Genomic DNA, 47,882 nt, shown 5'->3' with positions numbered 1-47,882 from the left:
GGTCGTGATGGAGGCCTACGTCCACGGTGTCTCGACCCGGAAAGTCGACGACCTGGTCAAGGCGCTCGGCGCTGACACCGGGATCTCCAAGTCGGAGGTATCCCGGATCTGCGCGGGACTGGACGCCGAGGTGGCCGAGTTTCGTGACCGCACCCTCGCCGCCCAGGACTTCCCCTACGTGTTCCTTGACGCGACCTACTGCAAGGCCCGGGTCGGGCACCGGATCGTGTCCCAGGCGATCGTCGTCGCGGTCGGCGTGGCCGCCGACGGCCGCCGGGAAGTGCTTGGCTTCGACGTTGGTAACAGCGAGAATGAGGGCTTCTGGACCAGCTTCTTGCGGTCGTTGAAGACCCGCGGCCTCGACGGGGTCAAGCTCGTCATGTCTGACGCTCACACCGGGCTGAAGAAGGCCATCGGGACCGTGTTCCAGGGCGCCGGCTGGCAACGCTGCCGGGTGCACTTCATGCGCAACGTTTTGGCCGTGGTGCCGAAGGGATCGCAGGAGATGGTCGCCTCGATCATCCGCACCATCTTCGCCCAACCCGACCGGGAGCACATCGAGAAGCAGTTCCGCGAGGTCACCACGATGCTCGGCCGCTCGCACCCGAAGGTCGCGACGATGCTCGTCGACGCGCAACCCGACCTGCTCGCCTTCGCCGCGTTCCCCAGGCGGCACTGGCGCCAGATCTGGTCCACCAACCCGTTGGAACGCGTGAACAAAGAGATCAAACGACGCACCGACATCGTCGGCGTGTTCCCCAACGCCGCGGCCCTGCTGCGCCTGGCCGGGTCGGTCTTGATCGAGCAGCACGACGAGTGGGAAGCCGGCGAAAGACGCTACTTCTCCGAAGCATCCATGCTCGAGCTGGCCGTCATGAACAACCCCATCGAGATCATCGACGGGGCGGTGATCCTCCCAGAACTCGCCGCCGCCTAAGCTGGAACAACTGACCCGCACGGTGTTGAGAAACTCCACCACTCAGCGGGACGTGACCCTGGATACGAGACGGCGCAACAGAACTAGTGACTCGCATGATCCGATTTGTGCACCATGTGGCGACGTGCAGACGAATGTGAAGATTCGTGCAGACGAGTACGAGAAACCACATCACTCCCCCGCAATTTCGTGGCGCCCGAGCGTCTCGGAAAGTCGTCTCACCGATGTTTGTGTCTCACGACTCTGGATAGGGCTTTTCGAGGCAGAATGAGCGTATGAGATTGCTTGGCTACACCCGCATCAGCACTTCGAGCCAGGACGCTCAACTCCAGCACGATGCGCTGGTCGCCGACGGGGTGCAAAAGCGCGACGTGTTCGCCGACATTACGTCCGGGAGTAAGACCGTGATCAAGCGGCCGGGGATGAGGAAGCTGCTCGAGCATGCCGAGCCAGGCGACACTGTCGTGGTGTGGCGGGTAGACCGCCTGGGACGCTCTTTGATTGATGTTCTGAACACAGTCACTCTGCTGCGGGAGCTCGGCGTGAATGTGCGCTCCATCTCGGACGGCATCGACCCGGCCACCACCACCGGCCGGCTCATGCTGAACATGCTGGCCACCCTCGCCGAATACGAACGCGAACTCATCGTGGAACGCGTCACCGCGGGCATCGCGGCAGCCCGCCAATCGGGCACCCGCTTCGGCCGGCCGCTCTCAGACCCGGTCGTGATCGCCGATAAACTCGCGATTGCAACCGACGCCCGGGCGAAAGGGCGCACCGCTGAAGACGCAGCTCGCCTCGTGGGTTGGAGCCGAGCAACTCTTTACCGCCATCAGCAGGCCCTCACTACCAGCGAAATCGCCGCAAGTTAGCGAAATTGTGCACGAGGGCGATCGCCCCAGGGCCAAGCGCCCCCGCCAAGCCGGTCGTAACTGCCGAACCCGCGGAAGCAACAGTTGAACCCACTGACAAAGCGCCACTTACGTGTAGTGATTCGGTAACAACCGACGCCGCAGTCGTCGCCCTCACGGGCATCGTTCCGTCTCGTCGCCTCTTAGGGCTGGCTCCGCATATTGAATGTGGTCGAATCCGTTTCGTTTGAGAACACGCGCGATTGTGGACACCGCTGGCAGCGGCCACGAACGTGACGAGTCGGCGTACTCCATTTCGGTTCTGATCGCCCGAGCACCTAACCAAGGATTCTCCTCACGGATGCGGACTATCTCCATTTCGATCTCCTCCGGAATGCGCGCTGGCGTGCTGTGCGGTCGAGTCGAACGACGTTTCAAGCCCTTCATTCCTTCAGTCTCGAAGCGTCGGTGATAGACGTAATAGGTCTGTCGGGATATCCCGAATCGCGTGCAAATCGAAGACAGAGTCCCCTCGTGCCGCTCAACTGCGCCGAAGACGGACAGCCAAAATTCTGAATCATCGAGCATGAAAACGTTCCCCCCAAGGACACGTCAGCGATGTCCCAAGCACGCTTGTCAGCGTTCAGCGGAGCACGATTGTCGGCAATCTGTTCGGCCAAACCAAGGTTTTTGAGGCAACCGCAAGAGTCGGTTTCGTTGGCAAATATCCACATACGTTGTGGCTTGTTCAAAACGAAGCGAGCCTCGATCGCGAGTCGGGGTTCTTAGAGAATAGCGAGTCAAACAAATGGCAATCACAGTTTCACAAGCAGAAGCGAACGGCCAAAGCCTGGCCGTTAACGGGTACAACGGCTCCATCCGAGATTGGGCCGGCTTGTGCCAGGCATTCATCTCGGATGCCACGCTCATGGACTCGGCCCCCTCCGCCTCCGACGCCCGTGGAAGCAGCGGGCAGGTGAACCCCAACTACAGCAGTGCGCCGCGAGGCGCCTTCCACTGGTGGAACTGCTGCGGCGGTGACGGGCACGTCGCACTTGACCTCGATGGTGGGGGCTCACGAGTGATGATGGCGAGCAGCGTAACGATGACGGTCGATTGGACCCACCACACCGGTACTATCTCTATCCCGCTCTACAACAATCGAACGGGAATGGATTACCTCGGTTGGACCGATAACTCAATTGGTCAGAGACTTTCCGACGCGGGAAGCAGCCCCCAGCCGCCCGTCGCACCAGTGGCAACCGAAGACGGAAAAACCCTGCAGAGACTCGCCCATATCGGGGGTTATACCGGTCCAATCGACGGTATCCCCGGTGTCGCGACCTGGAAAGGCGTCCAGTCTGTTCTACGCAGCTACAGCTACTCCGGCCCGATCGACGGAAACCCGGGTCAGAACACGTACGTGGCTCTGCAGAAGCTTGCGCAGGAGGGTGGCTATAAGGGTCCGTTGGATGGCGCCCCAGGTCCCGCGACATACGCAGGCGTCGCAGTCTGGGTCACCAACCACACCGGAAGCACTCCGATTCCCTCGACGCAGCGTGGAGTGTACGGGATCGACGTGGCACGCTATCAGACCGGCCTGAACTTCCCCGGTGTGAAAAATGCCGGATTTCAATTCGCGATCGTGCGACTCGGCGGGTCGAATGTTTCCATCTTCGTGGATTCTTTGTATCACCAGAACGTGGATGCGGCACGCACCGCCGGCATGATCGTGGGTCACTACTGGGTGGCCGGGACTGGAACGGCTGCGGCTGACGCGAAGTACTTCCTGGACCATCTCTATGACTACCGGGACGGTGACCTTCTCGCGCTGGACAATGAAGGCGTCGACTCCGGCGTCGTCTGGGACGACGCGCGCGTTGCTGCTTTCGTAAACGCAGTAAGGACGGCTACGGGTAAGGCAGCTTTCCATTACACGACGCGGAGCATCGCGGCCTCAAGGACTTGGGCGACCACACAAGCCACGGGGTCCAAGCTGTGGATTGCCGACCCCGATCATGCCGCCGGAAGTCCTCAGTACCCGAACTATCCGGACTGGGCAATCCACCAGTACGGAATGAGCTATCTCGGGGGCATCCAAACGGATGTCAACATGGCAAAACTCAGCGCTTTCACCGGATGGGCGACCCCGCCGTATGGCGAAACCATTCCGCCCACCGGCGCGGTCACTCCGGCTACACCCCCGAGTTCAATCAATAGTGCTCAGGCAGTAACGCTGCAGAAGATTGCCAAGCAGGGCGGCTACACCGGCCCGGTCGACGGAGTCATGGGCACGAACTCTTGGAAGGGGGTTCAGACCCTTCTCCACAGCCGTGGATACTACGACGGCCCGATCGACGGCGCCCCGGGGACTAACACTTACAAGGGCCTGCAGATGCTCGCGAAGGACTACGGATACACAGGTCCCATCGACGGTGCGCCCGGCACCAACACGTACATAGGCCTCGAAGGCTACCTCAGCGCGGTCGCAGGAGGCGTCGGTGCAATTTCGACTGCTGACGGGAAAACCCTGCAGCGCATCGCCAAAGCCGGCGGCTACACCGGAGCCGTGGATGGTGCTCTCGGAGTCAATTCCTGGAAGGGTGTGCAGACCGTACTCACCGGCTACAGCTACACCGGCCCATGTGATGGCGCCCCGGGCAGCAAAACCTACGCTGCGCTGCAGCGACTGGCCCAGAAGGGCGGCTATACGGGCGTGATCGATGGCGTGATGGGCACGAACTCGTGGAAGGGCGTCCAAACCGTTCTGCAGGGGTTCGGCTACACAGGTCCCATCGATGGTGCGCCGGGTACGAATACCTACATCGCCCTCCAGCGTATGGCGGGAATCGGTGGATACACCGGTCCAGCTGACGGGTCTCTTGGAAGCTTCTCATGGAAGGCTCTGCAGGCAATCTTCGCCGGCTGCTCCTACACGGGGCTCATCGATGGAGTACCGGGCACAAACACATACGCCACGCTGCAGTTGCTCGCAACTGTGGGCGGCTACGTTGGCCCCCTCGACGGGATCCCCGGCCCACGCACGTACGCGGCACTTTCGAACCTGATTCGTTAGTCCACCAAGAGCGACACAACATGTCCGCCACAGCGCCCCGGGGTTCGAAAGGGCCCCGGGGCTCTTCCCAACAGAACAAACGGCCGGCGTCTTGGCGGAACATCGCAGGGGTACTGGGGGCTCTCATCCCCACTGCAAACGCAATTCTCCTAAGCGTCCAGGCGACGCTGGCTCAACCCGGCGTCGACCGGGTGATTCCGGGATGGGTCTACGCGACCGTGAACGGTGGCGTCCTGATCGGAGCACTTCTGACCAAGATCATCGCCGAAATTATCAGCACACCAATCTTTCGTCTGTGGCGGCAGCAACGCGACGGCACGAACACTCCTGGCCCGCGCAAGCGCCTAGACGAGAAAAAGCAAGGATAAACCAAAATGACTGCCACTACCAGACACCCATGCCGTCACACCGGTGGGCCCGCTTCTGCCCCGTCGGCCCAACGTATACTGCACCTACAACGACGACGAATATGGGGGGCACTAAATGCACGTTCGACCTCGTGGGGTAATCCAAATTATGGGGATGACCACTCTACTTTTGGCGGCAGTCGGACTCACGGCTTGCGCGAACGCGGCGCCCGCCGCCACGAACTCAGCTTCCCCAGCGTCGCCGACATCAAGCGAGACGCCCACGGCAATCGCCTCACCAACGCCCGATGTCCCCGCAGCGGGCTGCGATTTCACGTCGACAAGGGAAATCTTCAATCCGGAGGATCCGGAGAACGACGGCCTCTTCTACATAAAACTGACCAACACTGCCTCTACGGGCTGCCAATTGTCGGGGTATCCGGACGCTGCCTTGGTCGACTCGTCCGGTCAAACCGTGGGGGGACCTGCTTCACAACTCAACGACATCCCGGACCAGGTAGTCTCCGTGGAACCCGGGGGCGCAGCCTACGTGCTGATTGGTTTCAGGGGCCGCGCCCACTTCCCGAGTTGCAACCTCGTAGGCGCGGATGCAATCCGGATTCGAATTCCTCAGACCGGCCAGGAAGTCCTGGCCGATGTGAAGGATCTCGCAATTTGCGACCAAGACACCGCGGGGTGGTTGACGTTCAGCATCGCGCCGACGAAGGACAACGTCATCTCCTAATTGGGCAATGGATCCGAGATGACCTCGGGGATCGATGGAATCTCCCCCTTTATCCACGTCGAGGCGGCTGGCCCGTCGCCACCGTCTACGTAGTCGTGGGCAGTTGACATGCGCATTCGAAGCGTGTATCTGCCCAGCCAAGATCCCATCGGGGCCTTGAGGTTCTACCGTGACACTTTGGGATTGCCTGCCTCCGAATCGAGCGTGCCTCCGCAAGTGATGGTCGGCACCACTGTGATCAACTTAGTACCCCGACGAGTCATAGAAGGCGCGATGCATCTAGCCTTCACCATCCCGCAAAACCAGGTGCATGCAGCCCACCGATGGTTGTCAGAAAGGGTGCAGCCCCTCAAGAAATCGGGCGCTGACACATATAGCCAACCTGCCCCATGGCAGTCTGAGTCGATCTACTTCAAGGGTCCTGACGACGTTATCCTTGAGCTGATCGCTCGGAAGGCGTTGGCAAATGCCACCGACGGGCCGTTCTCCAGCTCCGACCTTCTTTGCGTGAGTGAGGTAGGTCTGCCCGTCGCTGATGTGGTTGAGACTTCTGGACAGGCCTGCGAAGCTTTTGGCCTTGAGCCCTTGGGCCCCACGTCTGAACACTTCGCTGCCGTGGGCGATCAGGAGGGACTCCTAATCTTTGTCCGCCGTGGCCGGCCATGGATACCGACATTGAATGCAGTCGCCGTCTGCGGCCCCTCAGCCGTGGGCATAACGGACGTGCCAAGATCGTCCACCTTGGAACTCGATTTCGGCCGAATATCGAGCGTCCGAGGTTCGGGGGGATCGGTCGATGATCGCCGAGCGAGCGTCGTCCTTGACCAGACCATGCTCCCGGACGCTGCTGATCGGATCGCTCCGGAGCCCCAGTCGCTCGGTGCCCGAAGCCCGAGTCGCTCGGTGCCCGAAGCTCCAGCCTCATCTGCACACGAAACTGGAGGACCCTGGCAAGGCGAGCGGGTAATCGTGTGCGCACACTTCCGCCGAAAGCTCGCCCAGCGTTTCGACCCATCGGCGGCCGTCCATTCTGCGGATCCGCAACGCGACTTGGATCAAACCTTAGCGTTGAGCATGTCTCCACTCGGCTGGTGGCGCTTGGTCGGCCCTGGAATTGCGGGTGTCAACGTCGCATCCCACGGGCGACTTCAAGCGGCGGAAAGCGACAGCAGCCATGTCCGTTTTCGAGACGAGCTCGTTGAGCAGTTCGACGCACCTGAACAGCAAGCGTCCCAGACCTGAGTAAATGGTGTGAGCGACAACAACAACTTTGGGCCTCGACACTCCTTGGCAATCGCACCGGTTCCTGCTTCACGGAACCTGACAAAAGGAATCAGCGCTAGCGTTTGTGGAATGGAGAATCAGCCGTACATGATCGCAGCCGACCCCAGTGAACCCGGCTCCCGAGTCGTGGTCACTGAGCCGGATGGCCAGCAGCTGCACATCCGTCGTGAGGACGCTGACCCCGAACACCGGTTCATTGCCTACCGGCTCGCAGCGGGCTGGTTCGGCAATCTGCCGGCAGGGTACGAGACGGACTAGAAAAGGTCCATCACTATAAAGAACCTCGGAGAATCAAACACGGGGTCCTACACATCCTCGTAACCAGCAGCGAGGTCGTAGATCCGGAGGTCTACGGCGGTGATATCACTCGCCGAGACGAGCTTGTAGTGAGCCTCTCGCCGGATGACGACTCGGTCGTCTTGCACTGTCAGGTCGAAAAGCGCGATGAGTCCGTCACCTGCGAACTGCACCGAGATGTTGCGGCAAATCATTTCTGGCCACTTCACGGCGCAGGCCGCCATGTCCTGCTCGACTTGAGTAATCCCGAGCCTGTCCGATCCCCCTTTGGCCTGTACTGGCAGGATGAACTGGCGTCCATACCGGTCGACGGCGGCGTAGATCTCGTCTACTTCGACCTGTCCGATATCGGCGACGTTCGTCCGAAGGTGGTTCTGCAAGGAGTACGACGCCACGCCCAGAAAGATATCGATGAGGCGGTTATAGCGGACCTTCGCCAGCAGCGCCTGTTCGTCACTTAGTGCTGCTGCAGCGATGATTTCCGGAGTCGCGTCGGGGATCTTCGTCACGCTCAGAGACGGATTTGGCGTGATCGGAATCTGTGCGGGGATCGCGTCGAACCTGTACTTTCCATCTCCCGAGCCGCGGATGATCCATTCCATGCCCTTCAGAGCCGTGGCGTTGATTGCAGAGGGCATGTCCTTCCTGAAGCGATATGTGTAGGGGATGTCACCCAAATTCTTGACACGTTTCAGCCCCAGCGCCTCGGCACCCACGTCGAGATCTTCCCTGTCCCACTCGACGCGAACATCGCCTTTGAGATAGTGATGTTTGAAAACCCAGTTGAGGATCTGCTCGTAACGGGGTGGTTCCTTCGCGGCCACGCTCAGCCGACCTTGCGATCACGCTGCGGGATCACTCGTTCGGTGAGTTTAAAATGCTCATGGGCCTGGCCTGAAGTCATATACAGCAGGTCGGTCGAGCCGAGCTTGACCGGCTTCCCCTTCGTCGGCGTCACGCAGTCAGCAGCGAGGATCGCGGCGCCAACTGCACGCCCTAGTCGAGCAGGAACAGAGTTCCCAATTTGGCGGAAGCCGTTCCACTTTGTGACGTGGAACCTGAACCAATCTGGGTAGCCGTGCAAGCGCGCCGCTTCTCGCACAGTTATGACGCGCGAGTGCACCGGGTGGATCGGCCGCGGCGCCGTGTACGCTCCACGGTCCGATGCGGTTCCAGCTCGAAGGGTGTTGCAGAGGCCGTCGGGGTGAAGTCGCAAGAATCTACTCACTTTTTCAGTCGTGCCCGGCTCGGCGGCACGGAACCTGTCGATTGACTTTTTGGTGTGCACGGTACGGGCGGATGAGGTCAGTTCGTCGGCTATGCGCGGACGAGGGCGGGAGAAATCAGTGGGGTCCGACTTGGAGCCGCGCAGCCTGGAGGCGTACTGGCTTGCTGCTCCGTATTCGACAGATTCGATGTTGTCGTCGTGCAGCAGCTCGTCGAAGAGGTCGGCGTCAGGGAGGTCCCCCAGTGCGTCCAGCACGCTCGGCCCGAGTGGCAGCGTCGAGCTTTTCGGTACGTCCCCTTTGATGGTGCGCGGGGTGTGAGTCGCTTTGGGGTACTCAGGAAGTTCGATGTCGTTACGCGCTCCTAAGAGGAAGACTCGTCGCCGCGACTGGGGTGCGCCGTACTCCGCGGCCTGAAGTACCGTAATCGGAGTTACGACTCGGTAGTTGCCGCTGGCCTCAACCGTTTCCACGACCTCATCAATGAGCTGACGATGCCCGCCGATCATGAGTCCGGCCACGTTCTCCATCAGGAAGTAGCGCGGTTTCAGCTCGAGGACAACGCGAACAAACTCTTTCAGAAGCAAGTTCCGGGGGTCGTCGATGGCGCGGCGACCGATCATGGAGATGCCTTGGCAAGGCGGCCCGCCTGCTACGAGATGGATCTCCCGGTCACCTATCTCGGATTCCTCGCGGATCTGAGCCCCAGATATCTTAGACACGTCGGCGCAGAACGTCTTGCCTTGCGGGAAGTTGAACTCGTGTACCGCGGCGTGAATGGGATCGTACTCGACGGCGGCCGCGATTTCGTACCCGGCCTGTTCAAGGCCAAGCGAGAGGCCTCCGGCTCCTGCAAAGAGATCCACTGCGAGTGGCCGGCGAACGTCAATCAACATGGGTCAAAGACTATCTTCGTCGATCGATGTTCGCCGAATCGAGGACTCCGCGCCGCGTGTCGCCTGCCTCACACCGGCAGTGGGGATTCCTCGCCTGAACCAGTGTCAGACGCGGTTGAGGTTTCGAGGCTGCTGGCACTGTTGAATGCGTCTTCGGTGTAGCCCGCTGGCAGTGAAAACGCCCCCGGCCGGGAGAGTGAACGGCCAGGGGCGTTGCTCATGGGGCGTGGCTATGCTTCGTTATTCGTCGTGGCGCGTGCCGCTCGACGATCACGCTCGTCAGCGCTTTCAGCGCGTTCGTTGCGATGGTGCGTGTCACCGGCGCGAAGCCCTCGCCCCTGGATGGGGCGTCGGCCGCGGAGTCGATTACGCCTGGTCGTCTGGCTTCCTGTTGCGGCGGATCTGCGCAACGGCGCGACTGAGGTCGGCGCCGATGTAGTCGGCGTCGATGACTCGACCAAAGGTCTTGGATCCTTCGGCGCCCCAGCTGTTGGTGTGCTCGCGACCGACGACGATCACCGCGTCGCCCTTGTGGAACGTCGCCGCTGCGTTCTCGCCTAGCTCGAACTTGGCTTCTACGAAATGCGTCGTCGGGTCCACGTGCTCCATGTACCTTCCGGCGCGATACTCCCCCGTGTTCTCGATGACTCTAAACTTCGTGATGTTGAGACTGCCGGCCTTCACTACGTCGACGTCGGCGGCGAGGTTCCCAATGATCGTGCGCTGAGTTGACATGTGCTCTGTTTCTTCGGTTGATTGTGCGGTTGTGTGCGGTTCTGAACTAGATGGCTAATGCGGTGATGATTTCGGGCCGGAACCCGGACCAGCTGGTGGACTCCATCTCGACGACTGTGTAACTGACGCCCACCTGGTCAAGCTTCATCTTCGTCATCCGACACGGCTGGCACTCTGGCAACGTATAGACGACCACTGACTCACTCATAACTCCGCCCCTCCCCCACCAACAATTTTTCGTGCCTGTCTGGCAGAGGGAATCGATTGAGAGCGGGAACGCCGCAGTGCAGGGTCGTGGAAACACTGGAACGGGCGCAGCGAGTGAGGATATGCCGCGAAAGCCTGGAACGAGAGGCACGCAGCAAACTACGGTGAACGGCCAGACAGACGCAACCATCACAGGCTCTACAGTGCCGCACAGCGGCTCCCCTCGGTGCCGGCCTCCGTGCCGGTGACCGTCTTGAATGGCTATTTTGTTTGGTACTTCTCGCGTATGGCGGCCTCGACAACGCTACGGATCGTTGCGCCGTCTTCCGCGGCCGAAGCTGCGTCGATGAGTTCGAGAACATCGGGGGCCAGCCGGGTACTGAACGGCACCGTGGCCTCGCGGCGTGGGCGGCCGCGACGCGGTGCGGCGCCGGCCGTAGCCACGGGGGCCTGAAAGGCCACAGGGGCGGCCTGGGGGGTCGGTGCGCTCTGGCGGTAGTCCACCGGGTCTACGCGTTCGTCGGGTGCCGCCTGCGGCTTGCGGCGGCGGCTGAGGTCTGGTCGATCTTGCTGCTGGTCGCTCATCGAATCACCTGGTTCACGATCTTGGTGTAGGCGGCCACGACGGGCGCGCCCTTCCTGTAGTTGCCGTACCACTCCCCCGTGAGGCGAACTTCTTGAATGATTGCCCTTTCGGGCACTAGGGGCATGAGAAGCATTCCGGTGTCGCGCAGCTCGTCCGTGCTGGCAACGGCTGGTCGGGAAGGGATTGTCTCTTGGACCCTGCCGCAGACGATCCCGGCCTCTGAGAGCGTGATGGGTGCGCCGATGCGCTCCCTGCTGAGGCGGAACTGTTCGACAGTGCGCCGTGCGCCTGCAACGCCGTCCACGCCGTCACTGGAGGCCGTGGCGGCATAAACAATCGAGTCGGCAGCATTCAACGCTGACAGGATGAGCGGGCCGCCCTGCCTGTTGGGGCAGTCGATAACCACCAGGTCAGCGGAGATACCGACAAGTGCCGTTCGTAGTCTCAATTCGGCGTGGTCTGCTCGATCAGCCTCACGGTTGGAGACGTTGCGAGCGGAAGGAATCACGCGGAGATTCTTTGACCAGGTGGACTGCACGGCCAAGTCCTCGCCCCATCCTTGCGGGTCTTCGTCTCCGAGAATCGCGCCGACGTGGAGGCCTTCACCGGAGGGTGCGACGTCGAGCCATTTGGTCGCTGCCGCACGGGGGTCAAGATCAACCAGGACCGTCCGCCGGCCTTGGTCGGCGGCGGTCATTGCGATCGATACGGCGGTAGTCGTTTTCGAGACGCCGCCCGATTCGCTGTAGACCATTAATGTTTGCATGCTTTCAATCATTCCTGCTTGCATTCCTTCTGTCAATCATTCCTGCATTCTGTCTTTCTATCTTTCTGTCTTTCTGTCTTTCTGTCTTTCATGCATTAATTATTCGACTCGAAGAACGGGCAACACTTCGCTATCGCGCCTACGGGGGAGTGTGAGGGGGTCGCCCCTCACCGGCCGGCCCGCGAGGGCCAGCCGGCAGTTGGTCCTGGCTAGTCGGCCTCGACAAGGCACTGGGGGCAGCTCTTGGCGATTGCTAGGGCGCGGTCGAAGTCGTCCATGCGGTGCAAGCTCTGGTGGTCGGCGCATGCGCAGAATCGTTCGGTCATGGTGTTGCCTTCCGGCTGGGGGAGGGGCGGCCCTGGCCGCCCCTCCGGGTCGTTAGTCGTTTACGCGGGTGAGGGTGTCGACGAAGGTCACGTATCCGGCGCTGGCGATCGTTGCTGTGTGCGCCAGCGTGTATCCGGCTTGTGCGTGGCTGTGCAGATCCTCGCCACGCTTGGCGAGCTGACGGGTACGGCTCCAACTGTTGTCGTCGATTTTGGTGACTCGCGTCTGGATTGTTTCGATGCTCATAGTGACCATTGCTCTTCCTCCCGTGCTGCTAGATGTTGCGGAGCATGCTGACGATGGTGGGGAACGGCGACAGGTTCTCAATGAGCGTGTCGACGCTTCCCGGGTCGGGCTTTTGGGCGAAAGCCTTCTGGACCCGCGCGAACTGGCTATCGCTGAGCCCTACGGTTTGGCCTTCGGGGTTGGTGCCGACTGCGATGGCGGTTCCAAAGATCACGGTCGGGTTGCCGAGCCGATGGGCGAGCACGGTTGCGGGCAGGTTCAGGGTCGACCCGTTGATGAGTCCCTCATCATCGACGAAAAGGTCGATGCTGTCGGCCACGTCGACGACGGCGAACATACGGCAGCCGATGGCGGCCGCGATGTCGTTGTCACCCTTCGCGCTGTCCAGGTCGAGCGTGGTGATGGTTTCGGTCGGGTCGATCTTGACGCTGCGGATGGTGGTGGTCATGGTGTTTCCCTCTCCAAGGATGGTGAGATAAGCGGGGTCCCGGGCTCTCATGGGCAGTGGTTGTGTTGTCGTCCACCGTTTCTCTGCCCTTGGTGGCAAGAGAAATCGATTGAGAGCGGGAGTGCCGTAGTGCACGCAATCTGGTGCGAAATAAGGGAGCTTGCGACCGCGCTCCAGATTGTGGGTGACGCAGGCACGGAGCGAACTACGATGATCGGCCACCAAGGGAAGAAAAGTTCTGTCAGGGTCAGGCCGGCGCAGCCGGCTCCGCGTGGATCCGGCCTCCGTGCCGGATTCACCTGGGGGAGTGTGAGGGGGCGCCGTCCCCCTCACGGCCGACCTCGTGAGGGTCGGCCCGGCGGTCAGGTGGTGGCAGTTGACCTGGCGGTTACGTCGTCTTGGTCGCCTTCCCAGAAGTGGCCTAGTCCGGCGTCGACCATGCTGCGGATCAGCGCGGCCGCGTTGATGCCGCGTGCAGCTCGATCGGGAAAAGACAGGGTGACGGTGATGCTCTGGGTGGGGGCAGCCTGGTCGACGTCGCCGTGCTGCGCGTCGGTGGCGTATTGGTACGTCCACGCGATCGCAACGGCGCCACTCGGGCCGTCGCCTTGGGGAGTGATACCGGCGCGGTGTTCGTCCTGGCCGGGGTGGGGTGCTCTGCTGCAGCTCCACTGGATCCCGACAACGTCGACGGTCGTCGTTCCATATCTCGCCCCGGTGGGACTGAGGTCGGCGTCGGGGACGTCCTGGTCGAGCTGGTGCGCCTCGAGCGTGGCGGGACGTTGGTAGGTGATGATCATGGCCGGATCTCTTGTCGTCCCTGTGTCGGGACCGTTCTCGAAGGTGGGTGCCGGGCTGGGCCGGCTGTACTTGGTGGGGGAGTGTGAGGGGGTGTCCCCTCACGGCCGGCCCTGGGTGGGCCGGCCGCTGGGGCGGGACTACTCGGGCCGCACGAGCTGCTGAATCTCGGCGTACGGGGCGGTGTCGGTCCAGGTGTAGCCGGTGGTGACGCTGACCGTTTTGAGGTTGGCGCGCACGACGTCGCGCCACTGGCCGCGGATCTTCACCCGGTCGCCCTTCTTGACGGTGGAGCGGTCGTAGCCGGTGGCCGTGCCGCTGGCGACCTGGGCGGCGCGTACGGCTTCCCAGTAGGCGATCTGGTCGCGCTTCTCGTCGATGTGCGGGGCGAGGCGTGTCGCCCGGGCCTGGATCTGCTCGGCGGTGGCGTCGATGTAGCCGCGTGTGTCGCCGTAGCACTGCGCGGTTATGCGGCGTTCGAGCTTGCGGAGCTCAGCGCCCAACGTTTCGATGCGGTTGGCCACGGTGACCGGGTTGTAACGGGCGTCTGTGGTGTGGGTGGCCGCGTCGGCGCGGGCCTGGGCGACGGTGGCCTCTGCGCTGGCTTCGACTGATTTACGCATGGCGGTATCTGCTTTGGCGATCGCGTTACGGTGGCGGCCTTCGGAGTGGTGGCCAACCTTGATCGGCTCGCCTCCCTCGGGCAGCCGGTCCAGCGCCGCGCGGGCCTTGTCGTAGGCAGCATCTTCCGCGCCGGTCTTGCGCTCTGCCTTCGCGGCCAGGGCGTCGACCCGGTCGGCCTGGCGCTCGATCTTTCCGGCCTCGACGTCGGCGGTTGCGCGGTGGCTGCTGTCGATTTCGGTTGTGACCTCGAACCCGGCGGCTTCAAGCGCCGTCTTGGTGCGGGTGATGGTGTGCAGCTTGGGCAGGCGGTCGCGGGACTGGGGGACGAACCATGCGCTGATGCTGCGACCCCAGCGCCATCCGGTGGACTTGAGGACTTCGGCGGTTCCGTCGCCTCGGCTGGTCCCGTCGATCATCGTTCCGGCTTCGTGGGTGTGGGTGATGGTGAGCATTAGCGGGTTCCTCTCGGGGTTGCACTGGCGTTGACGCGGGAGCCGTTCGGGGTCATGACGATGACGAACCGGCTGCGGGGGTTGGGGTAGCTCTGGCTGTTCCAGTAGGTCGACATGTCGGCGCTGCTGAGCAGGCTTTCGGCCCCGAGCACTCCGGGAGTCAGGGGCGGAAGCTGAGTGGTGAGCATGAGTCTTTTTCCCTCGGTCTAGGCGAAGCTGTCGGCGTAGCGGCTGGCGGTGCAGGTTTCGCCCGGCTGAGTGTCTGCGGCACCTTCGGACCGGCAACCGCTGCAGGCGCACCCACCGGCGTAGCGCTCCCGGGGATAGGTGTTCTCGTACGGGTAATCTGACTCAGCCATGGGTTCTCTCCCTCTTGAACAACTGTTTTTTTGCCCTATCTGGCAAGAGAAATCGATAGCGACCGGGAGTGCGTAGTGCACGGATTCTCGGGCGAAATAAGCCCGCAGGGCGCGTCCGAGAATTTGGGCACGGAGGCACGGGAGGGAGCTACGGTGAAACGCCAGAAAGGACAAAAAGGCCCTTGGGACAGTGCCGCGCAGCGGCTCCAAATTGCTTGCGACGGCATCGCCGTCGTGGTTTCAGAGTGATATCACTCTGATATCCCCCGGCCGCGCAACGGCTCAAATTGGGGGATGGGTACAGCGGCCGCGCCGCTGTTCTGTCACGGCCCGTCAGGGGCGTGTGCCTGGGTGCAGGTTCCGGCCTCCGTGCCGGTGCCGGGGACGGAAGAACCCGGCGCGACAGTTTCGGGTACTGTCGCGCCGGGTCGGGGAAGAAGCTACTCCTGAGTGCCCTTAGCGGCTACGGCTTCGACTGCCTTGGTCGCGGCCTTCTCCGCAACGGTGTCGATCACGATTTGCTCAACGTCGCTGAGGCCGTAGCCCCATGCTGCCAGCTGCTCGAAGTATCGGGCGCTAGTGGCGTTCGGGTATCGCCATGTTTCCTTGCTGGTGCTGTCCTCGATACCGGCCAGGACGATTGCGAGGCTGACGTGCTGCGCCTTGGTGGGGGTCTTTTCCACCAGTGCAGCGAGCTTGTCGGCATCCCCGTAGTTCGCCCGCTTCATGCCGAGCAGAGTGTGCGCGAGCACGTTTCCGTTCTGGATGGCTTTGCCGACCATGCTGTGGTGCACGGTCAGGCCCACGGTGATGGCCTGGGTGGCATCCTTCGGGAGCGTCTTACGGCTCAGGAACTCTGCCAGCCATTCGCGGCGCACGACCTCAGCGCTGGCCCACGCCTTGTTGTTGGCGATCAGGGTCTTACGTTCGTGCTTCTGCTCTTCGGTCATCGGGCCGCTGGTGGCCCCGCTGCCGCTGGACTTGCGGAATCCGGCAGTCTTGGGGTCTTTCAGGAAGTAGCGCACGGTGGCCGTGTCGCTGTTGCTGTACGCGTACACGTAGGCGGCGCGGCCTTCGCTGGTAGCGATGTGCTCGGCGGTGACTGATTCGCCGTCTGCGGTGGTCAGGTAGGTGATGCTCGTGTAGTCGGTTTCGTAGGATCCACGGTCGCGGTCCAGAACCTCGAAGCCGCGCGCGATCAGGTCGGCGGCCGCGTCTGCCTTCATCGTCGCTACCCGCTTGTCGTCGCGTGCGCGCTGCGCTGCGTGGTCGAACTGCTCGGGGCTGGTGGTGGCAATGTCGATGAGTACGGACACGGTTTCGTCGTCGCCCTCGAACTCGATCAGCGCGGCAGCCTGGTCGAGGGTGAGTGAGTGGCTGACGATGGCGGATGCCGCGACGGCGTTCTCTGCGACAGCGATTCCGGCCTTGACTGTGGCGGGCTTGCTGCCCAGTCGCTTGGCGATCACGGCGGGGGTCAGTCCCTCGAAAGCCAACTGCTGGAATGCGGCAACCCGGTCGGCGTCGGTGACGGCCTCGCGGTGATCGTTCTCGGCCATCTGCTGCACGATGCGCTCGACGGTCGTTTCGTCGGCGGCAACGATGTAAGCGGGGATGGTGGCTAGTCCGGCCTCACGAGCGGCGAGGGTGCGGCGCTGACCTGCTCGCACGATGATGTTGCCCTGGTCGTCTCGCCGGGCGAGGATCGGCGTCAGGACGCCGTTTGCCTTGATGCTGGCCACGAACTCGCGGCCGAGCTGAGCTTCGGTGCGCACGTTGGCTTCTACAACGATCAGATTCGGGTCAATGTGCTCGATGGTGCCGACATTTACGGTGGTGTTAGTCATTGGGTTCTCTCTCCATCAACTGTTTTTTTGGCCTGTCTGGCAAGAGAAATCGATTGAGAGCGGGAGTGCTGTAGTGCAGGGTCGTGGAATACCGCAGCGCAGCGAGGATATGCCGCGAAAGCCCGAAACGAAGGCACGGAGCGAACTACGATGACCGGCCAGACAGACGAAAAAAAGAAACAAGGCGGCCGCGCAGCGGTCCCAGGCCCACAGGGCTCACCGGAGGTGGTTTCTCTGCCGATTAGGCAGCGCTCGACCACCAGAGCGAACCAGGGGCCAACATTCCGTTGACGGCCCAATAGCGGGCCATGCGGTGATCACCCCGGCCGTCGCGGTCGCGGGGGTAGAGCGGCCAGCTGCGTTCACCTGGCCGGCTGTCGGTGAATTCGAGAGTGCGGCTCGTGACGTGGAGTCGGCGCATGCGGGCTCGAGGCGCTGTGGTCATCCGGTCAATTTCTGCGTGCCACCATGCCCACACTTCACGTTCGGCTCGATACCGTTCGGTTCGATCAGCCAGGGCGCCGGCTACTCCCTCGGTGCGAGCTGCATGGTCCCGAAGATCCCTCTTGGACCTGGCCCAGCCCTCGGAGTGTTTGACGATGAGCTTGTGACGGCGGAGCCGGCTGAGGATGGTAGCGGTGTGCCTAGTCGAGACACCCAGTAGACGAGCAGCGGTTTCAACGGTCAGTGCGGGGATCTGGCGTAGGAGTGCGTAGACCTTCCCGGCGAGGTGTCCAAGGCCAGCACGGGTGAACAGGTCGTGGCGCTGGTCGGTGAGTTGGTTCTCGAGCTCAGTGACCAACGCGGCCCTGAGGTTAAAGAGTTCGGAGGGGGGGCGGGGGTTATTGAGTAGTTGTGGCCGGACTGTACCGGGGGTTGTGGAAAACTCGCGGAGTAGGCGCCATTCGGCGGCGTTGCCGTCATCGCAGGGCGTCACTCGTTCGATGAATCCATCCCGTGCGAGGGCTGTGAGGGCGTCTGCGGCCGTGGTGCGGCCGAGCCCTCCCATGAGTGCCAGGTCGCGGGTGGAGGCCGCTACGACCCGTTTCCCGGTCTGCAGGGTCAGGTAGGCCAGGGAGAGCAGGATTGTGCGCTGCGAGATTGCCTTCTCGGTGCGACCCCACCGGCCGGGGGAAGCCGTCAGGCGGCTCAGGAGCACGTCTACGTCGGTGACGAGGGCGTTCAGCTCCGTGAGGTCGGCGGGCTCACGGGAAGCCGGCAGCGGGCGTTGTACGGCCGCGAACTGCAGGGCCTTGGCCCACTGGCGTTCCAGTCGGGCGCGGGCTTCGCCCGTGGTTCGGTTGTGGCGGCTGCCTCGGCCGTTGTTCTTGGTGCGGTAGTGCTCCATGCCCGGCGCGCTCTTCGCTGCGTGCGCGACGTCGCCTAGCGTCCATCCGGCGTTGGCTGCGGAGAGCAGGCACGCAAACCCGGTCCAGCTGGGGTTGCTGCCGCCGCCGATCGTGGCCATGTGGGCGGTGCCTGCGCGGCTGAGGGTGCGGTGCGCCCTGTGGTGCTCGTTCACCGGACCGGCCGGGGCGCTGCCGGCTACGCGCAGCGCCGGCTTGCGCGTGTCGAGAGCCGCGGTGAGGGCGTCGAGGTCGTCGAGCGTCGTTGTGGCGGCGGTGAGGGCGTCGAGGTCGCCCCAGAGCACGGTGGAGCTGCTGCCGTCGCGGTGCGGCGACAGGGGCGGGCGGGCGGCGCCGGTACGCGGGTTGTTGAGCATGCCGTGGTCGAGGGTGCCGAAGTTGGCGTGTGCTGCGCCGGAGAGGGTGACCATGCGCCCGGCCGCCGCGCCCTCGCGGAGGGCAATCCAGATGTGCCGGCCGCCGGTGCCGGAGGACTGGCAGACGACGTGCGCGATCGACAGGCTGTCGAGGATGCGGGAGAGTGCGTCGCACTCGTCGTGAGCCTGTTCCATGAGGTCGACGTCGACCTCGCCCTTGATCTTGCCGTCGAAGTCGAAGCAGAGGACCCGGAAGAATCCGCGTTCGTCGGCCAGGTTCATCGCCCACGGCGTCGTGGGGGAGTGCGGCCCGACGCGTTGCACGCTGGGATAGGCGTTCTCGTCGAGACGGCCGTAGGCGTCCCGTTTCATCACGCGCACCTGGTCGCGGGGGCTGATTCGTCGCGTCAAATCCCAGGCTGTCCACGTTTTGGAGGACACGCCGGAAATATCTTGGCGCGTTTTGCGGTCGAAAACAGCGCTATCAGGTACTATCAGGTCATCACCTTCCTCCGGTTGGTGGTACTTCAAAGGCCCGGTTCAACCGGATCTTTACTGGAAGAGCTCGAACCTCGTGCCTGGCAGCTGAGAGGGTTTGAGCACCAATGCTTCAAGGCCCGTCGTGAAAACGACGGGCCTTATGCGTTAATCGGAGTCGATGGGCAGCTCCTCGTTGGTCTGCTTGGGCCACCACACGGGCAGGTTCGTACTTTCGTCAACCTCGATCTGAGCAACCAAGCGCTCAAAGAACACGGCAGAAGAAACTCCTGCGCTCTCCGCGATCGAGTCGAACCGCTCTTTTGACGCACGCTCAACCTCGTACCCGATGGAAATCGGGTCTTTCAGTGTGCCGCGTGCGCGACGTCGAGTAGCCATAGATCAATTGAACCCTAGCCCCATGGTTAACGCGCCAACGGTGTGGGCGTGTCGCATTTATTCGCCCTCATTTCGTGCCGGTCCACAAACGCGCGCTGATGCTGGGGCGGCCTGCACATCGTGAGGGTCGCTGAGTTGGCACGCCGGGCAAGCGGTGGCGGACAGCGGGCTGCTAATGCCACAGCTGCGGCAGGGCGAGCTGTTGACCGGCCGCGCTGCGCCCGCGGCGAGGTCAGCCGTGTTGCCGGAGGCGTCGAGGATCTGCACGTACGCGTCCGGGTGGATGGCCAGAGCGTAGGTGCCGGCTACGTCGATGACGTGGACTCGGACGGGCCGGTGCACCTGGCGGGCGGTCGCCGTGCAGCGGGCGATCACGCCCGCACGGAGCCGGGCCAGGTCGACGGCGACCAGCGGGAGAGAGGTTCCGTTGATCGTGAGTTCGCCGGTCAGGTTCTCGCGGATCGTCGCGTCGATCCGGGGGTAGGCAGGGATGAAGCTCATTCGTCGTAGTTCCGTGAACAGGTGTCGTCGCACAAGGTCTGGCCAAACAGCGCATAGAACTGTTCGGGATCTACCCAGTTAGGAGCAAGCGAGTCATTTGCGAGTGCTGCAACATCTGCGTTGGTAGTTCCAAAGGCGCTGACCCTGATATCAAGGTGGCAACCGGTACTAGGTGCTTCATTTCCGATCGCCGTGATTTGCTGACCGATGGCCACCTGGTCACCCACCGCTACGGCTCGATCCGTCACGTGACTGTGGAGGTAGGAGACGATGTAGCCCTCCGGGCTCTTGACCGAGAGGGTAAGCCGATCGGAAAGAGTGACCGTGCCGGGGGCGATCGCGTAGACCGGCGTCCCGCAAGCGCCTGAGAGGTCGTCTGCGGGGTGGTAAGTGCTGGCACCTGCGACACGACCTGGCCGGGGGCCATAGTTATCGCTCATGTTGAACGGCTTTGTGAGCGGGAACCCTACGGGGCCGTCAGCGCAGCCTCCCGATGCCGGCGCAGCGGCCGCTCCCTCTTGGCTGGTGTCGCCATTGAGGGCCGCGGTGATCTGTCCAGCACCGTCCCAATACGTTGTGTAGAAGTAGGGATCGGCGTTTCCCTGGACGGCATGTGCGGCGAGCGTCGGTTCAATCGATTCCCAGTTCGCTACGCCCGGAAGTCGCTCATAGAACTTGGTGGCAGATGTGAACGGGTCGAGACGCTCTTCGGTGGTTCCCCAGCTGCTTTGCTGCTGGAAGGGACCGATTGAATCGGCAATTGATCCGTCTGGGTTAATCGCGTTGTCACCGTACGTGAGCGATTGGAGGCTGGATTCACCCATAGCCGTCATGACGCCGAGCTGCTGCGCCCGCGCGTTTAGGCCGAGCTGCTTTGCCGCGTTCATGATCCCCGCGGCGACCACAAGCTGGTCGTGGTCGAAGCCGGCTATCGGTCCCGAAGGGACCTTGGAGACGTCGACGGTTGAGGCAGTGCCGCCGCCGCACGCGGCCGCGGCGCTACTGCCACCTCCCATGAGAATCAGAAAGATCCCGAAAATCCCGCCGATTACTAGGACGGGTACTAGCAACAAGACGATTGCGCCCCCAGAGCCGTTCTTTTCCCCCACGGTTGTCTACCTGGCTGGGGGTGTGAGTCGGTCGGCCAGCCACGCGTCGGTCGGAGCCTGGCGAGTGAGTGAAACGACGTAGGGCCCGATGTTCGTCGGGACGCTCACGAGCAGCGCGTATTCGGTGGCTCCGTCAACGACGGATCCTGCGCCCGTGACTTCGTTCACGGGCACCTTGGCGGGGTTGGTACCGGCGTATGCCGTGCCTGCTTCCTGGGTGAGGTATGGATACAGGCCATTGATCCACGTCGTTTCATCGACGCCTGGGCGAGCGAACGCAGTCATTAGTTTCTCTGCGACGGTCACCGCGGCAGCAACGCTCGTCTCGTCAGCCGGCGCCGGCGTGGCAATCTCGATTCCGTCGTGCAGGTCGTCAACTGGTGCCGACTCTGTTGGAATCGCGCTCGAGGTGGACGCCGGTGTGACGTCGGCCTGCGTGGAGCAGGCAGAGAGTCCCGCGACGGTTACCGTGACGGCCAGAATGGCCGTTACAGCCCTCACAGGCCCTCTGCGACGGCTGCTGCAGCTGCGAGCCATGCGCGCTTCGTAGCGGGAGCCAGAGCGTCGTAGCGGAGCTTTCCGCCGTGCAGCGCGTCGTCATACGGGATGGTGACAGCGCGGCGGGCGAGAACGGCGAAGCCGTCCGCGATCGCCTGGGCGCCGCTGGCCGTTTTTTCGGACTGAGAGACGATGACGACGGCGTTGGCTGCGAGCTGCGCGGAACGCTCGTCGCGCTGCGCGAGTGCTTCGAGCAGGAGGGCGCCGGCCTCGGCGGATTCGTCGAGGGCGGTCGTGGCGATGACGAGCTGGTTTGTCCGCTCGATCATCTGCTGCCAGCGTTCGGCGCTCTCGTCGTTGCCGGAGTCAACGAACACGAGCCGGAAGTATTTGCTGGCGACCTGGTGGAGTGAGTCGAACTCTGCGCGGGTGATCTTCTGTTCGGCTGACAAGACGATGGGGTTGGAGCGAAGCACGTCGTACTTGTCGCCGGTCTGGTGGTGCACGTAGTGCGCCAGATCCGACGATTGCGCGCCGGGCGAGAGTAGGCGGTTGGTCTGGGGCAGCAAGTCCTGCACGGTGGCGTCGTGGCCGCCTTGTTCCGTGCGCCAGCCGAGCGTGCCGCGCGTCTCGTTGTTATCCCATGCGAGTACCCCGGATCCGCCGTAGCGGGCGAACACGGCCGCCAGGATCGCGGTCGAGGGCGTCTTGTTGGCCCCGCCTTTGCCGTTCACGATGGAGATAGTTCGCGGGCCTGCCCAGTGCTGACTAACCGCGTGCACGTCGGCACGTTCGGCCATTTCCTCAGCGGATGGGGCGACCTGGATTCCGGCCCGGCTGAGCATTCCGCGCCAGCCTCTCGACGCGGGCTCCTGCGGGGTTTCCTGAACGAGGAAGGATGCTCGTGCAGCGCGGCGCTCACTGGTGACGACGGGCTCGGCTGCGTCCTTGATTGCCGCCCTGGTCGTGGCCGGCGGCGGGCTGATCATCGCGGCGGGTGCGACTGCTGGCGCGTCCTTAACCTTGCTCTGGGCGGCGGGTGGTGCAGTGACGATCCGCGAGGGCGTGGTGTCGTCTTTTTCGTTGTAGACGAAATCGCCCACGGCCTCCACCTTGCCGTCAGGGTGAACGTTCAGCCGACCCTGGCCCAGCGCGTCATCGGTGACCAACAGCACGGGACGTCCAGCCATGCGGGCGCGGCCCGTCACCTGAGAGAAGATCTGGGTGCGCACATCGGCATCGTCCGTCCCGGTGACGTCGTGCTTCACGCCGTCGACGTCGAGGACGCCAGTCAGGTCGCCCCGAACAGTCGCGTAGATGGTGGGCTGGTCTGGATCGTGCTGAGCCATAGTCGGCCTTTCGATTTTGGGTTAGTCGGTGATGTTGTTGCTACGGCGGAGCAGCCATGCTTTGAAGTCATCGCGAAGGATGACCCAAACCTTGCCTATCTTGATGGCCGGCAAGGGGTCGTCACTGTCTTTGGTGATGAGGTTTCGGATCGTGATGACTGTCACGCCGAACAATTCGGCCGCTTGTTCTGGGGAGAGCGTCTTTGGCAGGTCCGCAAACATGTCGTCAAGTGCGGTCACGTCAAAAGCTCCATGCTGATTCATATCGGCAGTCTAGATCTTTAACGACACGTATGGAACTGTATCGATATTCACGAGCTACTATAGGGGTCATAGGTTCGCTTCCGTTCAAAGAGGGGGGCCGGGTACGTGAGACTAATTATCGCGTGGGAACGTCACAGGAATTCGTCATACTTGAACCCGCGATAGCGAAGGAGAACCCGTGTCGGATACCCAGCACCCCTGGCTCACAGAACCAATCGAGCCCGAAGACACCCTCATCCCGGTAGTTGAAGAGTCCCGTGAGCTTCCGCGACCACAGACGCCGCAGCCTGGTGTGCCTGCACCAGACATGGCCGACCGCCTGCCACGCCGCGACGTGAACCGCCCCGCGACTCTCTGGTGGCTCGGCGTTCACGGGGGCGCGGGCGAAAGCACTCTGGCGGCCACTGTCGCCGGCTCGCGCTCGGCCGGGCATGCCTGGCCAACAGCAAACGACGGATCACTGTCCAACGTGATCCTGGTCGCCCGGTCCAACGCGAACGGGCTGGCTGCTGCACAACGTGCCGCAACAGAGTGGGCGTCTGGCTCGCTCCCGATGGTCCGTCTGCTGGGCCTCGTCATCGTCGCTGACTCACGCGGCAAGCTTCCCAAGCCCCTCCGCGACCTGGCACAGGTCGTCTCCGGCGGGGTCCCGCAAGTTTGGCAAGTCCCCTGGGTTGAGGAATGGCGGCTCGGAGAGCCGTTCGACCTCGACTCCTCACCCAAAGAAGTCCGTGCGTTGGCCGCCTCGGTCACCGCCCTGATCGCACCAACCGCCTAACCGAAAGGACTCACCATGTCTGTTCTGCACATCGCAGTTGAAACGCTGACCAACGTCGTCGCCGCCATTCCCGAGCCGGGAGATGGCACGCCCCCCGGAGCTGAAAAGTTCCAGGAAGTCATGGGCTGGGTCAAGTGGATCGCCCTGGGCGTGGCCATCATCGGCGTCATGATCATCGGCGCGAAGCTCGCCATCGAGAGCCGCCGCGGTGAGGGTGGAGCAGCCCTCGGGTCGCTCGGAACGGCGATGGCCGGTGTGATCGTCATCTCTGCCGCCGCCTCACTCGTCGGCTTCTTCGTCAGCTGACAGCAGCCGGCACCACCCAACCAACACAGCAATAAGAGGGGGGACTTATGTCCGACCAGTCAGAACAGCAGAACCCATTTCGCAGCCGACGATTTGTCCTTTCTATGGTGATCGTCGCAGTCATCGCGCTTCTCGCGGTGATCGTTCTCGTCAGCAACCTCCTTGGAGGCAAAGACGAGACAGCACCGACAGCCTCCCCCCTCCCGTCGACGACGGCGGTTCCCGTTGACAGCGATCCAAGCTCGTGTGGCTTGGAGGGTTACGAAACAACTGCGTCGCTCACCGACGCACCCGATACCACTTGGACTCTCGTTGGAACGGTAGCGGCGCCCTCGGACCCGGAAGGTTCTGGGCCGGGCGTGACCGACTCGTCCGGTTTCCGTAGCTGCTACGCACACACAGCAGAGGGTGCGCTCTTTGCGGCTGCCAACTACGTCGCCCTCGGCACCGATGCCACCATGTACGACAAGATGAGCGCTCTCGTTGCACCTGGCCCGGGACGTGACGCACTGATCGCGATGACTGAGGGCGCCGACAGCGGCGCGTCCAGCGATCGCGCCCAGGTCGCCGGGTTTGCTATCAACTCCTTTGACGAGAAGGCCGCAACAGTTGACCTAGCGCTGAACTACAACGACGGCCAGATGGTGAGCTTGCCAATCAAACTCGTGTGGTCAGCGGGGGACTGGAAGATCGTTGTAGCCGATGACGGCAGCATGCCTATTGCTCCAGCCGCCCTCAATGGACTTGGTGGCTACACACCCTGGTCAGGCGCGTAAGAATGTGCAACGGGTGGGACGTCGTTTGCGGGGGCAAAGAGGCCGTCGGAGGTGCTATCGCTGACTTCGCCAACGACCAGCTGCAGAACCTCGTTGACAGCATCGTGGAAACCGTGGGCACCGCCGTACAGGCCATGGCCACGGTTTGGGTAATGATTCCCACTCCTAACCTGACGCAGAGCGAGGGGGAGGTGACAACGGTCGGCAATTCGGCCTCAGCCGCTACAGGTTCCGAGGGGTTTGCGACCATCCTCGGATACGTCGTGTGGATCTCACTGGCAATCTGCATCATGTCCGTTATCGCTGCAGGCGCGATGCTGGCGTTGAACCACCGTCGAGGTGAGGGCAGCGCACACATGGGTCGACTCGGGATAGTTCTCGTCGCGGTCATGCTTATCTCAGCTGCCAGCGCAATCGTGGCCGGACTCATCCCTGCCATAGGCACGTCTGGCGGTAGCGGTCCGGTAGCCTATCTCCAAGACTCCCTCTGGTGGTACGTCGCTGGCTTCGCGGTCCTGTCCGTCATCGTTGCCGGTCTAAGAATGGCTTGGACTCAGCGCATGCAGCCAGGCAAGGAACTGCTGCAGTCCTTGCTCACTCTCGTTGTCGTATCTTCGGCGGGCCTGACGGCAGTCGGTCTTGCCGTCGCTGCGGCGGACGGCTTCTCCGTCTGGATCCTCGACGGCGCCGCTGACGGGGACTTCAAGGCGAACATAACGGCAACACTGGGCGTCGCTTCGTCGAGCGGAATCGGCCTCATTGCGATGTTGATCCTCGGCACCATAACCATTCTGATGAGCTACGTGCAGGTCTTCCTCATGGTCATCCGGGGCGGCATGCTCGTCATCCTGGCAGGAATCCTCCCGATCACTGCGGCCTTCACCAACACCGAAACCGGCCGAGCCTGGTTCAAAAAGTCCATTGGGTGGATCGTCGCTTTCATCCTCTACAAGCCGGCCGCCGCGATTGTTTATGCGGCCGCGTTCAAGCTCACAGGCAGCAACCTCTTCGTGGAAGACAGCACCGGCCTGGTCAAAATGTTGACCGGCCTTGCGCTGATGGCGATGGCACTTGTAGCCCTCCCAGCTCTGATGAAGTTCGTCGCGCCGATGGTTTCCCAAACTGGTGGTGGCGGGGGTGCGGCGATGGCGCTGGCGGCAGCCGGAGCCGGTGCGATCGGCGAGGTCGCGTCGGGAGCCATGAAGAAGCTCAGCTCGAGCACCGGTTCCAGCGCAAGCGGCGGCGGTGGTGGCGGTGGGGATGACGCCTCTGGTTCTAAGAAAACTGCCTCACCTTCCCCTGCGCCATCCTCGACGGGTGGCGGCGGCGGTGGCGGCCCAACAGGCGGCGGCGCTGCGGCCGGCAAAGCCGCATCCACGGGCGGCGCAGGCGGCGGCGCAGCTGCAGCAGGTGGCGGTGCAGCGGCCGCAGCCGGCCCAGTGGGGATCGGTTTGGCCGCCGCTCAGAAGGCCGGCGAGACAGGCAAGAAAGCTGCTGCGGCAGCCAAGAGCGCGACTGAGGATGCCGCCGGTGGCGGCCCAACGGGGAACTAGGGGATCACATTGTCTAACTCGACTATCCGCACGTACGGTAACTGGCGTCAGCCAACGTCGCCGGGCCTACTGGGCCTCGGATCGATCAGCACGGGTGTGCTGCTCCTGGGGCTCATCGCCACGATTATGACCGTGATGGCGTCGACCCTGACGAACGCGATCGGCGTTTTTCTCGTCATGGTCGCCGCACTGTCCACGGTGGCAGTCAAGGACAAGCACGGCCAGAGCGTGATTGTCCGGGCTACCAACCGCTTCAATTTCATGCGCGCCCGAAACTCGGGAGCCAACGTGTACCGTTCTGGCCCGCTGGGGCGCACAAAATGGGGTACGAACCAGCTCCCCGGACTCGCGGCCCAATCGCGGTTGAGCGAACACCTGGACTCCTACCAGCGTCCCTTTGCCCTTCTGTCCGTTCCGTCGTCGGGCGACTACACGGTAATCATCGGGACGGAGCCTGACGGCGCCGCCCTCGTCGATCAAGAACAGGTCGACGGCTGGGTGGCCGACTGGGGACACTGGCTCGCCAACCTCGGAGACGAGGCTGGCATCGTTGCCGCTGCGGTGACGATTGAGACAGCTCCCGACACCGGCACGAGGCTGCGCGGCGAGGTCACCACCAACATCGATCCGGAAGCACCTGCGTACGCCCGGGCGATGCTCAACGAGGTTGTGGCCACGTATCCGTCCGGTTCAGCGTCCGTTCGGGCGTATGTGTCGGTGACGTTCAGTGCCGCCGCTCGTGCGAACGGTCGACGTCGTGACGCCGATGAGATGGCGCGCGAGCTTGCAGCACGCCTGCCCGGGCTCACACAGGGACTCTCAGCCACCGGGGCCGGTGCAGCTCGCCCTCTCTCGGCGCAGGAACTCTGCGAGGTCATCCGAATTGCGTACGACCCCGAAGTGGCCACGCTGATCGACGACGCACACGCGGACGGCGAAAGCACCGGTCTGCGTTGGCCCGATGTTGGCCCGTCCGGTCACCAGTCCAACTGGGACTCCTACCGGCACGACAGTGCCGTGTCGGTGACGTGGCAGATGACGGAGGCTCCGCGCGGCATTGTTCAGGCCAACATCTTGACCAGGTTCCTCGCCCCTCACCGTGACATTGCCCGCAAGCGAGTCACCTGGCTCTACCGGCCCATCGACGCCGGCCGGGCCGCTGCGATCGTGCAGGCGGACGTGCGGGCGGCAAGCTTCAATGAGTCAGCCAACGATCGGCCCTCCGCCCGGGCAGTCGTGGGAACCCGCGCAGCCCTGGCGACCGCTGCGGAAGAGGCATCTGGCGCTGGACTGGTCAACTTCGGCATGCTCGCCACGGCGACCGTCATGGACGTTGAGCGTCTCGCGGACGCCCGCGCTGCGATGGACAACATGTCGTCGACGGCGCGGCTCCGGTTGCGCGTCGTCACCGGCGGCCAGGATTCCGCGTTCGCGGCCGCATTGCCGCTGGGCTTGGTCCTGCCGAAGCACCTGAAACTGCCTGCCGAACTGCGCGGGAACATCTAATGAGCTGGTTCACAAAGCCCGCGTCGCCCCTCAGTGGAGCAGGCCGCGCGGCTGCAAAGGCCGCAGCGACCGCGGCTGCCAAGCCCATCACGCGCCGCCCGCCCGCTCGCGGGTGGCCGGGACGCGGAGGGGGCGAAACGATGGTGATTTCTCCCGCACCTGAGTGGCGCGGAACCACCGTTCAGGTCTGCGGCCTCTGGCCGTTCGGCGTAGGCACGGGTGCCCCGATGATCGGTGTGCCGCTCGGCCGGCACCTGATCAATCGCGGCACCGTCTGCTGTGATCCAATTAGCTGGTTCCAGCGTGCCAACCTGATTTCAAACCCTTCGGCCTTCGTGCTCGGCAAGCCCGGCCTAGGCAAGTCCACGCTCATCCGCCGGATGGCGACGGGGCTGGCCGGCTATGGCGTGCAGCCCCTCATCCTCGGGGATTTGAAGCCCGACTACGTGGACCTCGTCAAGGAGATGAAGGGGCAGGTCATTACCCTCGGCCGCGGCCGCGGGTACCTGAATATTCTGGATCCCGGCGAAGCCGGCGAGGCCGCGCAGCTGCTCCGCGATGCCGCCAACCGCGAACGCAAAGCGATCGCAGAAGAGGAAGCCGAGCTAGCCCAGCTCCGCGCCGCCGATGTACCCGACGACAAGATTGCTGCACAGGTGATCCGAGAGCGCTCCGCGCAGCTCGTCGGTTCGATGCCCGTCCACGCCGAGAACATCACGCGCAATGAGCGCCTTGCGACACAGGTTCTGCAGGACGCCCACGGGCGTCGCCTCACGATGGTGTCCGCTCTGCTTACGATCATGCGCCGAGAGCCGCCGACTGACCGTGAAGAGACGATTATCGACGCGGCGCTCAAATACCTGGACGCGCATCACGACGGGATTCCGGTCCTCAGCGATCTTCTCGAACTGATCCGGAAGGCACCTGTTGAACTACGTTCCGTAGCCCTGGACCGTGGCGATATGGGCCGCTATCAGGAAATTACGGAGAACCTGGAAGCGTCCCTCATAGGCCTCGTCTCCGGCGGTCGCTTGGGTGAATTGTTCTCCCAGCAGACCACTGTACGGATGAAGCGTGACCGCCCGGTGGTCTATGACGTGTCAAGCATCGATGACTCGGAGATGGACCTGCAGGCCGCAGTGCTGCTGGCGTGCTGGTCGGCGGGCTTCGGCACGGTCAACGTGGCGACGGCCCTGGCCGACGCCGAGCTAGAACCGCGCCGACACTACTTCGTCATCCTCGACGAGCTGTGGCGGGCGCTGCGCGCCGGCCGTGGCATGGTCGACCGGGTGGACGCTCTGACGCGGCTGAACCGGGCGCGGGGCGTGGGCATGGCCATGATTTCTCACACCATGAGCGACCTCATGTCACTGAGTAATGAAGAAGACCGGATGAAAGCCAAGGGCTTTGTCGAGCGTTCCGGGATGGTCATTTGCGGCGGCCTCCCGGCCTCAGAAATGCCGTTGCTCAACAGCGCGATCACCATGAGCGCGGCCGAGCAGAGCATGCTGCAGGGCTGGCAGGATCCGCCCGCGTGGGATCCGGTGAGCGGGAAGGAAACCGACCCGCCCGGGCGCGGCAAGTTCCTGATCAAGGTCGGTGGCCGACCCGGCATCCCTCTGAATGTGGAACTGACGCAGGCAGAGTTGCACTCCAACGACACCAACCAGCTTTGGCACGACGTGTCTCGGACAGGCGTTGTCGATCGCGAGGTGACGGTGTGAGCCAGGCAACGGATCGTCGCAAGCAGAACGCCGGAGGCAGCGACGGCGTTCTCATTTGGGTGTTCATCGGCCTGGCCGTCGTGCTCGTCGGCGGCATTTGGGGCGCGATGGTTTTCGGGTCGAAAATCGCCGGGGTGAACCCGGATCTTCCGAGCGATCCTTTCGAGATTGTCTTCGGCACGCTCAAAGGGACGTACGCGTGGCCCCTGGCCGCGACGTGGATCGTTGTCATCGCAGCTGTGGTCGTGTTGGTCCTGGTGATCCTCGTGGCCGTCCAGGTGAACCGGGGGCGGTCCAAGCGCAGCCGAGTCGACAGCGCAGCTCGCTACATGGGTCGAGGGAAAGACCTGGCGGCGCTCACAACGAAGGGCGCGCGCGCCACGGCGCAGCGGCTCGGAGTGACGGACTGGTTAGGTGTTCCCATCGGAGTCACTGTGGCGGGACGTCAGTGGCTTTATGGCTCTCCTGAGGACATGCACGTAGATATCTGGGGGCCTCGTACGGGTAAGTCGACCAGCCGAGCGATCCCGGCGATTCTGAGCGCACCTGGTGCGGTCCTCACGACGTCGAACAAGCGCGACGTCCTCGATGCGACTCGTGATGTGCGATCGGCCAACGGGTCGAAGGTGTGGGCGTTTGACCCGCAAGCCATCGCCCGTGAGGAACCCCGCTGGTGGTGGAACCCACTCTCGTATGTGACCGACGATGTGCGTGCCGCGAAGATGGCCGCGCATTTTTCGTCGTCGACGATGAGCGGCGGCGGTAGTGAAAACTCGTCGTACTTCAACCGGGCCGGCGAGAACCTTCTCGCGGGTTTTCTCCTGGCCGCGGCCCTTGGCCAGAAGCCAATCACTCAGGTGTTCACTTGGACGACTAAGCCGGGCGATCAGGAACCGGTGCGGATCCTGGAAGATCACGGATACGACGGCATGGCCGACGCCGTGGCCGGCGAAGTGAATGGCGAGCCGAAACGACGCGACAGCGTGTACGGCACCGCGGCGCAAATGGTCGACTGCTTGAAGATCAGCGGCATTGCCCGCTGGGTGACGCCGCTGGGCGGCAACGCCCAAGCGGATCGGCGGCCGCAGTTTGACCCCGACGCGTTCGTGCGCAGCCAAGACACTCTCTACAGTCTCTCCAAGGAAGGTCAAGGCAGTGCCGGCCCGCTTGTGACAGCGTTGACCGCGATCACGGTTGAGGCCGCTGAGGAGCTGGCCACGACCCAGCCCGGCGGTCGCCTGGTTGTTCCGATGCTCGGTGTTCTCGATGAGGCCGCGAACGTCTGCCGCTGGCGCAACTTGCCTGACCTGTACTCGCACTACGGTTCACGCGGCATCGTCCTCATGACGATCCTGCAGTCCTGGTCACAAGGCGTCGAAGTCTGGGGCCGCGAGGGAATGCGCAAGCTCTGGTCAGCCTCAAACATCAAGGTCTACGGCGGCGGCGTAGCCGAAACGGAATTCCTCGGTGAACTATCCCAGCTCATCGGTGATTTCACCCTCCGAACATCGTCCGTGTCAGTGGGCAAGGGACAGCGGTCGACGTCGCTAGCCCACCGCCGAGAGCACACCTTCGAGGTCTCAGAGCTCACCTCGCTGCCTCGCGGCCGCGCCGTCGTCTTTGCGTCCGGTGCCCCGGCCACATTGGTGGCCACTGTGCCGTGGATGGCAGGCAAGCAAGCCGAAGCTGTACGGGCCTCGATTGCCGCCCATGACCCTAGCAGCACGTCGCCTCTGCCGGCGTCGGAGACGTCGGCATATCCGCATCGAGACGATAAGAGATTTGGGTACCCAGGATGAGCGGCGCATTCGACGACCTGGACGACGACCTCGATGCCGTCTCCGACGACAAGTCGGGGGAAGAAGCCCCGGCGCCCACCCTGGTCTTCGGGTCCGTCGACGAGTTCGTGCGCGAACAGCTGAGCCAGACCTACCGGCGGGTGGTGGGCCCGTCAAACCGTGCCTCAAGGCGCTGGGCAGCGGAATGGTGGAGGTCACCCGAAGCCATCGCCCGCCTCGAGGCGCTGTGGCGTTCTTGGGAACATTTGCGGCTCGACGGGGCCACCGGATCGAGCACCTGGTGGCGCGACCACCTGGACCACCACATGCCAATTCTGATGAGCGCTGACGGGCCCTTCGCAGACTCAGAAGATCAGAACAAACCGGGGGAGCCGTTGCCCTACGCGCCGCCGCCGGCTGGCATGTTCCCCGACGTACGAGTCTGAACAAAATACTCTTTGTGATCACGATCGAGATGCGTGGGCCATATCCGATGGTTCCGGCTACCACGCAAAGCTCTCGGCGACCGCCCAGACACCCGACGCGCTTTGAAAGTGTAGATAATGTATACTTTTCAAGTATGAGCGTGATTGTTGAGCCGATCTTGGAGGAACTGGCCTCGGGCCAGTGGGGTCTGTTCACGGCCGCGCAGGCGAGGGCTCGCGGGGTTAGTCGAGCTAATCTCTCGCATCGGGAGCGGGATGGACGTCTGGAGCGTCTCGCTCACGGCGTGTACCGGCTCGGCGGCGTTCCGGTGGCGCCGCTGGATGATCTCCATGCCGCCTGGATGTCGACTGTTCCGGAACTGCTGGCCTGGGAACGGCTCGAGAACCCGCACGTTGTGATCGGCGGTGCGGCTGCGGCCTCGGTGCATGAGGCTGGCGATATCGAGCCAGCCCCGTATCGGATGATCACCAACGAGCGTCGCCAGACCCAACGACCAGACATCGCATACTCACGGCGCCAGCTGGAACCGCGAGACGTCGTCGTAATCGAGGGCCTCCCGGTGACGAGCATTGAGCGCACCGTCGCTGATCTTGTCGATGAGGTGGGGGATCTCTCCCTGGTTGGGGATGTTCTGGCCGACGCAACCCGAGGAGAGCGCGCCGTCGACCTGTATCATCTGAGTCTCCTCCTGGCGCCGTACGCGACAAAGTACGGGCATCCTCGACGGGACGGCACAGCGCTTCTCGAACAAATACGCCGGAGTGCCGGCATCGACGATGTCGCCGCAGCTCGTGCGCTCATTCAGCGCCCTGCTGTCGGTGCCGCCCTCGAGCAGGTCATCACGCGGGAAGTAGCGGAACAGCTCAGGGTCATCGCTGAGAGACTTCAGTTCAACCTGCAAGGGAGCACTCAGTTCAGTGAACAGCTCGAACAGATGATCGCACCGATGATCCAAGCGCAGAGCCGCCTCGCTTCCGAAATCGCGGACGTCGTTCTGTCCCCATTTCTGGAACACCATCGCGAACAGATGGAGCAGATTTCCAAGGGCATCGCGGCCCAGATGTCTGGTATCACAATGCCCAAAATCTCAGTTCCCGCCAGGACGTTCCGTGGGGCTGTGAACCCAACAATCACGATACCCGCGGTGCCTACATCTAGCGTCAGCGCACCCAAGCGTCCGGGTGCTACAGAGGCACACGCTGACGGGGCACCGTCCAGTGCAGAGGAACAGATCGATGGCAACTGACCCCTACCCAGACGGACGGGCGATGCTCGCCGCTCTCAAAGAGAAGGCACGCTCCGCGCACCACGCTGGACTGGGGACCTCGATCCAGAGCCTCCAGGATCTGGCCATCTTCGACCGCTTTCTCTGCCGGGTTTTCTCCGTGGACGATTGCCCGTTCGCACTGAAAGGCGGAACGAGCATGCTCGCGCGTCTGCCCGGAGCCCGGAGAACAACCGACGTCGACCTCGAAACAGCAGCGATGAGCATCGATGAGGCCATCACCCAGCTCACGGCGTCCGCCGGTGTTGATCTAGGCGATCATCTCGAGTTCCGATATCTTCATCACCGCGATACGGGCGGGCCCAACCAGCCGGGTCTGCAGGCTGCTGAGGTCACGTACAGCGTCACCGTCCGAGGTGTAGGCACCCGGAACCCGATCAAGGTCGACCTGGCCATCCACAAGCGCACGCCGACAGCGCCGCTGGAGAAGATCGTCCCAGCGTTCCGGCTCGACCTGCCCCGCCTCGGTACTGTCTATGCCTATCAAGCGATCGCCGTTGAGGACCAGATCGCGGATAAAGCCTGCGCCACGATGTCGATCTATGGGGGCCTTCCCTCGACCCGATCGAAAGACCTCATTGACTTGGCCATCCTCGCCCGAACAGTGCGGATCGATGCCCGTCAACTCCGCAGCAGCGTCTTCACAGAATCGGCTCACCGGCATTTGCCCGCATTCATGACGCTCGCGGTGCCCCGATCGATGACTGACCCGTATCCCAACGGAGCAAAGAACGTGGCAGTCCTCAGCGATCTCCTCAATCCAGACGATGCAATTGAGCTGGTCAATAGGATACTGCGTCCTGCTCTTAGTGGCGAGATTGAAGAAGGGTGCTGGGATCCCACCCAACAGGAGTGGGTCGCCCGCACATAGCGATCGGGACCTGTCGTCTGGAATCGTGCCCAAACGTCCACCACCTCAGGCTGGCGATAATTCCCCAGCAACGTGCTGGGAAATTTCGACCTAGTGAGACAGTATCCGCCCGACGAGCGCGTCTGTGGTGCTTGGGTGAGTATTCGCGGGATTGGGGGCCGCGGGGTATTGCCTTCGGGGGCCATCGGTATTGTCCTGCGGTGCCAGCGAATGTCCGACGTATCAAACAGATAACCATGATCTGAGCTCCGCCTGATTCGTGATCTTGAGGCCTCGGCAACACCGGCCTGACGCTTGGTCTGCTTTGATTGGCGAATGACCAACCAACAATCCGCTCCAGCGAAAAGGTTTTTGGTTGAGCCGCTTAGCTACCGGCAAACCGCGCTGTTTGCCATCGCGCCCGCCGTAACGCTCATGGTGATTGGGCTCGGCTTGCCGGTGCTGATTAAATTGAATCTTGATCAGCAGAACGCCTTGGTCACGCTCGTTCAGGGCGGCAAGACTCTTGCCGAGCATCTCGGGTGGATAATTCCGGTAATCATCGCCGCGCTACTCGGTTTTCTCGCTGCCGCTCTGGCTGGCAACGGCCACTCTGACGCCGTCGAGGCGGACAGGCTTCGACGAGTTCTCGGGGGGACCGGTCTTTTGCTGGGAACGGCAGGCGTTCTGATTGCGGTATACGTCGGGATCTACGCAGCCACGTCGCCTCACTGGGCCTTGTTTCTCGCGCTGATCCCAGCGACGGTCTTAATTGGCTTCCTCGCTCTTTTTATAGGGCGTTACGTCGCTTTTAGCGACGATGAACAGCTCACAGAACTGGACGCCGCAATGCTCCTCCGAAAGGAGCGGATGAGCACTCTAGGAGAGCGTTCGTTGCGGCCGTGGTGGGTTGCCATACTGACCAGTGCGATCGCGATCGCACTGACAGCAGCAGGTGTTGCGGTGTCGCTGAGAACCGAAAAATCTTTGGATATTTTCATCATCGTGTTGATATTGGGTTTCGCAGCCAGTCTGGTTGTTCTCTCGTTCGGTTGGTTGATCCTTGTCGCTACATATACCGATACGACGAAGTCCCAATTCATGACATGGGCTCCGGCACTGGGCGTCTACCTCATCATCGCGGGGCTCATCGTAAACGTGATGTTCGTCAACCATGGGCTCTGGGCTGGGTTTGGAAGCCTTTTGATTGGCGGGGGTTGCCTCTTTGTCCTGCTCTTTCCTCGCAAGCAGCAAGGCCAGTGGCTGCTCAACAGGAGTGTCAACGGTTTGGCCGCCGCCTCAGCGCACAAACGGCTAGTTGACCAGCAGGCCACGGATTCCGCTCGTCGTGACACGCTGCTCTTGAGCCTTGCGGACGAACCATCTGCAAACTGGCTCAAGCGAAAGTTAGCCACGCTATTGGCACTCGCTTAATCGGTGCCATTGCGCTGACCGGAGCAACCGTGCGCTTGGCCACCGACTCCACCACAACCGTAATTGTCGCGAGTCAATTGCTGATTCATACGCAGCTCGTCGAGGACGCATAGGCAGCACTGAACTGGGTGATCTCGTCGGCACGCACCCCAGCAATGTTGGACCTATTCTCAAGGGCTCGATCGAGCGGGGCTGCTCGCACCGTCTCGGGGCGCAGGTTCCACTACGTTTACGGGATAGCTCGCCTCGCTGGCGCCCGGTGTCATCGGCGGAGGTGTCTCTGTTTACGACGACCCGGCGAACGTGAACTGGGCCTCCACCGGGAGCAAAATCGCCAAGGTCGGGCGCCGAGGAGATCCCGAGCAAATCATTGCTAGGGTCAACGCCACGCCCAAGCTTCCTCGCCCACGCACGGCAACGCTGCGACGTCTTCTGTGCCATACTCCGCGACCCCCCGAACTGGGGGCAGACCCCCATTCAAGGGTCCTATAACTTTCACCTAGCAGGTTTGCGTGAGTTTCCTGTGCGGAGGTCGTCGTGTAGTCGCCCCGCCGTGTTTTGGGGGACTTCGTGCTGAAGCCGATGCAGTCTGCTTTTCGTTTGCAATTGGGGATTGTCCTGGCTCTGGCTTTGGTCGGCGGGTTTCTTCAACCCGTTGAACCGGCCGAGGCGGAGGCCTCTCAGGCGCAAAGTCTGGATCCGGCCGTGCTGGCCCCATTGGTTTCGCCTGCCTTGGAGGACGTGGCGACAACGGACCCGACGAAGGAGTCGGGATTTGAAGCGGCGGTGACGGAGCCGATGAAAGCGGAAGTGGCACCTGCTCCGGTGGCCGAGCTTGACGAGCCCGTTGATGTGTCCCGATTTGACGAGGACACCTCCGAGGTCGTCTCGCGTGGCGAGTTCCAGCAGGTGTATCTCAACGAGGACGGGTCGAAGACGACTCGGCTGTCGCCGGTTCCACTGAACGTGAAAGCCGAAGATGGGAAGTGGACCCCAGTCGAGACGACTGTCGGTCCAGTCAACGAGGGCGTCGCCGAGGTGGAGAATCACCCTCTGGATCCGCAGTTCGCGGACACGGCGAGTGAAACGGATGCTCTCACGGTCAGTTCCGGCAAATACGAGGTCGGATTCACTTTGGAGGACGCGGCGGACAGCTCGTTGGAACTTCAGGCGTCCTCGCAAAAACGGTTGCCGCTGAATGAAGTTTTGTATCCAAACGTGTTCGAAGGAGTGGACCTGGCATATGAGGTCAATGCGGATGGGGTTAAGGAGACCCTTGTGTTGCAGGACCTGCCGGTGGCATCGGAGGACTCGTGGACCTGGCTAATTTCGGCGCCGGGGCTGGAGCTCGAGAAGACGGAAGCGGGCGAGATCCTGTTCCTGGATGCGGCCGGGGCTGTGAAGCTGGTGATACCGACCCCATTAATGTGGGACTCATCCGGGGTGAAGAACGTGCGGGAGCCGGCCGAGAAGGTCGTGGACTCGACCCTGGTGAAGCGGGGCTCGGACTGGGCGTTCACATTGCAACCAGACCGAGAGTGGTTGGCCGACCCGGACCGGGAGTATCCAGTCTCCGTCGACCCGACGACAAATATTGTGCAGAACGATGTGCACGCGTACAAATCAGATGGGTCAAACCTGAACGGTGTCATCCGGATCGGGAACACCAGGGAGAACAACACCGACCGATATTGGCGAACGGTGCTGCACTACAACTACGAGCAGCTGTTCGGAAAGCAGGTCCTCGGGGCGGCGTTGTACGGACGGTACGACGGCGGAGGCACACAGGAAGGCTTCTGGGGTTCCGTGCATCACGCGACCGCGTTCAACTACAACGGAGTAGGCGAGCCTCTCAGTTCTTGGGGGATCGCCTTTGACGGGTACGCTGCCGAGTCGGGGCTGGCGAACCGGGTCGCGCAGTGGGTGCGCGATCAATCCAGCGGCAACTACCTCGTCCTTCGCGGGGACGAGGTGCCCGCCTATTCCTATAAAACTTTGGCTACAGAGCTTTTGATCGATTGGAAGGATTTTCCGCAGGTTACCGGGACTCTTGCGCCGACACCGACGAATGGCGGGCGCAGCAGTGTCACGCCAACACTGACGATGACCGGCTCGGACCCGGGCGGCGGCGGCGTGAATTACCGGTTCAAGTTCAGTGAGAATCCGAATCCGGAGGTGTCGACGGTTCTTGACAGCGGAGCGCAGGGCGTCGGGCCCAGCTACACCGTTCCAGTGAACTCGCTGCTGCCTGGGAAGAGGTATTACTGGAAGGTCTCAATTTGGGACGGCTACGACGGCCACCTGGGAACGTCCACCGTGCGGTCCGCAGGTCCATTCTCGATCCTGACAAACACACCGGCCGCAACCCCGCCGCAAGGCACAGCCACGCCAAGTAACGGGCAGGTCATTACATCTCTGACGCCGACTTTGACGGCATCAGGTGTGACAGATATCGATGCTGACCCAGTGAAATACCAATTCCGGCTCGCGACAGGCACAGATGGCACGACCGGTGCGGTCGTTTCGTCGAACTGGCAGACCGGCACAACCTGGCAGGTCCCCGACGGGGTTCTGCAAGATGGCGGCGCATACACCTGGGTGGTCCTCACTGACGACGGCTATGACAAGCCGGCAGCCGCATGGGTGAACAAATTGATCGTGAACCAGAGAATCGGTGACTCCGGTCCGGCCCCAACGGAGAGTGCAGGTCCAACGACGGTGAACCTAGCCAACGGCAACGTCGGTGTGCGGTTCTCGTCTCCCACTGTGGACACGATCGGCGGGCCGATGGGGCTCTCGTTCAGCTACAACTCATTGAAAACCCGCTCGACGGGCCTGACCGGAAAGTACTATGACGCGACCCCCACGGGCGGGCAGGCGCAGAACTGGGACTTCACCGGTCGCACACCAGTCTTAGTGCGCACCGACAGTAGCATCTCCTTCGATTGGGGAGTTCAGTCTCCCGGGCCAGCGCTGCCGGTGGACAAGTTCATGGCCCAGTGGACTGGTTTCATCACGGTCCCGACGGCAGGCAATTACACCTTCGGAGCCATCGCCGACGACGGCGCCCGCGTGACGGTCAACGGCACGAAGACTCTCGACCGGTGGACATCCGGAGCGAGCAACACGGCCGCATGGGGTACTGCGGCAGCAATGGGCGTGTCTCCGACACCCATTTCGGTGGACTATTACGAGGTCACCAGCGGGGCCCATATGAAGCTCCTCGCGCGCACCCCGACCGGCGAGGAGTTCGTGGTTCCGCCGTCATGGTTCACTCGGTCTACCGAGACTCTCCCGCAGGGTTGGTCATCGTCCACAGCTTTGGCCGGAGACGCCGGCGACTATTCGAGCGCGCAGGTGACCGAGGGATCGGTCGTGCTTACAGACTCGACAGGCACCACGCACACCTACACGAAGAAGTCCGCGGGTGGATACTCGTCCCCGGTCGGCGAGTACGGGGTGCTGTCCCTGGACGCTGCGGGACTGGTCACTCTCTCTGAAGAGGACGGTAGTAGTTATGTGTTCAATGCCGCTGGCCGGGTTGAATCGACGTCGAACCCGACAGATGCGCTGAAGCCCGCAGCCCCGGTTAGCACGTATCGACCGAATACTGGCCAGATCGACCGGATCTCTGACCCCTTGTCAGCGACGAGCCCGGCGACCAGCCCGCAAACCTACGCACGTGAGGTGCGCTTCGCCTACCCGGACCAGACGGCCACCAGCGTCGGGCTCTCCGCTTCAGACGCGAGACCCGGCGGCGCCGCCTGTCGGGTCCCCGCCGGGTATACCGCTGCACCACCGGGAATGGTTTGCCGAATCATCTACCCTGGGCATGTCGCGGGTGCGACAGACACAACTGAGCTCTTCTACGACGCCTCCGGCTATCTGGTGCGCATCCAGGACCCCGGATCAGAGATCACCGACTTCGCGTACGTACAAGGCAAACTCAGCCAGGTCCGCGACTCCCTCGCGAACGATTGGCTCGCCGCCGATGCCACCCGCAACGGATCCGGGCCAGTATCGACGACGATCGACTACGACTCGAAGGGTCGCGCCGCCTCCGTGACGTCCCCCGCCCCGGACGGGGTGACAGTGTCTGCGCGACCGATGGAAACCTTCACCTACGGCGCCGGCACCAGCTTCGTAGACATAGCAGGCCTCACCGTGCCCAAAGCCGCGCCGGCGAACGGGCACGCGAAGACTGTCACCTTCGACAGCGCCTACCGGCAGCTCACCTCGTCCAGCGCGAGCGGACTGACCGGCTCAGGCGAGTGGAACGAGAAGGACATGGCCCTGTCCTCGACAACCGCGCAAGGACTGAAGTCGACGAGCATCTACAACCAGCAGGACCGCCTCACCGACACGTATGGTCCTGCCCCGATTGCCTGCTTCGGGGCCGACCGTAGGCCCCTGTCGTCCTGCCCGATCGTGCCCGCTCACTCGAGCACCAGCTACGACCAAGGCCTGAAGGGCCTCAACGCGGTGTACTACAATAACGAGCGTCTTGCCGGGGTGCCCGTCGCCTATGGGCTTGGCATCGGCGTTGCCGACGGAAGGGTAAACCGGGACTGGAATGCAGCATCGCCGACAGCGGGCGTGAACGCGACCTACTGGTCGGCTCGTCTCACCGGCCTTATCACCTTCCCCGCCGCAGGCACCTACTCAATGGCGACCTACGCTGACGACGGCGCCCAAGTATGGATCGACGATGTCCTCGTAGCCGACGCCTGGGGCGGCGGAGCCGCCCGCTGGTCACCCAACGGGCCTGTTACCGTCACCGCCGGACAACAGTCTCGCATTCGCGTGCAGTATATGAACCAAACTGGCCCCTCAACTCTCGTGCTGAACTGGACACCACCCGGCGGCACCAAGCAGCCCGTCCCCGGCTCAGCACTCACGCCTGATTACGGGTTGGCTACCGGCTCCACTGTCGATGACTCCGCGCCTGTCGGTGTTGCTGGTTTGACCGACGTGCAGGTGCCAAGCATGAGTACCGCAACCGAATATGCCACCCCCTGGCTCGGCGCGGCAACGACGTCCATCGTCGACCCATCCGGGTTGAACCTGCGCACTGTCACCGCCTACGAAGCACCCGGGTCCGGGTACCTGCGCCGCACCTCCCGGATGCTCCCGGCGGGGGTTGCCTCCGGGGCGAGCGCGTCGACGGCCGGCACGACATCTGCCTACTACGGGGCCAAGGAGACCCTGCAAGACGTCTACGGCGGCAGCGTCTGCGGGGTGCCCGCCTCGACAACACAATCCGGTTTCCTGCGGTCAACGACCGGGGCCGCCCCGGCAGGGGGTGCCGCGATCGTTGGCAGCGTCGTCTACGACCTGCTTGGACGCATAGTCGGCAGCAAGTCCAGCGGTGATACGGGATGGTCCTGCACCACCTTCGACGTCCGCGGACGCGCCGTGACACGAATCCTCGCGGCAAATGACACGGCCTTGGCCCGCACGGTGACCTCCGACTTCGCGTCCGGCGGGAACCCACTCGTTACGTGGGTGAAAGACGGGTCCGTGGAAGGTTCGACAAACGAGTCCCGGATCACCACAACAACGGACCTCCTCGGCCGTGCAATCGGATACACCGACGTGTGGGGCACGGTCACGACCGGTGTCCACGACCTGGCCGGGCGGGTGACATCGACGTCGACCACGTCCGGCACGACCACGAGCACGCAGTCCTTTGAGTACGACGCGGACGGGAACGTCGAGAAAGTCCTCCACAACGGCGTCGTGATTGCCGACCCTGTTTACAGCACCGCGAACGATGTGACCAAGGGCAATCTCGCGTCCGTGACCTACCCTGAGGCCGCGGGTAACGGGTCGTCACTGTCGGCGATCACCCGCAACGCGGTCGGCGCGACGACGGGCCTGAACTGGTCATTCGTGTCGGGTGCGTCCGTGGCGGATGACGTGGTGCGATCCCAGTCGGGCCGGATCCTGCGCAACACGCTGACCTCCGGTGCAACGATCGACGTGTCGACGTACTCCTACGACGCGGCCGGGCGCCTGATCCGTGCGGTCATCCCCGGCCACACACAAAGCTATGGGTTCGGCGCGGTCGCCGGTTGCGCGACGGGCTCGATAGCCAACGCTGGGTTGAACGGCAATCGCACGTCCCTTACGGACGCGAAGACCGCGGGTGCGACGACGACCACGGTCTCCTGTTACGACCAGGCCGACCGGTTGCTTTCCTCCCAGGTCACGAACCCCGTGGCGGGTGCGAATTCCGTTGCCGACGGACTCCCGGCTACGGAACTTGCATACGACGCGCATGGCAACACAACCACGCTGGGTATCGAATCGCTCGCCTACGACGTCGCCGATCGCCACCTGACGACGAAGCTCACGGACGACACATTGGTGAAGTACACGCGGGACGCGACTGATCGGATCGTCGCCCGCACCCAGACGCCGCCCGGGGGTCCCGCGTCGACGGTGCGGTACTCCTTCAGCGGGGATGGCGACAGCCCCGACCTTCTGCTCGACAGCGCGAGCACGGTCGTGGAACGGACGCTCTCGCTTCCGGGCGGTGTGACCGTGTCGCTCCCCGCCACGGGAGCCGAGACCTGGTCGTACCCGAACGTGCACGGCGACACGGTCGTCACGGCCGACGGCAACGGCCTCCGCGCCGCATCGATTGCCTTGTACGACCCGTTCGGACAGACGATAGACCGGGCGACGGGGGACATCGGCACGATCACGGCGGACGACTCGGGCCCGAACACGCAGACGGCGACGGACGCAGACTACGGGTGGCTCGGCCAGCACCAGAAGCTCTTCGAACACGCTGGCGGCATCGCCACCATCGAAATGGGGGCCAGACAGTATGTTCCTGCGCTGGGCCGGTTCCTGGAAGTTGACCCGGTCGAGGGCGGCGTCGAAAACGACTACGGGTACCCCAGCGACCCTGTCAACGAGTTCGACCTCAGCGGCAAGTTCAAGGTCGACTGGTGGCTCGTCGCTGACATCGCGATGATTGCGCTCATGTTCGTTCCCGGCGGAGCCCTCATCTCGGCAGCACTGAAAGTCGCGTCGCTGGCTGTGCGAGCCACGAAGTTCACCGTCGATGTAGTGAAAGCGGTAAGAATTGTTCGCGGAGCGTCACGCTACGTGCGACAGCCAGCAATTGGGAAGGGGTCAACGACCGCCTCGCTAAGAGCAGCAACATTGGCCTCCCGAAGGTGGGTCGGAAAAGTGGTGAAGCAGGACCGCGCCAGTAGTGGTCAAGCCATGACGTTCGGAAGGAATGGCAATTGGTACCGAGGTATCGGCAAGTCCAAGGCTGGTGTCCCAAAGGTAAACTTTGGCCGCAAGGGCATATCCCACAACTTTCACGTATGGATTAAATAGATCGGATCAACTGAAATGGGACCGAATACTGAAGGGCATGTTGATGTTGTTGGCAGACTACTCGGCGGCGATGCGGTCGGATATTGCACCGGGGGCACAGCTGAGGGGAGTTACGTAAGGTTCTTTCACCTGAAGGACATATCACCGGCATCCAACGAACCAGCACTGGCTATTGAAGTAACGTTCTACCCTGAGTACGCCAAGCTCCCCCACGGCCTCTGTACCGAGGTCGTCGTTATCCAGAGGAACGCAACGGACATAGGCCGGTTTCTTCGAGAGTTCGAGGTTCAACTTGCGCCGCCTGCGATTGAAAACCGTGTGCTGCACAGGTTGTTCGAGGTTCGTCAAGGAGCTGGCATGGGTGCCGATGAGGTATTTCGGTACGGCCGGGTAAACTCCGCAGCGTCCCTCGGGGACGCGTTTCGCGCGATCATGAAGCTGCCCTCGTCAAAGGAAGCGTGGCCATTTCTGAGCGAGGGACTCGATACAAACGTCAAGCTGAGAGTCGAGGGGGGAGCGTTCGTTGAGTTCGACGACCTGTGTCGTCTACTCGACTCTGTTGGGTATGAAGTCGTTCTTATACCCACCAATGCCGGCGGAATCGTTTTGGACCGTTCAAGGCCATGGCAGGAGTTCGAAGGCGCTTAGTTGTGTAGGAACCGGCCCACCAAGTCATTCAAACGATAAAGCTGTTCAAGCCAGGCTCAGGCCGGTCCATCGGCGACCGGAAGGCGCCTGCGACAGTGGCCTGGCCTCCGTTCGCTAGCAGCCAGGCGATGTTCACAGCAGCAACGTCCGCTTCGTAGTCGCTGTCATCGTACTGACCCTTGAATCCGCCGATCCACTGCCGCGCGAAGTCGTACGCGTCAGCCTCCGGGTGCTCCACCTTGTACCCGTCGTCAATGTGCGGGAAATGGCGCGCCGGAAAAGCCCGTGTGCACAGCACCAGATGACTGTTGCCACCGTCTGAGCGACTAGCAATTCTGAACTCCGTCAGCCCCCCTCTTGAGTTGTCCCCCACGTGCCAGCATCCGTGGGCAATGCTAGGCAGTACGTTGCAGCGCTAGGCCGTTTCTTGGAGGTAGATCCGGTCGAGGGAGGAGTAGATAACGACTACGGGTATCCGAACGACCCCGTGAATGCGTTCGACCTCGACGGAAATTAAATCGATTGGATAGCGGTCGGAGTAGCAGTCGACGTCGCCTCTATCGCGATCATGTTTGTGCCAGGCATAGGGACTGCCATTGGCGGATCTATCAGGCTAGCCCGTGCCGCCTATCTTGGATATAAGGCATACAAGGGCTTGGCAATCGGCGCCCGCATCTCGAAATCGAGGGAGGTTATGGGTGTGGTGAGTTCGGCGAACAGATTTGCAGCCGGTCGGATGCCTGGCACCGCAGCTCGCCCTGGAATTCGTGCCTCTCTCGACGCGACAAAAGTAGCAGGAAGAGCATGGGCAGGAGGCGGTAGAGTCACAAGAGCCGGACGGCAAGCCCAAGCATTTTCTCGAAACGGCGCAAGGAATTATCGAACGGTCAAGGTATATAAAGGTCGGCCGTACTCAGTATTCGGCGCGAAAGGCAAACCTAGCGGCCTTCACGTGTACCACGATTAATCCCGACTTGGTAAGGACTGAGCATTTGAGCGCTCCCGTGGAACTTGCATTCAACCCGAATGTCGATGGCCAGTCAGCGTTCATCACCCCCTTTCCGGCGGAAGGGGGAGGGGTGCCCCTCACGGAGGGAGGCCCCGTCCTTTCGCTTTCGCCGTACGAGTACGTGCACGCCTACATGATGTGGATTGACATCGTGAATTCACCCAAAGAATTCAGGATCAACGGGTGGCAATCATGCCCCTCGCACCTCGCTGCCGAAGTTAGATGGATCATTTTCAATGATGACTTCGATAACGTTCATGAACTGTGGCCAGATTCTGCGCAGCTCATCGCCAACCAGCCCTCCTTTGACTCTGAGAGCCTGCGGCGTCTGAGCTCCGCGGGGCGGTGGGTCGCGGAGCGGCTCGATTCGGCAATCGATCAGTGGCCGACACCGATCCGCGAGCACGAATACTATTCGCCCACACGGAGGCTCACCGACGTGCATGACGAGAAGGCGTTCTGGGGAACGGCCCGAGCCAATTGGGATTTCAGTCGATCGCCGTCTCAGCTCTCCATTGGCGACCTCGCCGTCTTCGAGATAGTCCACGCGATCGCGTCTGGCACGTGCGATCCGATTGAGACGTCTGGTCGTTTGGGCACCTTGCTCGCGAGTCGCCACGCTCCCAGAGGTCGTGAACGTGCCCTAAATACTGACGTCGCCCGACGCGCCGTGGTGGAGTTCAACTCGATCCACGAGGCGGTCGTGATCGGCCAAGCAGAGGAGGTCGCGGCGGCCGATATCACTGGAGTCTCACGCAACCTTCTGGGCACAACTCCATTCTGGGTGTCGGGTGCGTGGCGGCCGGGCCTCGTCGGTCTTTTGGACGTCCTCTCGAGCTAGAGGCTCGTCGTCGATGACGAGCCTCCTTAGGCCAGGCGTTGGTCGGTAGCGTGCTGCCAACGACCTAGAAACGGGGCCGGCACCCGCACCTCCGATGACCTTTTGTGTTTCCTCTGGTAAGGACAACTACAGGCGCAAATTCTCGCAACATGATGGCAAGGCCTGTGAGCAACCGAAGGGCTAACCTTCATGGTCTTGAAGTTTGCAAGCGAAGCGACACAGGCTGTTGACGTCAACCGAACCTCCCTTGACGGACGCAGGCCACTGGTTGCTCGGCCAGCACCAGAAACTTTTTGAGCACGCGGGCGGCATCGCCACTTTCGAAAATGGGCGTACGGCAATACATTGCTGCGCTCGGCCGGTTTCTGCAGGGCACTCCTTCTGATCAGCAGTTTTATGTCGCCGATAATAATGATTATGTCAACAAGTAGTCGACATCTTTGCATTAAATGCAGATTTGGACTCCATCAGAAGTTGGACTGAAGCCGCGGCTTTGACCGATAAGTCGACCACAGCACCGCTTCAGCACACGGACTTTTGACGACTTCGTCGAGCGCTAAAATTCGAGTGTCGCCCTGGCGTTTGGGAACGCCCATAGATGCTGTTACTGCCGATGAGGTGACTACATCCTTGATCACGACGAGGTTCGGCTGGTGTCCACTACCCCAAGTCCAAGACGCATCCGCACTGCCACCTCCGAGAAGAGTCGCCTGCGGATGGCGCACACGCGACGGAGTAGTCCCCTAGTCGGAGCCAGGGAAAGGGAAGTCCGCCCGACGTCGGACGCGGTGGGATCATCCCGAACCGCATGCTGTCACTCGTCCCCCAAAAAGATCGAGGATCCGCATGTTCAGAAATTTGTCAGACCAGCGTGCTGCGCTGACGTTCAGCGTGCTGGTACTCGGCGCGTCGCTTGTGACCGCGAACATCGCCGAGGGCCTCGTGCTCGCGATCTCGCCACTACTCACGGTATTGGTAATGATGCTCGTCGCGACCCGTGACGGATACAGCCGGGCGGGCTGGGCGCGGCTGGGGATGAATCACCTCGGGCTACGGAGCTGGGTACGGGCCGTCGGGGCCTCCGCAGGAATTTCCGTGTTGGCCATGGTCGCTGTGGTGACCTCGGGCATCGCGAACTGGCGGGCGCCATCGGACGACTGGATTCAATCCGTCCTCGTGCTGTGCATAACCGGTCCAATCCTGGCGTTCGCCGAGGAGATCGGCTGGCGTGGCTATCTTCAACCACGCCTCGCATTTATGGGCCGACGAGTATCGATGCTCATCGTCGGCCTGGTCTGGGTCGCATGGCACCTTCCCTATATTCTGTTGACGCCCTATTACCACTCGGCCGGCAACCAAGCGCTGGTGCTCCCACTGTTCGGTGCAAGCGTGCTCGCGTTCGCCTTCCTGTTCGGTGAACTGCGCGCCAGATCCAACAGCCTGTGGCCATCGGTTCTCGCCCACTTCGCCCACAACGTGACTTTCGCCGTCATCGGGACCTACTTCATCACTACTGACCAGCCCGTCGTCGTCAACGAGTACCTCGCGGGCGACACCGGCCTGTTCGTCTTCATCGGGACGGCCACCTGTGTGATTGCCATGTGGACGTGGAGTGTGGGGCGCGAGCAGAGGTCTACCGTCCTGTGATCGCGATTCTGTCCAGCACGCACGCGCCACCCCCTCCCCTCTCTGAAACTCGACAGATACTATTCCCGGCGTGAGGGAAACCTGGGCGCTCTTCAGCCTCCTTCACGTACAAGCGGTGAGGAGGACAGCGTGCCGGTGGCGGTGAGCCAACCTGTCAAAGGGCTCCTGTCGAGTCTCCGCGAATATCAGTCCTCACTGCTGTGGCGGGGTCCTCGGCAACGACATGCAATCCGTTTGGCGAGTTGGCCGCTTTGACGAGTTCCTGCAGTCACTCCCGATTCAATTCGGGCTCAGCACCGTCGGAAAACCGAAAATGTGACGGAATGGCTTGGTTCAACCAGACACAATCACGCTGGCTTTGCTGGCTACTTGAGTTGAGCTAGGGGTTACGTCCCTGTGAGCGGTGTGGTTTCCGGCTCTTGTGCGTTGCTTCGTCAACGTAAAGAGCCACCGTGGGATGGTCAGTGAGTACCGATCAAAGAACTCACAAAGGACACCACACGATGGCTCTAGACCAGTCTGCCCTGCTCGACCTGCTGGGAGAACTCAAACTCACCGACGTCACCG

General features: G+C 62.5%; 42 protein-coding genes. 20 read left to right on the top strand and 22 right to left on the bottom strand.

Annotated elements, in window-relative coordinates:
• Both E3O60_RS16960 and E3O60_RS16955 read left to right on the top strand, forming a co-directional pair.
• The coding region (locus E3O60_RS16960; RefSeq protein ID WP_241990565.1) for an IS256 family transposase at positions 1–937 on the top strand (937 nt) is incomplete at its 5' end.
• A gap of 275 nt (positions 938–1,212) precedes the next feature.
• On the top strand, positions 1,213–1,809 hold the full coding sequence (locus E3O60_RS16955) for a recombinase family protein (protein ID WP_088458194.1): 597 nt from the start codon (positions 1,213–1,215) through the stop codon (positions 1,807–1,809).
• Between the two features lie 153 nt (positions 1,810–1,962).
• On the opposite strand, the gene E3O60_RS19180 is transcribed toward E3O60_RS16955, so the two are convergent.
• Complete coding sequence (locus E3O60_RS19180) at positions 1,963–2,376, bottom strand: leucine zipper domain-containing protein (protein ID WP_088458195.1); 414 nt, start codon at positions 2,374–2,376, stop codon at positions 1,963–1,965.
• A 220-nt stretch (positions 2,377–2,596) separates the two neighbouring features.
• On the opposite strand from E3O60_RS19180, the gene E3O60_RS16945 reads away from it, so the two are divergent.
• The 3 genes from E3O60_RS16945 (at position 2,597) to E3O60_RS16935 (ending at position 7,498) form a co-directional block, all read left to right on the top strand.
• A complete protein-coding gene (locus E3O60_RS16945; RefSeq protein ID WP_088458196.1) occupies positions 2,597–4,864 on the top strand; it encodes a GH25 family lysozyme in 2,268 nt (755 codons plus the stop codon).
• 522 nt (positions 4,865–5,386) lie between these two features.
• Positions 5,387–5,956, top strand: a complete 570-nt coding sequence (locus E3O60_RS16940) for a DUF4232 domain-containing protein (protein WP_166789017.1) — start codon at positions 5,387–5,389, stop codon at positions 5,954–5,956.
• Between the two features lie 1,353 nt (positions 5,957–7,309).
• Positions 7,310–7,498: a hypothetical protein gene (locus E3O60_RS16935; protein ID WP_088458198.1), complete on the top strand. Its 189-nt coding sequence runs from the start codon at positions 7,310–7,312 to the stop codon at positions 7,496–7,498.
• Between the two features lie 47 nt (positions 7,499–7,545).
• Here E3O60_RS16935 and E3O60_RS16930 read toward each other — a convergent pair whose 3' ends face one another.
• The 20 genes from E3O60_RS16930 to E3O60_RS16840 form a co-directional block, all read right to left on the bottom strand.
• Positions 7,546–8,361 (bottom strand): endonuclease, encoded by an 816-nt coding sequence (locus tag E3O60_RS16930; protein ID WP_088458199.1) that lies wholly within the window; start codon positions 8,359–8,361, stop codon positions 7,546–7,548.
• A gap of 2 nt (positions 8,362–8,363) precedes the next feature.
• On the bottom strand, positions 8,364–9,659 hold the full coding sequence (locus E3O60_RS16925; RefSeq protein WP_088458200.1) for a DNA cytosine methyltransferase: 1,296 nt from the start codon (positions 9,657–9,659) through the stop codon (positions 8,364–8,366).
• Positions 9,660–10,025: 366 nt separating this feature from the next.
• Positions 10,026–10,394, bottom strand: coding sequence for a single-stranded DNA-binding protein (locus tag E3O60_RS16920; RefSeq protein ID WP_088458201.1), 369 nt, complete (start codon positions 10,392–10,394; stop codon positions 10,026–10,028).
• Between the two features lie 46 nt (positions 10,395–10,440).
• Positions 10,441–10,602, bottom strand: coding sequence for a glutaredoxin domain-containing protein (locus E3O60_RS16915; protein WP_121678519.1), 162 nt, complete (start codon positions 10,600–10,602; stop codon positions 10,441–10,443).
• Positions 10,603–10,862: 260 nt separating this feature from the next.
• Positions 10,863–11,186, bottom strand: a complete 324-nt coding sequence (locus E3O60_RS16910; RefSeq protein ID WP_088458203.1) for a hypothetical protein — start codon at positions 11,184–11,186, stop codon at positions 10,863–10,865.
• Positions 11,183–11,965 (bottom strand): ParA family protein, encoded by a 783-nt coding sequence (locus E3O60_RS16905; RefSeq protein ID WP_240632530.1) that lies wholly within the window; start codon positions 11,963–11,965, stop codon positions 11,183–11,185. The genes E3O60_RS16910 and E3O60_RS16905 overlap by 4 nt, the downstream gene beginning before the upstream one ends.
• 366 nt (positions 11,966–12,331) lie before the next feature.
• Positions 12,332–12,526 carry a hypothetical protein gene (locus tag E3O60_RS16900; protein WP_088458204.1) on the bottom strand — a complete coding sequence of 65 codons (195 nt, stop codon included), beginning with the start codon at positions 12,524–12,526 and terminating at the stop codon, positions 12,332–12,334.
• A gap of 28 nt (positions 12,527–12,554) precedes the next feature.
• The gene (locus tag E3O60_RS16895; RefSeq protein ID WP_166789016.1) at positions 12,555–12,974 is read right to left on the bottom strand and encodes a DUF3846 domain-containing protein; all 420 of its coding nucleotides are present in this window, start codon (positions 12,972–12,974) and stop codon (positions 12,555–12,557) included.
• Positions 12,975–13,336: 362 nt separating this feature from the next.
• Positions 13,337–13,774, bottom strand: a complete 438-nt coding sequence (locus E3O60_RS16890) for a hypothetical protein (protein ID WP_088458206.1) — start codon at positions 13,772–13,774, stop codon at positions 13,337–13,339.
• A 138-nt stretch (positions 13,775–13,912) separates the two neighbouring features.
• Positions 13,913–14,848, bottom strand: a complete 936-nt coding sequence (locus E3O60_RS16885; RefSeq protein WP_088458207.1) for a DUF3560 domain-containing protein — start codon at positions 14,846–14,848, stop codon at positions 13,913–13,915.
• Positions 14,848–15,036, bottom strand: a complete 189-nt coding sequence (locus E3O60_RS16880) for a hypothetical protein (RefSeq protein WP_088458208.1) — start codon at positions 15,034–15,036, stop codon at positions 14,848–14,850. The genes E3O60_RS16885 and E3O60_RS16880 overlap by 1 nt, the downstream gene beginning before the upstream one ends.
• Positions 15,037–15,054: 18 nt before the next feature.
• Entirely contained in the window at positions 15,055–15,207 is a 153-nt protein-coding gene (locus E3O60_RS18580) for a hypothetical protein (RefSeq protein ID WP_166789015.1), read from the bottom strand.
• Positions 15,208–15,647: 440 nt separating this feature from the next.
• A complete protein-coding gene (locus E3O60_RS16875; RefSeq protein WP_088458209.1) occupies positions 15,648–17,054 on the bottom strand; it encodes a ParB/RepB/Spo0J family partition protein in 1,407 nt (468 codons plus the stop codon).
• Between the two features lie 241 nt (positions 17,055–17,295).
• The gene (locus E3O60_RS16870) at positions 17,296–19,149 is read right to left on the bottom strand and encodes a hypothetical protein (RefSeq protein ID WP_241983677.1); all 1,854 of its coding nucleotides are present in this window, start codon (positions 19,147–19,149) and stop codon (positions 17,296–17,298) included.
• Between the two features lie 273 nt (positions 19,150–19,422).
• Positions 19,423–19,653, bottom strand: coding sequence for a hypothetical protein (locus tag E3O60_RS16865; protein WP_088458210.1), 231 nt, complete (start codon positions 19,651–19,653; stop codon positions 19,423–19,425).
• Between the two features lie 57 nt (positions 19,654–19,710).
• Positions 19,711–20,154 carry a hypothetical protein gene (locus E3O60_RS18575; RefSeq protein WP_166789014.1) on the bottom strand — a complete coding sequence of 148 codons (444 nt, stop codon included), beginning with the start codon at positions 20,152–20,154 and terminating at the stop codon, positions 19,711–19,713.
• Entirely contained in the window at positions 20,151–21,263 is a 1,113-nt protein-coding gene (locus E3O60_RS16855) for a M23 family metallopeptidase (RefSeq protein ID WP_240632532.1), read from the bottom strand. Before E3O60_RS16855 ends, E3O60_RS18575 begins: the two co-directional genes overlap by 4 nt.
• Before the next feature lie 6 nt (positions 21,264–21,269).
• A complete protein-coding gene (locus E3O60_RS16850; RefSeq protein WP_134480672.1) occupies positions 21,270–21,764 on the bottom strand; it encodes a hypothetical protein in 495 nt (164 codons plus the stop codon).
• Complete coding sequence (locus E3O60_RS16845; protein WP_088458213.1) at positions 21,761–23,110, bottom strand: ATPase; 1,350 nt, start codon at positions 23,108–23,110, stop codon at positions 21,761–21,763. Before E3O60_RS16845 ends, E3O60_RS16850 begins: the two co-directional genes overlap by 4 nt.
• Before the next feature lie 21 nt (positions 23,111–23,131).
• Complete coding sequence (locus tag E3O60_RS16840; protein WP_088458214.1) at positions 23,132–23,374, bottom strand: helix-turn-helix domain-containing protein; 243 nt, start codon at positions 23,372–23,374, stop codon at positions 23,132–23,134.
• A 292-nt stretch (positions 23,375–23,666) separates the two neighbouring features.
• On the opposite strand from E3O60_RS16840, the gene E3O60_RS16835 reads away from it, so the two are divergent.
• The 13 genes from E3O60_RS16835 (at position 23,667) to E3O60_RS16770 (ending at position 43,818) form a co-directional block, all read left to right on the top strand.
• Positions 23,667–24,152, top strand: a complete 486-nt coding sequence (locus E3O60_RS16835; protein ID WP_134498741.1) for a DUF6668 family protein — start codon at positions 23,667–23,669, stop codon at positions 24,150–24,152.
• Positions 24,153–24,167: 15 nt separating this feature from the next.
• Complete coding sequence (locus E3O60_RS16830) at positions 24,168–24,458, top strand: hypothetical protein (protein WP_198414954.1); 291 nt, start codon at positions 24,168–24,170, stop codon at positions 24,456–24,458.
• Between the two features lie 47 nt (positions 24,459–24,505).
• Entirely contained in the window at positions 24,506–25,234 is a 729-nt protein-coding gene (locus tag E3O60_RS16825) for a hypothetical protein (RefSeq protein ID WP_133160319.1), read from the top strand.
• 113 nt (positions 25,235–25,347) lie between these two features.
• On the top strand, positions 25,348–26,787 hold the full coding sequence (locus E3O60_RS16820) for a hypothetical protein (protein WP_134480674.1): 1,440 nt from the start codon (positions 25,348–25,350) through the stop codon (positions 26,785–26,787).
• Between the two features lie 9 nt (positions 26,788–26,796).
• A complete protein-coding gene (locus E3O60_RS16815; protein WP_174776254.1) occupies positions 26,797–28,293 on the top strand; it encodes an SCO6880 family protein in 1,497 nt (498 codons plus the stop codon).
• Between the two features lie 140 nt (positions 28,294–28,433).
• The gene (locus E3O60_RS18745) at positions 28,434–30,017 is read left to right on the top strand and encodes an ATP/GTP-binding protein (protein WP_240632534.1); all 1,584 of its coding nucleotides are present in this window, start codon (positions 28,434–28,436) and stop codon (positions 30,015–30,017) included.
• Positions 30,014–31,816, top strand: a complete 1,803-nt coding sequence (locus E3O60_RS16800) for a type IV secretory system conjugative DNA transfer family protein (protein ID WP_240632535.1) — start codon at positions 30,014–30,016, stop codon at positions 31,814–31,816. Before E3O60_RS18745 ends, E3O60_RS16800 begins: the two co-directional genes overlap by 4 nt.
• A complete protein-coding gene (locus tag E3O60_RS16795) occupies positions 31,813–32,241 on the top strand; it encodes a DUF4913 domain-containing protein (RefSeq protein ID WP_088458219.1) in 429 nt (142 codons plus the stop codon). Before E3O60_RS16800 ends, E3O60_RS16795 begins: the two co-directional genes overlap by 4 nt.
• 134 nt (positions 32,242–32,375) lie before the next feature.
• The gene (locus E3O60_RS16790; RefSeq protein WP_166789012.1) at positions 32,376–33,488 is read left to right on the top strand and encodes a type IV toxin-antitoxin system AbiEi family antitoxin domain-containing protein; all 1,113 of its coding nucleotides are present in this window, start codon (positions 32,376–32,378) and stop codon (positions 33,486–33,488) included.
• Positions 33,478–34,398, top strand: a complete 921-nt coding sequence (locus E3O60_RS16785; protein ID WP_088458221.1) for a nucleotidyl transferase AbiEii/AbiGii toxin family protein — start codon at positions 33,478–33,480, stop codon at positions 34,396–34,398. The genes E3O60_RS16790 and E3O60_RS16785 overlap by 11 nt, the downstream gene beginning before the upstream one ends.
• A 315-nt stretch (positions 34,399–34,713) precedes the next feature.
• Entirely contained in the window at positions 34,714–35,811 is a 1,098-nt protein-coding gene (locus E3O60_RS16780) for a hypothetical protein (protein WP_088458222.1), read from the top strand.
• 570 nt (positions 35,812–36,381) lie between these two features.
• Positions 36,382–43,170 carry a PA14 domain-containing protein gene (locus E3O60_RS16775; protein ID WP_134480675.1) on the top strand — a complete coding sequence of 2,263 codons (6,789 nt, stop codon included), beginning with the start codon at positions 36,382–36,384 and terminating at the stop codon, positions 43,168–43,170.
• Positions 43,171–43,185: 15 nt separating this feature from the next.
• Entirely contained in the window at positions 43,186–43,818 is a 633-nt protein-coding gene (locus tag E3O60_RS16770; RefSeq protein ID WP_134480676.1) for a hypothetical protein, read from the top strand.
• A 28-nt stretch (positions 43,819–43,846) separates the two neighbouring features.
• On the opposite strand, the gene E3O60_RS16765 is transcribed toward E3O60_RS16770, so the two are convergent.
• Complete coding sequence (locus E3O60_RS16765; RefSeq protein ID WP_134480677.1) at positions 43,847–44,116, bottom strand: hypothetical protein; 270 nt, start codon at positions 44,114–44,116, stop codon at positions 43,847–43,849.
• Between the two features lie 706 nt (positions 44,117–44,822).
• Between E3O60_RS16765 and E3O60_RS16760 the strand changes: the two genes are divergently transcribed.
• Entirely contained in the window at positions 44,823–45,668 is an 846-nt protein-coding gene (locus tag E3O60_RS16760; protein WP_134480678.1) for a hypothetical protein, read from the top strand.
• 858 nt (positions 45,669–46,526) lie between these two features.
• The gene (locus tag E3O60_RS16755; RefSeq protein ID WP_166789011.1) at positions 46,527–47,315 is read left to right on the top strand and encodes a CPBP family intramembrane glutamic endopeptidase; all 789 of its coding nucleotides are present in this window, start codon (positions 46,527–46,529) and stop codon (positions 47,313–47,315) included.
• Positions 47,316–47,882 lie beyond the last annotated feature (567 nt).

Origin of the sequence: Cryobacterium sp. TMB1-7, assembly GCF_004402435.1 — a bacterium.
Classification (GTDB): domain Bacteria; phylum Actinomycetota; class Actinomycetes; order Actinomycetales; family Microbacteriaceae; genus Cryobacterium; species Cryobacterium zongtaii.
Note: the sequence above shows the minus strand (reverse complement) of the source record. Positions and strands in the feature narration are given on the sequence as shown.

Excerpts from the sequence above, each read along its gene's own strand:
- E3O60_RS16795 (WP_088458219.1), top strand. The coding sequence starts at position 31,813 with ATGAGCGGCGCATTCGACGACCTGGACGACGACCTCGATGCCGTCTCC.
- E3O60_RS16920 (WP_088458201.1), bottom strand. The coding sequence starts at position 10,394 with ATGTCAACTCAGCGCACGATCATTGGGAACCTCGCCGCCGACGTCGAC.
- E3O60_RS16825 (WP_133160319.1), top strand. The coding sequence starts at position 24,506 with ATGTCCGACCAGTCAGAACAGCAGAACCCATTTCGCAGCCGACGATTT.
- E3O60_RS16890 (WP_088458206.1), bottom strand. The coding sequence starts at position 13,774 with ATGATCATCACCTACCAACGTCCCGCCACGCTCGAGGCGCACCAGCTC.
- E3O60_RS18575 (WP_166789014.1), bottom strand. The coding sequence starts at position 20,154 with ATGAGCTTCATCCCTGCCTACCCCCGGATCGACGCGACGATCCGCGAG.
- E3O60_RS16790 (WP_166789012.1), top strand. The coding sequence starts at position 32,376 with ATGAGCGTGATTGTTGAGCCGATCTTGGAGGAACTGGCCTCGGGCCAG.
- E3O60_RS16935 (WP_088458198.1), top strand. The coding sequence starts at position 7,310 with ATGGAGAATCAGCCGTACATGATCGCAGCCGACCCCAGTGAACCCGGC.
- E3O60_RS16915 (WP_121678519.1), bottom strand. The coding sequence starts at position 10,602 with ATGAGTGAGTCAGTGGTCGTCTATACGTTGCCAGAGTGCCAGCCGTGT.
- E3O60_RS16780 (WP_088458222.1), top strand. The coding sequence starts at position 34,714 with ATGACCAACCAACAATCCGCTCCAGCGAAAAGGTTTTTGGTTGAGCCG.
- E3O60_RS16880 (WP_088458208.1), bottom strand. The coding sequence starts at position 15,036 with ATGCTCACCACTCAGCTTCCGCCCCTGACTCCCGGAGTGCTCGGGGCC.
- E3O60_RS16785 (WP_088458221.1), top strand. The coding sequence starts at position 33,478 with ATGGCAACTGACCCCTACCCAGACGGACGGGCGATGCTCGCCGCTCTC.
- E3O60_RS16955 (WP_088458194.1), top strand. The coding sequence starts at position 1,213 with ATGAGATTGCTTGGCTACACCCGCATCAGCACTTCGAGCCAGGACGCT.
- E3O60_RS16900 (WP_088458204.1), bottom strand. The coding sequence starts at position 12,526 with ATGAGCATCGAAACAATCCAGACGCGAGTCACCAAAATCGACGACAAC.
- E3O60_RS16885 (WP_088458207.1), bottom strand. The coding sequence starts at position 14,848 with ATGCTCACCATCACCCACACCCACGAAGCCGGAACGATGATCGACGGG.
- E3O60_RS16870 (WP_241983677.1), bottom strand. The coding sequence starts at position 19,149 with ATGAAACGGGACGCCTACGGCCGTCTCGACGAGAACGCCTATCCCAGC.
- E3O60_RS16845 (WP_088458213.1), bottom strand. The coding sequence starts at position 23,110 with ATGGCTCAGCACGATCCAGACCAGCCCACCATCTACGCGACTGTTCGG.
- E3O60_RS16940 (WP_166789017.1), top strand. The coding sequence starts at position 5,387 with ATGACCACTCTACTTTTGGCGGCAGTCGGACTCACGGCTTGCGCGAAC.
- E3O60_RS16770 (WP_134480676.1), top strand. The coding sequence starts at position 43,186 with ATGGGACCGAATACTGAAGGGCATGTTGATGTTGTTGGCAGACTACTC.
- E3O60_RS16840 (WP_088458214.1), bottom strand. The coding sequence starts at position 23,374 with ATGAATCAGCATGGAGCTTTTGACGTGACCGCACTTGACGACATGTTT.
- E3O60_RS16865 (WP_088458210.1), bottom strand. The coding sequence starts at position 19,653 with ATGGCTACTCGACGTCGCGCACGCGGCACACTGAAAGACCCGATTTCC.
- E3O60_RS16830 (WP_198414954.1), top strand. The coding sequence starts at position 24,168 with ATGTCTGTTCTGCACATCGCAGTTGAAACGCTGACCAACGTCGTCGCC.
- E3O60_RS16910 (WP_088458203.1), bottom strand. The coding sequence starts at position 11,186 with ATGAGCGACCAGCAGCAAGATCGACCAGACCTCAGCCGCCGCCGCAAG.
- E3O60_RS18580 (WP_166789015.1), bottom strand. The coding sequence starts at position 15,207 with ATGGCTGAGTCAGATTACCCGTACGAGAACACCTATCCCCGGGAGCGC.
- E3O60_RS18745 (WP_240632534.1), top strand. The coding sequence starts at position 28,434 with ATGGTGATTTCTCCCGCACCTGAGTGGCGCGGAACCACCGTTCAGGTC.
- E3O60_RS16925 (WP_088458200.1), bottom strand. The coding sequence starts at position 9,659 with ATGTTGATTGACGTTCGCCGGCCACTCGCAGTGGATCTCTTTGCAGGA.
- E3O60_RS16905 (WP_240632530.1), bottom strand. The coding sequence starts at position 11,965 with ATGATTGAAAGCATGCAAACATTAATGGTCTACAGCGAATCGGGCGGC.
- E3O60_RS16875 (WP_088458209.1), bottom strand. The coding sequence starts at position 17,054 with ATGACTAACACCACCGTAAATGTCGGCACCATCGAGCACATTGACCCG.
- E3O60_RS16945 (WP_088458196.1), top strand. The coding sequence starts at position 2,597 with ATGGCAATCACAGTTTCACAAGCAGAAGCGAACGGCCAAAGCCTGGCC.
- E3O60_RS16895 (WP_166789016.1), bottom strand. The coding sequence starts at position 12,974 with ATGACCACCACCATCCGCAGCGTCAAGATCGACCCGACCGAAACCATC.
- E3O60_RS19180 (WP_088458195.1), bottom strand. The coding sequence starts at position 2,376 with ATGCTCGATGATTCAGAATTTTGGCTGTCCGTCTTCGGCGCAGTTGAG.